Below are 43,156 nucleotides of genomic sequence, written 5' to 3'. Positions count from 1 at the left end.
TGAGCCGGCAATAACGAAAGAATAACTAATCTATGAGTGCTGGGTTGTTGGCGCTCTTTTTTGTTTATTCTACTGGCTCTGGGGTTCGCCGACAAAAATTGGTTAAATGCTCCCGACAAAATATGGTTGCGATCTCCCGGCGCCAACAGAGTTGTCCAGAGAAGAACAAGCGCAGGTACGGAGAATCCAGGTTGTGCTTCAAAATGTTCCGCAATGGAGTGATGAGGAAGCAGTTCAGGCGGAAATGGCCGAACAGGGCGGCCAGGTGCTGTTCTGCAAATTCTTCAAGGAGCACAGCTCGTTTGCCATGCTGACAAAGGACTGCAATGGACTATATTCCATTGCATTTGTATTGGATTGTGAAATCTCTCCCAAAGAGCGAAAAGCCGCTGCACAGGAAGTGCGGCGGCTTTTGGAAGAACGCAGCAAAAGCTGGGATATTGATTTGTATACGCGTCCTGTGCCGGAACGGATGAAGTACGCGTCACTTTCTTTGGCTGTGTCTGCTTTGATACAGGCTTTTAGTAATCCAGAAAAGATTAAAGGATAAAATCAGCGCCCGCCCGAAGCAAAAGTTCCCATATGAATATCCAGCACAGCTCTGGGCGGCTGAATCAAAGCGTCCTCATACTGGCACGTCCATTGCAGATTCCGGCTCATCCGTCCATCCTCGACGCCATCCACCGTTTCGCCGTCTTTAATGGGATTATCGTTGGCCAGGATGTAAGAGGCCAAGTTGTAAGCGTGATTGACCACCCAGTTGGGGTCCATATCGTGGAAGTGATATTGCAGGTCCGGCAGATATAGTGTGCTCATGCCCACCGTGTCGATCAGCATATCCTCGGTGCCCTGGATGTTAAAGAAACGCACATTCACCCCGAATCGTATGAACCGGTCCGGCCCTTCGATCTGGTGGGAGCGTACATCCTCTGCCAGAATTAGTTTGCCACAGTTCTGGAAATAGAACGCCTCACAGGTAGGGTACAGTTCCGCCAGAGCGTCCAAGAAGTCAGTGTCCAGGTTGGCCCGTTCCAAAGTCGGAAGGGCAGCCGCCAGCATATCGGTAGCGATCACCTGATATCGGCACTCCCGGAAGATCCGGTCCCGGTCCTCCTGGCAGTCCCACATCTGGCTCTTCAAAAAGGCATCGAAGCCTTTTCCCTTGAACTTATCGCATTTCATCACCATCAGCTGGACCGGGCATTTTCCGTCCTTGAATTCCGCGATATGATCCAGAGCGGCAAAGCCGGCCATCTTGCTGTCGTAACAGAAACACTCTGCCGCGCCGATGTGTTTCTCCATCGTGGAAGTCATTTTTTCTTTGTCCGGCATGGCCACTGGCTCTTTGAACAGCATTTGAATGAGGTAAGGTCCCCCGGGCTGGGGGCCTTTTTTGTCATCCAGGTTTTGCTGGAATACTTTATTGCTCATTTGCTTTCCTCCTTCTTCTCTGGGAACAGCTTCCACCGGAATTCCAGTTCTTTCTGGACAAACTCTTTCGGCAGGCCACGGGGATTGGCGATGAGATACCATACCCGAAAGGTGCGTTTCTTCGGATCTGTTTCCTGCTGGTAGAGCTGATAGCCCGCCTCATCCTCCTGCGTCCACTGTCCTGTCTGCCGCTTGGCCTGCACAAAAGGTTCCACCACCTGGTCCAGTTCCTCTTTGGTACGGCTTGAGGCCCAGGCGTGATCCACATCCTTGGCGTGGGAGAGATGGAACAACATCGAGCCCATCCCGTTCTTTGCCTTATGCTCCGGCGTTCCGCGCAATTCCACCTGACGGCGGTACACCGCCAGCTGTTCCGCTGTTCCGTACCGTTCCACCATCTGCTCGTCCACATGGATGCGCCAGCTGTAGTCCTCCGCCTCAGTGAAGGGGGCGCAGACCGGCTGTAATGCCTCCACGGGGTCTGCCTCAAAGCGGTCGATAAAATCGAGGTAGTGGGCTTTAATCAGAGGCAGGAAGGTGTCCAGCAGCTCAATGTCCAGCCGCAGGTCCTCTGTCAGCATCCGAAAGAATGAACCGCCTGTTGGAGATTCAATTCTGAAAGAGTAGAGGTAGTCATCTCCCTGCTTTATGATACAGCTGAAGCCCATCTCCACATTTCCATGGCCGATTTCGTAGTCTATGTAGTTGTAGCGGCTCCGGTCAAACCAGATCTGATAGGTCAGCCCGTTTTTCGTTTTCTTTTTGAAGTCGCCTTTTTTCAGACGCTTCCAGCCCTTTTCCTCCAGGCCCAGGCCGTTCCACAGGTAGTCCAGAAGCTCCTGAAATATATCTGCCGGGCGTTTTTGCTCCACGGTCTCCACCTCCTGGCAAAGCTTTTTCTGGAATTCAACTTCTGCCTTCACGGGTCGTCCTTGTTTTGCGCCATTGCTTGGGCGATCTGTTTCATAGCCATGTCGATATAGAGATACACCCCATCACGATCACAGTGGAACAGGTTGGAGTAGCATGTGCTTTCGTTCGGGTGAAGGGGATTCGGTTCCACTACTTCGGTGGCTTCCAGCAGACCAGTACCCAGTTCAGCCGCAGCAGTAAGAGCCTTTTTCAGAACAGCAAACTGCCCATCGCTCCAATGTTTCTCCAGATCTTCCAGTACCTTTGGTTCCTGCTCCAGATCCCGGAGAAGCTGCAAAACCTGATTTGGAGACAGGTACACGCCGGAGCAGTAGTTTTCAATGATTTGATTTTTTGCCGGATTAGGCAAGTCCGTTGGCACCACCTGCGCCCAGGGGGTGAAGTACCGGACATATTCCGGCTTCTCCTCCATCAGGAAGGAAAAGCTGCTCCCTCTGGTGTAATAGTAGTCCCGGAAAAAGCCCTGGACCACCGCAATATAAAAACCATGGCTTTTATCAAACAGCTCGTCCGGTTCTGTTTCTGCCCCAACCCGCAGGGTGTCCAGATACTTTTCTGCATAGAACTCCTCCATTCCATGCTGCGCTGCAAGGGCCAGAACCTTTTCTTCCTGTCCCTGCCGTATCCAGGTTAGGGGAGTAAAATACCATTCCTGTATTTCGTCTGGCGAGATCGGGTGAAAACTTACATCGTATCCCATAAAAGTCCTCCTTAGTAATCAAGCAGGATGGGCACCTGCTGTTCCTCGGCAAACCGCATGGCCCGCCAGAACATGGAGAAGGCGAACTTGGCCAGGGATTGAGTGTCATACTGAGTGTGTTCCGGGATGTCCGCCTTGCTGTACTGTCCGTCCGGGCCTACGGCCCCGTCTACTGGGTACCCTTCCGTATCCGCCCAACCAAGGATGGTATCCTCGTCGGCCTGCCATGCCAGCTGGTTCAGCTTCTCCAGCTCCTTCCGCAGTCCGCCCACCGTGGCGATCGCGGCGATGTTATCGGTGGGCAGAGGTGCCTGGAAGAAGAAGGCATCCGCCAGAGGCAGCCACCAGGTAACCCCGCGGAATAGGGACCATACCCGTTCTTCATCCGATCCAAGGCGAGCGATCAGGGGATGTTCCCCGAAGTTCCAGTCCTTTTCCACGGTAGGGGGAACCGGCTCATCGTATGTATGGCAGGAGGCCACCAGCAGCATAGCGCCGAAGGCATCCCAATCAGGCTTGTCGGTGTAATAGGGCTTCTCGTTATCCTCCGGCCAGGGAGTATAAGGAGGCTGGCCCGGCTGGGAAATGGCGCTCAAGATCTGATCCCGCCAGCTTTCCACCGCCGCCTGGACCTCAGCCGGGGACATTTCTTCCTCATTATCAGCAGCTTCTCCATCCGGCGTGATTTTTTGAAAGCCCCACCCGTTTTCCTCCGCCCACTGCTGAACAACAGTTTTCCAGTTGTGAGAATAGTACCGGGTCAATGTTCCGGCGTAGATATCAAGTCCCATAGTGACGCCTCCTTTTTTGCTTGATCAAAGCCGTTCCAGGGTACAGTCGTGCCCGGAATGGTCCGTATCCAAAATGATTTCCACAATGGTGTCCATAGTCTCTTTCCCGGGATTACGGACGCTTTTTTCATAGGCCAGCCACTGGATGTGGATGGGTTGTCCATACTCATGCCGCCCAAAACCGCCCCGGAGAATATCGTTGAAAGCGTTCAGGTTCCGACCGATCTTTCGGTCCAAACCAAAGGTCAACACCCGCTCCACTTCGTCATAAAACCCGGCCATGTTAGAAAAGCGGCGGCCGTCGATGGTAAACTCCTCTCTCATGTCCATATGAACGGCTCCTTTAAATGGTATTTCCCCATAATTTTCTTTTCCAGAGCTTCATAGGCATCCATATCCTCTGGCTGCGCCGGAATACCCTTTTCCCACCAGTAACCGTTCCCATAGTAGAAAGACATAGCCCAGTAATAAGGCAGGTCATGGCTGAATACCGCCACTGCCATGACATTGGACACTGACGCTGCCAGCGGTGAGCGTTCCACGATCTGGGAGGCTTCCTCATAGGAGATCCCCACCAGTTCCACCAGCAGGCGCTTCACCAATTCGCAGAAGCTGTACTGGTTGAATACGACCTGACCATCCTCATCTTTGAACACAAGTCCATCTCTCACCATGGCATTTCGCTCCGTTCCTTAACCTACAGCCTTGGCATGGGCATAGTCCCGTTAAGTCATTTCATACAACAGGGCTGTATTGCCCTGCACCAGTTCCAGATAGGAGCGCAGTGTTTCCAGCCCGCTTTGCACCGCCTCGGTGGGCAGATCCCAGTCCGGGGCGATCTCCGCGGCCAGCTCCGGGAGGTCCCGCTCCCGGAGAGCTGCCAGCACATTAGACGCCAGTTCTCCCTCCAGCAGAGCGCAGTCCAGGGTGTCCTCCGTCTGGGGAGCAGGAAAACGGACATCCAGACTGAGCTCGCTCTCACACCAGTCCCAGATGGCCATATAGACTGCGCCGGAGCAATCGCCGCCTGACAGTTCCTGCCGCTGGCCCTCTTTGAGAAGATAAAAGGATGCGATCTGTGACATGGTGATTCCTCCTGAATGTTATTCTTTTTCCATCAGCCCTTCTGCCTGCATCCGGATCACATAGAAAGCCCGCACCCAGTCCAGCTCCTGCTCCATGGATTCCTCCAAAGCCAGCAGGCGGCGCTTTCCTAGCCTGCGGTCCAGGAGGGCAAAAATGCGGACAAGAGGATTCTCGCTGACAAGGCTTTTCTCGATGCTCTGGTTGTCAAAGATACCAAACGCCTCATAGAACACCTTTTGGTCAAAGGCGCCCTGCTCCAGCGCAAAGGCATGAGCCTGGTTGATGGCCTCTTTTGCGGAGCCGCAATCTTTCAGCGTTGTGGACCGCAAATGATGAAATTTCGTCCACACATTCTCAAAATAGGTGTAGTAGTTGCTCTGCAGCACTTGCACGCCGTCCATGCGAATGGCTGCCCGGCCCTCATGGTCAGCACTTTTGCTATAACTGGTGGCAAAATACTGGATGTGGCCCCGAAGCGCCGGGCACAGGTAATCATTTTCCAGCTTGTTCCGGATTCCGCTCCAAGTTGGCATAGCGACCGCCTCCTTTCGGCTGTGGCTGCGGGTAAGGTAAACTTCCCAATTGATTAAAATTTAAAGATTACATACAATCCTCGATATATGATCGTTCTATAAATTCTTTTACTGCAAATAGATCTGTAAACTCCACATACCGGGGAAATCCGTCCGCATTATGTGCTGAGTAAGTCAAATGGAACATATAGTAGATGTCCCTTCCTATTCCGCTTCTGACAACATATAGCACATCATCATTGGAATCACACTTCGCAACCGCCCGGATTTTTTTGCCGGATAAGAAGTGGCCTTGTCCTATTTCTTTGTTTAGTTCAACGACAAATGCTCCGTCCGCCTGTGTGAGGGGAAGCAGATACCAGTTAAAATCCTTACCATATTTATCGTACAGATCACAGAACATTTCTTCTAATGTCATTGTTCATTTTTCCTTCATCCATTTACAGTTCAGCTCTCAACCGCCGCGCTGTTTTTATTGCTCATTGAGATACCTCGCCAACTTCTTCTCCAGCAGTTCTGTCATATCATTGCAGAGGCGCTTTACTTTGTCCTGCTCATGGGCATAGTACCAGATGGTTTCCTCTCCGGGGCGAAGCAGGAGCAGGTCGCCGTCTGCTTCTTTCCAGAACTCGCCCAGCACACAATACCGCTCTCCATGAATGGTCAGATCAAACATCCTGGAAAGGGAAAGGGTCACGCCTGTGGATACCTGGATGCCGGCGGTCAGCAGGAAGAGTGCCCGCACCTGGGACGGGAGCGTGAAGTCCAGTACGCTTTCTTGATTCCAAATCTGTTCCTCCGTGGCGGCGGGCTTGATCTCGTCAGAGGGGTCAAGCACCTTTGCCAGCGCCTTAGAGAACTTGGGGTAGCGGTCAAATAGCTCCGGGTTGTTGGCCTTGAATTCCTTTTGTTTTTCCCGCTGTACTTTTTTCTGCTCCTTGCAGAACGTGTCCAGCTCGGCCAGATACCGCTCCTGGTAGAGATTGCTGGCCTCAAATGCGATCCCGCCCTTTTCCAGAATGGCGATGGCTCCTTTTTGGCTGCCAAACACCGGGACCCACTGAAAGCCGTGTCGGCAGGGCTTCAGCTTCAGAAATTCACCACGACTGAGCAGGGTTTCCAGCTCCGACTCGTGCTCGTCCCACCAGCTCCGCCAGGTTTCGGGCGTTTCCCGCCCCTCGACCAAGTCCAGGAGTTTTGCAGTCAATGATTCTTTGTTCATAGGCATCCACGCTCTTTCCCAACCATCACTTCCACATTACTCGGTAGCACAAAGTTCATTCATTTTTGGAATCAGTAATTTCTCCATCCACTGACAAACAATCTCAAAGGTATTGTTGATTTTTTCTTCATTTCCTATATCAAGATATATTTCATTGTCTCTTAAACTGTAAAACAGTGGTTGCGTGTTGATGTCTGGTTTGGCATAACCATAAGGGTCGTATGGACGGGTGTTGATTATATAGCAAACCTCTATGCTTATGCTATCCTTTGTGTTCCCGCCAAATGAGGAAAATGCAATCAAATAGGTGAAATTTTTACTGTGCCTCGTAAGTGTTTTGTCGGATTTTTTATACTTGAAGCCTAAATGTCCGTACTTCCCTTGCAACTTGGTTCCAAGCATTTGCATTGCTTCGTTAAAGTCCATTGTGCCCCCTCCATTTTCACATCGTAAAAATAAATATAGTTCATTTCTCCGTTTCAGAGGGGGCAGGAATAGATGCTCATGGCCCCGTAATCGGTGTGTAGGACAAGCCCGCTTTGGGTAAAGGCGAAATTCGTTTGCCGCACCACGAAGGGATCGTCCATGGTGGCTAGCAGCTTGCCGGTGCCATAATCCCATAATTCAATGGGGGAGCTGCCACGCTCCTGCTGAACGGCCATCAGACTGCCATTTGTCCGTACCATGCAGGTGTCTGAAAAACTCAGCCCCTGCCGGACAGGGAAGGGGAATGGATTGTCCGTCTCCTCTCCGGTCTGGGTCAGATAGAACTTGCCGCCCACCGAGAAGCACTGGTCATCCGGTGAGAAAAAGGGATGCCAGCCCGCATTGGGAATCACTACTTTTTGGGCGGACTTCAAATCGACCAGCACATACTCACCCTCGGTGACGCGGTAGGCCGCTTTGCTCTGCCGGGGAGAGAGCATCCCGAAGCAGTAGTAGGCAAAATTTGGGTCTTTTGACTTCTTGCATTTTACCGTTTCCCGCCATATCTCCACGCTGCTGCCAAAATCAAAGACCACGATTTCCTGGCCCGTGTACCACAAGGCCAGATCGCCGCTGGCATCCAGCATGGTTTTCATGCTGTTTTTCTTGTTGGCAAAGGGCGTGATCGTATGAGTGAGGAGAGAAAGCTGCTCCAAAAGATAGCCGTTGTTCAGCAGCAAGGTATTATTGGGGCAGAGGACCTGCTCATAGGTCATCCGCTTGGCACCCAGAGAGACTGTTTTGAGGATTTCTCCATTGCCATCGAAGTGGTAGAGGATCTCGTCCTCAAAATCTCCGGCTATCCTCGTCAGAAAGAAGTCATCCCGTGTGAGGGCGGCAGCCAAGGGCATAAAGCCGTTGCTGTCCTTCCCGACAAAGCGGTGGCACCGCGCCTGCCCAACAACGGCGTCTGGATTCTGATAGATGAATCCTTTCCGCATCTGGCCCATCATGGCACTGGCCGCCTTGCTCTTGACCTGGAAGGCGGAATCGCACAGAATCTCCTTGACCTTCCCGCCGTTCAGGCAGGTTCGGATGGTTAGGCCGTCTATTTCAATCTGCCACTGCTTGTTTGTGGCGGGATTGAGGAAGGTTCTTTTCATTGGCGCAGGCACCTCCTCAATCAAAATCCATCCAGACCAGGTGTTTTCCGCAGTGGAGGCACTGGAACAGGTAGCACTGCAGGTGCCCGCCATTGACGGATTCCTGAATCATTTCCTTATGTTCGTCATCCCACATTGGATTGTCCAGCACATCCTCCAGTACACCCAACGCCCGCAGTTCTCTGGCACCCACACGGCCAAGATAGGCGCAATAGTCGCCGCAGTGGGCACGCCAGTATTCCTGTTGCCAGCCACAGTAGCCAGGAGTTCGGTGGATGAGTTCGTCCAACCGGGCCGAGTCCTCCACGCCATCGTCCACGGAGCAATCGTCCTGGAAGCTGCCGTCATATTTCCGGGCCGCCTCGCCGCTGGCGATACACTCCGGGCACAGACACTCAATATCCTCCACGGCGTAAAAGGGCCCTGAATAGAAAATGCAAGTCGTCTTGCCGCAGCAGTTGCAGGCAACACCATCCGCGGACTCCTCAAAAGCGCCGGTTTCCAGAGGGTTCGGGTGATACCGGAAGGTGGGCAGACCCAGCTTGGCCTGCCGCTCCTTCTCTTTCTGCTTTTCCTCCGGCGTTTTGGGATTGGGGAGGGCGTAGTGGTTGCCCCAGTTTTCTGCATATCCCTTCAAAGTGCCCAGCCTTTTAAGGATTTTTTGATCGGAACGATTTCCGATTTGGCAGAGTAGTTCATAGGCATCCTTCTTGAAGTCCAGCAGATCATACACATCCACCAGCACCTCCTCGGCCTGTTTGTCTTCCGACTGCTCCAGTTTCTCCTTGAAGGTATAGAGAGCACGGACACTGTCCGGGTCTCCCTTTGCTGCTCGAAACTGCTTTTGAAGGTCGATATATTGTTTTCGGTATTCGTTCATGGTTAAGTTCTCTCATCAATCCCACCAGAGATACCAGACAGTGGACTGCCGCAGCACATCAGCCAAAGCGCCCAGGGTGGCATCCTCCGGACCCTGGTCGATGACATCGGGGCAGAAGCCATACAGCTCCGCCGCTGTCTCCATGGCCTTCTCTTTGGGGACGGGGGCGGGGAGGGCAAACTCCAGCTCGTCATGGCTCATGGCCCCAGGCACCGCGCCGTACCGCTCGAACCAGTATTTGGCCGCAGCCATCAGCTGGGGCGTGTCGGGGCAGTCGTTCCAGTTACCGAAGGGCAGCCAGGCGAAGATCTCCCAGGGGTTCTTCACCGGGATTTTTGCCAGGATCAGGGGGTGGGTCATATCGGTATCAGAATCCCAGTAGCAGGAGAAACGGTTATTCTCATAGCCGCCCTCCATCTCGCCTAGGATATCTTCTTCCCAGTCCATGTCATCGTCTTCGGCTTCCTCACGGCGCTGGTCGATTTGTTCTTCCAGAACGGTTTTGCCGTCCAGGATGGGGGCGGCCAGCATCTTCTTCCGGTACTCCGTTATGGTCTTTAGATCAAATTCGTAAATGTCCGCATCATGTTCCGGGTCGGCATTCATTACCAGACACTCCAACAGCGTTTCGTCATCCGCCTTGATGAGCACCGGAACAAAGCCTTCTTTGATACTTTCCCGTTTGGCATAGCTGTATGCCGACATGATGGGATCATCGTCCTTCATGGAGGGGAAATAGGTACATTCACAGTCCAGATACTCCATCAACGCCTCAGCCAGTTCGGAGGGTTCCAGCGTGTCCTCGTCGAAGTCCTGTCCCTGCCAGTTGGTGAAGCGTTCCTCGATCACCTTTGCCATGGCCTGGTAGTAGTCCTCGTCAAAGGGGATGAACAGTGGGGCCTTAAACTGGAACTCATCGGAGTAATACTTTTCTGGGCCGAGATATTCCAAGGCATAGTTTTCAATGTCACGAGGGAAATTGGGACTGTCAGGTTCGCCATAGTAGTAAGAAGTAAATGCTCGCCCAATCTTATTGAACATCGGAACCATAATCTGCCCGTTCAGTTTGTCCCGAATAAACGCCCGCAGATCCACACTGGCAGGGTCGGCTTTGACCTGTTTGGCCACTTCGCCGTATTCGTTCAGAAAGTCCTTGCCCATCAGATCATGCTCTATGCACCAGCGCAGGTAAATGGCAAAGAGGTTATAAGCATTTATGGGGTCAATGGGCAGCCCCTTCTCCTCAATGCTCTCGATATGATAGGAGACATCGTCCATCTCACCGTCAAAATCATCATTGGAAAGAGTGCCCCGAGTGATGGCATCCTGGCGGTTGGGCTTCACCACAAAGCTGATGCCCTCCATCTTATCCAGCAGAGCATCCGCGTCGTGGGCCAGTTTGAAATCCATCTCATCCCGGTAGAGGGGGATTACCTGGTAAAAGTTGACCTCCTCGTCACTCGGCAGGATGCAGACCTCGCTGCCATCCTCGGTGCCCTGGGGACCGGTCAGAATGGCGGCGCAGAGCTTGGTGTTTTCTGCAAAGACCTCCTGCTGGTCCAGGGTGTGGCCAAAGCCCAGCCAGGTGTCGCTGGCAATAGGCAGACGGGCAAGGTCTTTCAGCAGGCGGATGGGCCAGTACCACCGCTCGTTTTTCATGTCCTCGTACTTCAGCTTCCAATCCTTGGGCAGCGCGATGGCCAGCTCCGCCCGCTCAAGCTTGTACTCTGCCAGCTCCTCCGGCACATTCATCCGATGGGCACCCATGCCCATGGTGACCAGGGTATAGTAGTCATGTTCCTCAGAGGGCGGCACCACGCAGATGTCCACATGGATGTCGGGGGAACTCAGTTCGTGAAACACGGTCTCGAAATTGCCGAAATACTGCTGGATGTGCCCCTCGATGACCTCCATTTCCTCCTCGGAGTAGACCTCGGGAGCGCCGGTTTCCTCATCCTGGGACGCGTCGCCGTCCGGTTCATCGGGCGTTACAGGGTCCGGGTCATCTTCTCCTTCATCTTCCGGGCTGCCCTCTGACGGTTCCCAGGAGATTTTCAGGGTCATCTGATCCTCGGGCAGAGAGACGCCCGGGCTGCGGGTGATGGTGTGCTTATCATCTGCGGAAAAGCCAATGGTTTCTCCATCCTGGAGCTCTACGTCGTTTTCCAGCACATAGGCAACAAGGCTGGCCAGGAAGTCCCGCAGTTGGTTGGGGTTGGCGTCGGTGCCTAGCACTTCCATCTCGTCCTTGCCGAACACATCCATGCCGTAAGTATAGCCGTTCATGCCGTTTTCGTTCCGGTACAGGCCGAACCAGACCCAGTTGAAGATGGGCAGCTCGTCATCCGTCATCATATCGGCAAAGCCCTCATAGAAACGGGGCTCAAACACCACGCCGCTGGTATAGACACCGGTGGCGTATTTCTGGCGGCAGCAGGCGGCCAGCATCTTGGTGAACAGTTTGCCCTTTTCCAGCAGGTCTTCCTCTTTGCCGAGAACCGCCACCATGATGTGGGCGCGGTGCTCCTTGGCGATCTTGACCGCATCCTCCCACATATAGTTGTTTTCTGCGTTGGCCTCGGCCTCCCCACCGGGGATAGGAGAGGTAGCCAGGCTGACGGCAGCCAGCATATCGCCCACCTCAAAGACCAGGGCGTCATCGTCTTTTTCCTCGCTGGCGTCGTATTCATCCACGGCGATATCCCACTTTTCCTTCATGTCCTGAATGAACTGAGCCTTGTCCCATTCTCCCTTGGACAGCAGCACAAAGCCGGTAAAGACACCTTTGTGGTCGCTCCCGTCCTCAGCCTCAGCCCGCATGGCGATTTCCTCCTGGCACTGCCGGATAACAGCCGGGGCGTCCTTGTCCTCGGGGTCCAGCTCGGCCCACCGCTGGGCGTAGGGGATGGCCTGTTCCTCCTGGTGATGGAGATATTGATATCCATAAGCCATCCGCATATTCCATTGGGCTTTGTCCTGGCCTTCCTCCCGAACCGATTCCAGCAGTTCAATGGCCCGGAGCAGGGCTTTTTCTGCCTTGCAGTAGGGCGGTTCCTCCTGATGGTCGCCCAAAACTGCGTAGTTTTCCAGCGCCCGGGCCATGGCATAGACGATACGGTAGTTCCGTAAGTCCTCCGGGATGGCGTTCAGTGCCTGAATGCAGCGGGTGTACTCGTCCTCGTCGTTCCACTGCTCCAGCTGCTGGAAGAATTCTTCCTCATTCTGTGGGGTGTAAGGAATGTAGTCCATGCCCGTCAGCGTCTCGTCCAGCTCGGGGATCTGATCCTCATCGTCCGGTCCCTCCTCGGGCGGCGTTTTCAGATTCACGGTGCCTGCCTCCCGGCGGAAGGTGTGGAAGCTGGCCCAGGGAACGTCGCTTTCTTCAAAGAACGCTTTGGCCATCTGGAGCGCCGTGTGAATGTCCCAGGCGATGAAGTCTACATAGCCGCAGAAAAGGCCGGTGGCTCCGCCGGTAAGGGTGAGCACCTCTGATCCATCCCCGGTGGTGAACACTTCTTCCAGTTTGTCCCGGAAGTCGAAGATCTTATCCGTTCCTTCCTCCTCCCGCAGGGTGTCCAGTGGATAGCAGAAGAAGCCTGCCGCCGCGCCGTCAGCATGGAGGTCATCCATAAAATCGTTGTCGGCATTCAGGTAGCCGTTGATGAGCGGCACACAGTTGGTGGAGCCGGCGATCACATCCAGTCGCCAGTCGGCGTCCGGGTCCTGGTTGGGCTTCATTTCATAGCCGAGGTAGCTCTTCAGATAGGTTTCCGGGTCAGTGGAAAGATTCGCTCCCTTTTCCTTCAGCTTGTCCGGCAGCTGGGACATGGGGATGGATGGCTCTGCCTTGGGCTTTTCAAGCACATCGAAGTCGTCAATGTACCACATGTGGGAAATCTCGCCCAACACCTGGTCGGTGAGGGTGGTGAGCATCCACCATACCCGGCCCTCCGCCTCCCGGAGCATGGGCAGCAGCTTTTCGCAGTAGGCGGAGAGGGAGAATCTGTTTTCGCCCTGCTCTTCCAGCCAGACCTGCACGTCCTCCCCGGAGATGTCCCAGCCATCGTCGGTGCGCAGACCGATGCTTCGGATGGGCTGACGACCCACCAGGATGTTCCAGTGCTCCAGCACCTCCTTGGGGGCATGCTTCTGGAAATAGATCAGCTCAAACAGCTTGACCTTGTCCCCCTCCGGAGTAAGGATCAGCTCGTACTTCTCGCCGCCCACGCCCATCTCGAAGGAGATTTCATCAAACGTCTGATTCAGAATCCCTTCCACCCGGTCCACCAGCTCCTGGCCCCGGGTGTGGTCCTTGTCCTCGTCCATCATCCGGCGCAGCTGGGCTTCCTGCCGGGCAAAGTCTTTCCATGCAGATTCTGTCCGCTCCCGGAAGCACTCCGAAAACTGCGGCAGGGAAATGCCCTTCTTGCACGAGTCGATCAGTTCCTCAATGTCCTGTCGGGTGTTGAGTTTGGGATCATCACCAGGATGCAGTTCCAGAGCTTTTTCAAAATACCGCAGAGCACGGCCCTCCTGGTCCAGGTAATACCAGGCATACCCCATTCGGAAGTTCCAGGAATAGGTTTCGCCCAGCTCTTCCTGGTGGGAATTCATCAGCTGGATGGCCTGCTTGAGCAGCTGCCGCCCTGCGGGCTGGCGGGGGACTGCCAGGTTGTTGTAGGCCCGGGCCAGCTCCATGTCGGTCTCCGGGGTACGCTCCGCTTCAGGCAGGGCGGTCAGGGCGTCAACGATCTTCTGGTGCTGGTCTTTCTCATGCCACTTCTGACACTGCTGCAAAATATCCATATCCGGGTCCTCCTCGTCCTGTTCTGGTTTCCAGTCTTCGATTGGCTGAAACGCACCATTCCCGTCCCGCTCAAAGGCGCAGGGGGCGGGGGTGTTCAGCAAGGGGATAATATCGGGGTCATCGTTGCAGATGGTGTTGAGGCCGTAAATACCGGCATTGTTGGGGTCATCCATGTAAGCGTCGCTCTCGTCACCGGCGGTGAAGCGCCAGCCGCTGTCCCAGTCGCCGTCCGGCTTCTCCCGGTAACAGTAGCCAACCTTGCAGCCCTCCACCGTGATGCGATTGGTGGCAATGCAGCCACTGGCTCCTGACCAGTCGGGGAGCAGATTCTTCATGTCCTCTGCCTTCACATGGTAGTCCCGGTTGCGGCCGGCGGCCTCGTACAGTTCCTTCCGCAGCGCCTCCACATCCCGCGCCATCTCCTGGATTTCCTCGCCGCTCATCATCTCACTGAGGTCATAGGCCAGAGGATTTTGAGCAAAATCCGCCAGGGCCTTGTTCATGGCGTTATGTTCCTCTGGCGTGGCGGTGATGCGGATGCAGCGGGCGGGGGTGTTGTACTCGTCCAGGTCCTGGAGGTTTACACTGCCGCTGACGCTGCACTCCAGCAGGATGGCAGCCAGATCGGTGACCACATCAATGGCGAAGTGAAAGTCCATCTCCACGCCGCCCGAGTGGGTGAACTCCAGATACTCCACAGTCTGGTGGAAGTCCCAGTTTTGCTTGTCCAGTCCGATTTTGGCAAAAATCTCGCTGAGGGGGATTTCCTCTTTGTTTTGATCTGCCAAAAAGGCCACAAGGTTCAGGCTGTCATCCGAGCCTCCGATAAAGTTGCCCCAGTATTTTTTGATATACACCCGTTGCACCTCCTTTTACTCCGGCCACTCATCTCCGTCACAACGGCTGATGAAGTCATAGTGCAGACTCTCAAAATAGTCGTTGGGATAGGATTCACCATCCTGATGAAGCTCCAGCCCGTCCAGATCCATCATCTTATTGATATAAGCAAGAGTCGTATGGATACCCGCGATATGCTCGTCCTGAAGCAGCCTGGCCAGTATGTCTTTTTGCTCCGGGGTCAGTGCGACGAGAAGATCATTCTTCGCCTTATTGTTCTCTGTCTTGGGAAAACCATCACCCTTGACCCACCGGGCAGTGATGCTGTCTTTCCGCTCCACAAGTCCGTCAATGAATGCTTTGTACAGTGCCAGCTCCTTGCTCATGCTGATCCTCCATCCCCAGGCATTTTACTTGCGGATTAGGCTCCCGTCATCTACGAAAGCGGCTTCCCGGATGCGCCGGAGAGATTCCGGCTCCAGCAAAAACTCCCGTAGGTTCGGGTCCTCAAAGAAGGACATAGGGCGTACCTGTGTTGGCCCGGCAACCGCCCACAGCCGTGATGTTGCCAACCGCTCCGCTGTCTGGAGCGCCTTCTCCCGCTCGCCCAGATAGAGATAGCGGGCGATGGCGTCCCGATAGGAAGAGTCCGCCAGGGGAATGCCCTGAATCTCCTCAAAGAGAGCTACGGCATCCCTGGCCGTTCCGAACATACAGCAGTGGTTGTACAGCTTCCGTTTGGTGTCTGGATCGTCCGGCGAGAGCTTTTTATTCTGCTCTGCCAGCTTTGCCCTGAGCTGCTCCTTTGTCTGCGGTTCCTCCGGTTCATGGTAGGGGTGGTTCTTGTCGTTGTCAGCAAAGGGCATAACGCCCCGCTTGAGGTAGTCCATCAGGATGTCACAGAAACGATCCCGCTGGGGGAGGCCATTCTCAGACCGGATACGTTCCTGTTCCTTTATCAACGCCTCAATCAGCTCCTGCTCCCGATGGAGCTGGATGGCGGCCACCGTCATGGCGATCATGTGTTCATCACTCACATTGCTGTAATACCACTCCTCCAGCCAGGGGAGAATAGTCAGATCCAAATCCAGTGCCTTTTCATAGTCCATGTTGAAGTAGGCGACCTCGGCCTTGACCGCTGCTACCTGATGGGGATATTTACTGGCAAAGCATTCCAGGGTGTCCAAGGCTTCTTCTTTGCCGTCCATAATCTCATAGCAGATCATACGGACTTTCTTGGGCAGTTTCACGACATCCATAGCACGACCTCCTTTTGTGATATTTTATCATATTCTGGATGTAAAATCATCATTTTTTGTTGTGTGTGCCCATGCGCTGAACATTGGCGAGTCGGATAAGAATGCTCACAGCCTAGAAGCAGGCTGTGATTCGGGGCTGGATTTTCTAAAACAATATAAAATTATTGTTTTTCAATAAAAAGATGTTGCAAATCAATGCGTCTCGTGGTATGATGAAGCCATAAACAGAAAACAGGAGGTTTTGGATATGAACTGGAGCAGCAAAAATAGCATCTGGCTATCCCGGCTGTGTGTGGTGTTGTTTGGGGCGGCAGCTTTGGCTATTTTGATCTCGGCCCCCTGGCTGGTAAAGGCATTTGTGGAGTTCAGCCGCGTCCCAATGGGTCATCAGGGCGAGCGCCTGCTGCTGGCCACGCTTTATACCGGCGGGGTGCCTGCCCTTTATATTCTCTGGAAACTATGGCGGCTGCTGGAAAACATCCAGGGCGGAAAAGTTTTTATCCCCCACAATGTACAGCTGCTGCGGCGGATCAGCTGGGGTTGTGCTGTGGGGGCGTTTATCTGTCTGATTAGTGGATTTTATTATCTTCCCTTTTTTGTTATTGCAGCCTGTGCGGCCTTTATGGCGCTGATCGTGCGGGTTGTGAAAAACGTCTTCCAGCAGGCGCTGCTGTTACAGGAAGATGCAGATTATACCATCTGAAAGGGGGAGAGGGAATGCCTATTGTTGTAAATTTGGATGTCATGATGGCGAAACGTAAAATTTCCGCCGGGGAGCTTGCCGCGCGGATTGGCATTACTCCTGCCAACCTTTCCATACTTAAAAACAATAAGGCCCGGGCGGTGCGTTTTTCTACGCTGGAAGCCCTTTGCCGGGAGCTACAGTGCCAGCCCGCCGATCTTTTGGAATATCTCCCCGATGAATGACCCTTCCCAGAACGGAAAAAGGAGGACCCTTTTATGGACGCCCGTAGGAATGATGCTGTTTGTTTTCAAGGGGCTTCAGAGGCAATTTTGTCCGCTGGCTCTGGCTGCAAAGCCCAGAATTACCCTGAAAAAGTGATGTTTTGTCCCGAACGAGGGGAGCGTGCTGCTGCCTTGCTTTGCCTTGGGATGGGGGTGCTCTATGCACGGTGGGTGCTGGAACCACCCGCAGTTCTCTGCCAGCAGGGCCAGTGGATTCTGGCGGCAGTGCTGGGTTGCTTCTTTGTGTGCGTGGAGGTTTCCGCCCGGCTCTGCCGCATTGCATGCCCGCGGGAAAGCTGGTTTTGGGCCGCCGTATTTCTGAGCCAATCCATTGGCTGCGGCCTGTTTGGGAACCGGGAACTGGAATTTTTCCCGTTTCTGCTCTCCCATTTGGCCGCTGCCCAGTGGGCGCTGGTGCGCTGCGGGGGAGCGGTGTCCCTGCCTGTGGGGGCGCTGCTGCCGCTAGATTTGCTGCGGGGCTGGTTTGGCATTCCTTTTTCCAATTTCCACCGACTGTTCCAGGCGCTTTTTTGGGGCGTGGGTAAAAACTTGCCTAAACCTAAAAGCAAGGAAATCTGGTGGGGGCTGCTGGGAGCCGTTTGCGCTTTGCCGCTGCTGGGGTGGGCATTTACCACACTGGTAGCCGCCGACGCCGCTTTTCAGCAGATGACGGGCAGCCTGGAAAGCTGGCTAGCGCAGTTCAGCCTTCCGGAAATTTTGACAGATTTTCTTTCGCCAGGCTGGCTTTTTCTCGAACTCTTTTTTGCCTGCTGGTTTTATGGCCTGTTTTACGGGGCCAAACACCTGAAGGAAAAGGAAACTCGGATCACAGAGCGCATGGTCTATGATTCGTTTGACAAGCTGCGGCTGATCCCCCGGCAGACGCCAACAGTGGCTCTGGCTCTACTCTGCGGGCTGTATTTGATCTTCTTCTTGTCGCAAATTAACTATCTTACAGCGGGGTTTGTGGGGGTTTTGCCCCAAGCATACACGGCGGCGGAGTATGCCCGCCGGGGCTTCTTTGAGATGCTGCAGATCGCTGTGGTCAACCTGTCGGTGCTGGCTGTTGCGGCCAAACTTTGCCGCACACCTCTGCGTCAAAGCCGGGGTCTGCGAGTCCTGGGCATCGCTCTGTGCACATCAAACCTTTTGTTTGCAGTCATTGCTTTTTCCAAACTATGGCTTTATATTTCCCGGTTTGGTCTTACCAGCCTGCGGGTGCTGGCCGGGTATGCTATAGCAGTGGTGGCGATTTGGTCGGCCTTATCCATCGCGAGTATGCTGCATCCTTTTCGTGCGGTGGTGTGGGGCATCCGTCTGGCGGCAGTGCTTTTCTGCTTGCTCTGCCTGTGTAACATCGATCATCTGGTTTCACTGACTCAACGGCAGGTGGAACGGGAGTATTCCGAATCGGGAATTACCGTGATTTATACCATCAGGGATGAAACAGAAGTGTGATGTGAACCAGCAGGAATAGAAAAACGCAGTATGCGCTCTTTTCCAAGGTAAAAGAATGAAGTGAATTCTATAATAGTTTTGACTATAGGTCGGTCACGGTATCGACTCAGAGAACTGCCTGGTTCATCAGGCAGTTCTTTTTATTCTCCAAAATGCTCCAGATATAACTCCCGCACAGAATAAGGGCCTACAAGGTTCGTTTCCTGCCGGCCATCCCAGGAATACACATGAATTTTGCCCTCGTCCCCAATGTACTGCTGCTCCTCAAAGGATGCAGGGAAGGGGAATCTTTCTACCATGCTCCAGTCGATCTTGGATTTCAGCCCATCAAACTCCTCGCGCTTGAGTCGTTTGAAGTTAAACACCAGTGCTGCCCCAATCCCATCGAACAGCAAGTCTGCGTATTCTCTGGGAGTGATGCTCTCGCTCACCTTGGCGGCATCAACATTCACATCCAGAACCTTGTTGCCGCAGTTTGTCCAGATTTTATCGGGGGAGAACCAGGTGACGCGTTCTTCAGCGTCTGCAAAGTCCTCACGGGGATACCATCCGTTTGCGCTATCCGGCTTGACGCCTTCCCGAAGCGGCCCGTTGTACGGGGAAAGCGGATAATATCGGTGCCGCACCGGATCATATCGGCCAAAGGCAATTTTCAGCAGATATCTATGCTTTTCGCTGCGCATGAGCTTATGGGGCTTCACGATATGTTCTTCGATCAAACCCCAAATGTACTCATCTACACGGACGGATACACGGGGACGGCTGAATAGTGTGATTTTGTTGGTATCTGTATCCACATTGAGCCAGACACGATTGATCTCAACCATTGTCATTCCTCGCTGTTCAAAAACGCTCCGCTATAAGATCGGCTTTCTCAGATAGTCTCAAACTCTGCTTTCTCCATCAAGCAGGCGTGGAATTCCTCGCCCCAGGCATGAGCGTTCAATTCCTCCACGGTGGGGATTGGCGTGATCTCGATGGTACCGTCGTAAAGGTTGGGGATGTTGCGGGTGTAGCCGTCGGCAAAGATATCAATGGAGCGATGGGCCAGCCGCTCCTTTTCGGTATCCACTTCATAGAGGATGACCGATGGGTCACCCGCTGGTGCACCCTCCCAAAAGAGCTTGATGTACTCGATCATTTCGATCCCCTCATCATATTATTTGAAATAGTAATACCAATTCCCGCCAAATTCCCGGTCACATTCCTCCTGTGAGGCAAAGGTGCAGTCCTTGATTCCCTCAATGGGGTAATGACGCTTTATCAGCTGCTCTCTGTGATAGGAATTGATCTGTTCTGTCAGGCCGCTCCGCCGTGCTGTCTCTAATTGCGAGTCTGTGGCAAAGATGTAGGACACAAAGTAGTTGTCCGGCTGGATGTAGTAGCCAAACTCAATGGCCTGCTGGATGTCATCGAAGTGGTGTTTCACATCCTCCATGCAGACTTCTATTACTTTTCGCCATGCAAACTCCTGCTCTTTATTTCTCATGTTCCACCTCACCTATACCCAGATAAGTTCCCATCGTTTTTTCATTGTCACAGGCCGCCCGGACCATTTTGGACAGTAGCATCAAATCGTCGATGTATTGGGAGTACACGCAGAACACATCTTCGTCGGAGTCGAAGTGAAACAGATCCTCACCGCTATTGTTTTCCTCGAACTCCCGGATCACGCCCCGGACAAGCCGCTCCCAGTCCTCGCTGCTTCCGGTTAATCCTAGCCGGCAGAATTCCTCCGTCCGGAATCCGTCGCTGATCTTTAGCAGAAGGGAGATTGCATAGGGGTGGTGAGGAATGAGAAAGAACGGCGCGATCTGCTCCGGCTTCACCCAGATTTTGAAGGGCGGGCGCGGATCGGGTATCCAGGGCAGAATCTCCCATTCATCATCCCGGCGATTTCCGTATTGGCAAAAGTCCTTCATGCAATCCCTCTCTTTCCGGCACATCAGGAGCTCAGTTGGCCTCCGTTTTCCGGGCGGAAGAGCCTGCGGCCCACCAGCAATTCCTCCAGCTTTTTGGCCAGCGCCTCCACAATGGCGTGGCAGGGGCGTTTGTAGCCTGGTATTTCCAGGCGTTGCAGCCCGGCACACTGGAGAATTTCGTATTGGTTCAACATGAACAGGGTCAGCTCCGAGATAAGCTGGTATCCCTCCATATTGTCCACGTCGGTATGGCCTTCCTTGGCGGTCATCAGACCGATGATTCCCACGGCCACCGTAAAGGCCCCGCAGCAGGACACTTCCGTCTGCATCCCGATACCCATTACCGAGAACATCTTGCGGGTTTCCTCAGATAAATGGAGGCCATAGTATTCGTTGCAGGCCCGGAACATAGCTTCGGCACAGGTCAAGTCGGTGTCGATGTGGTAAAAGTTGACTAGCTCGTAGAGTTTCATGTTTCCCATACACTGCTCCAATCGCAAAGCATTTCGTTTTCTGTCACCCGGCGCAGCTCGTCCCGTACTTCCATCAGCGCAAAGCCCAGCAGGTTTTGTCCCCGCCACTTCATCGGGTCCTGAACCTCGGGGGAGTTGGCCGGGAGGCGAATACCCCAGATGTTGTCATAGGGGCTGGCCTCCACCAGCACGCTGTCCCCGGTGGAAAGGAGAAACTCCCGCAGCTCCCGGTTCTGGCTGAATTTGTGCCAGTTGCCAAGCAGCACGATGGCGTATTTGAACTTGTCCCATACTTTCTGGTCAAAGCCCCGCACCTTGCGGCCCAGGGCCTTGATCTGCTTTGGGTCGCTGCATTTTAAAATCTGATCCCGAATTTCTTTGTCACCGAACAACTCGGCCTTGGCAGCCATCATATACTGCTCCATGCAGAGGTAGGAGTCAGCCGTCGTATAGAAGTCCTCCATCCACCACTGGCTAAGGCAGCTTTTTGTCAGCTGGCCGTCTTCAGAAGGCTGATGCCCCCAGAACAGGCACAGCTCTCGCGTTCTCCCATCGGCAAACTCCTGCTGAAGCCACTGGCGGGTGTACTTGGGCTGGCCCTCCGGCTGCCACGCATCCACCAAGAAGTCACCATGCTCCAGCACCTTGCCGCTGTCCTCGTCATCCCACCAGCCCCTCCAGGTCACCGGCTCGGGAAAGAGGGTGCGATATTCCGTCCGCTCCTCCGGGGAGAGGGTGTCCAGCCAATCGCCAAATCGGTATATGTAATCCTCCCCATAGCCCATGCGCCAGCCAATGGAGTATCGCTCGATCTCCCGGTGGGCCAGCCAAGGGGGAGGCATTATTTTCTTATCTTGTAGTGCCATAGGGTTTGTCCTTTCTTGTTTGATGCTGCCGCAGTTCTTCTTTCACATCCAGCGGAGCGCCGTCCAGGGATGTGATTTGTGCCAGCTCTGTTTCCGTCAGATTTTTCAGGAAAATGCAGTATTCGTCCGGGTGGCCTCCCACAAACTCCATCTTGGCCATCTCAGTTTGCTGTGGATCAGTGATCCACAGGCAAGGGTCTCCCGTTGCCCAAAATCGGGTCAACGTAAGGATTTGACCATTGTAGAGAACTTTCTGTTCCATACCTGTACCTCTTACCGCAATTGTCTCTTTTTCTGAGAACATTGTATCATTGTATCATTTTTAAAGTCCTATAAAGTTCCAGACAATGTGCATTTTAGTCTGGAATGGTGATTTCGCTGACCTGTGCCCCAAAGTCTTCCAAGAACAGTTGGACGTTTTCGGGGGAGTCAGGGGAGAAGCTATCAGAGAGAATCGGGACACCGGTGGCCAATACGGCACTGTCCTGTCCGACCACAAAGGAAACCATGACTGGGGTGGCATTTTCATAGGTGTATAGGTAGAGGGTGTTTTCAGTCAGGCCATCGCAGACGAAGGTGTCCGAAACGGTGCAGATGCTGGCAGCGGCCAAGGTTTCTGCACCGTCCATGGCATTGATCTGGTTGGCTGCGGCACTCTGGATGGCGGCATAGATGCGCTTCTGCAAAGATTCAGGAAAGCCGGTCAGATCGGCCTGGCCGGTAAGGCTGGTAACGGCCTGGTCGGAAAATTGGATTTCATAGACAGCTTTGGGCTGGGAGAAGTCCCCCTGGCCAGCGTTTGACAAAATTTCTCTCACAGCGGTATCGCCTGTAAAGAGGGAAACCCAGGCTTCGCTTTGGATTGCTTCGTTCATTTCAGATACCAGTGCAAGGCCCTGACTGTAAAGTTCCGAAGCAGGGGAGGATGTGGTTTTGCTGTTACAGGCCCCCAAAAAGAGGAGAGCCGATAGAGATATCGCTGGAACAAGAATTTTAAGGTGTTTCATATTTTGTACCTCTTGAGATCGTTAGAAACTTATAACGCGCTCGGCAAGTGAAACCGGAATGGTTTCAAGTCTTTGGTCTTCGTTGTTAGATCAGCAACACTTTTTTGCAGGTTTTGTACCTGTTCCAAATATTCCTTAGGCGCATCAATCTGCTTTAGGTAGCCTGTATAGCGGATGATCTGATCCAGTGCCCGTTTCCTGTATTTGGCGATTTCGCCTAAACCGGAATAATTGGGGCCTGCCACATAGCTTGGAACATCTATGGCCTGAATCATTTCTGGATCAGGTGAACCATGTTCTTCTTTCTCAGATTTGATGGCTGACAGCATATCTTCCACAGAAAAACGAATGCCGCGCTCACAGAGAAACCGTAATTCATCAAACAGGCGGCACTCTACAAAATGTTCAGCCAGAGGTTCAAAGATCACATCATCCTGATACCAGCCTCCGTGGGCGCAGGAAATCAGTTCCCGGTAACGCTTTTCTATGATCCACTGGTGCAGTATCTCTTTGCTGCCGAGCATCCATGCGTCCAGACGGGCCTTTGTTTCCTCGGGGCTATCGTAGGCTGTTCCATAGCAGGGCAGGCCATTGGCTTTTAGCCACTTGGTCACTGCCTTGCGGAATTTTGTGTAGCTCAATGTACTGCCCCCTTCATGTTATTTTATTTCTGCCCGCAGTGTTCTCTTCATGTCCGCCAAGTCTTTTTCCTCTAAACCGTATGCTTGCTCGATCAGATTCGCATATCGGTCTACATACTGCAAAAAATGCGCTTCACACTGTAAATCGTACAGCAGCAGGCAGCCGTTGTGGAACACAATGGGATCAGGCTCCGTCTTTTCCTCCTCAATTGCCGCCAAACGTAGAACCTCGTCAGCGATGACAAGCCGTTCCGACTGGCCCTTGAGTTTTGAAAGTGCCATTTGTGCATAAGCGGCAACTTCATCCTGTTCGTATAAGGCAGCCTCTGTCAGTTCTTTCTGGACAAGGAGAAGCACTTTTTTATCCCACATCTCAGTGCTTCGCAGGAGAGCCAGCACCAGCATCCTTCTATGAATGTCCCGGTTTTCCCAAGAATCAAGTTCCAGGAATAAATCCATTTGTTTCACTTGGTCTGATTTGCATGACCATTCAGACAACTTGGCCCGAAACACCTGATAGGCTGACATCATTTCAAGCCATGCTGGACTATGATCTTTGCTGAACTCTATCATACAGCTTGCTCTCCTCAAAAATCACGAAGCTCATCAAATTTATCAATCAGGGCGTCTTCCTGGAGCGTGTCGCCCGGCAGGGCATCCAGAATACCCCGCAGGGCCATGTAAATTTCATCCCGCTCCTCGGTTTCGATAAAGCCCATCTTGTTGAAGGTCTGAGTGTAGGCTGCCACCGCCTCCAGTGCCTGGGCCTGGGCGTCCTCGCCCGGTTCAGCGGCCAACTTCATCAGCTGGGAACGGGTCTTGCGGTATTGATTGGCTGCCTTTTTCGCAGCGGAGGCGGGGATATGCTCCGCACCGTCCCAGCCTCGGAAGGGATTGTCAAGGTTTTGCGCCAGCCACTCCGGTTTCCGGGCCTTAGTGATCCGCAGATCCATTCCCGGCTTGCTTTTCCAGAGCTGCTTTGTCGCTCTTGCCGCCGTCTCCGGCAGGCTGGTCATCCAGAACCATCGAAGCTCCGGCATCTGCTCCGGGGTGGGGATATCGTCCGCCCCGAAGCCGAACAGGTCAAAGGTGGAGAGATTCGTCAGTTCCCGGAACCCTTCCACGGCGGAGAAGTTTCCTAGGTTTCCCGGTGCGCCCCAGAGTCTCAGCTCCTTCAGGTGGGGATGGACAGCAACCAGCCCGGTCAGATCAAAGTCCTTCAGCTCGATGCCATGCAGCCCCCATAGGTTCGGCAGTTCCGTGTGCGGGCGGTATTCCTCGATAAATTGGAGGGTCAAATTGCCGCCATCTTCGGGGGCGTGGATGGTACAGGCGTCCGGCCCCTTGTTCTGGAACAGGAGCTGCTCTGTGTCCTCACCCAGCCACAGTTCCTCCAGCCCGGTCATGTCCAGCATCAGCTTTCGGATGCTGGTGCCCCGCAGATCCAGTGTCCTCTGACCGTGGTTTAGCAAAGTCACTTCATCAACAAAGGGGTTTCCCCGCAAAAACTCCAGCAGATCCGGGTGCCACCGCTCGCAGATGAGGGTGGAGAGGCAAGGCAGCGCCTTTAGTTCCAGCGCCGAATCGAATGGTGCGTACTGGTCCATCACCCGATGGCTGCTGACCTTCAGCGGGATGCCGCCGATCTCCGTTTGTTCGTCGCTCTCCATGGCCTCCTTAAAGGCCCGCCGCCGTTCCTCCGGAATGGCCTGCCACCGGATCTGGAGATACACATCATAGCCGTCACTCCAGCCTCCGTAGGAGCGGCAGGGCTGGTCGGTGAAGGGCGGCAGTGTGCCCACCAGCTTATACTGGGGCGGGACCTCCATCGGCACCCGCAGCAGGTGGAGGTCGCGGGACCAGTACATGAAGTCCTTGTAGAGCGGGCGGAGATGGGGCAGTTCGTCCGCGGTTAGAGGGGCGTCTCCCACCCAATCCAGAGAGAGGACCACCGCCCAAGATTCTTTGCTCACCGTGTCCGGCGGCGCAATATAGGCTACCTGGCAGGCGGTGTAGCGTTTCAGATATTGGTTGTAGACCGTATAGACCTCTCCGGCGCTGGCTTTCATGGCAGCACGCTCCTCTCATCCGTTCTTTTCCAGATAGAATCCCCGTCATGGCTTCCTTTTCATCTTCGGTAGGAATAGATTTCTCTAATAAGCAGAGCTTGTAATTTCAAAGCTAAAATTCATATCTGCATTCATTGTGGCTTCTTCGCTTGTGACTGGTTGTATCACAAATTCAAATGTAGGTTCATAGTCCCCATCCTGCAATGTTTCTCCACCTAAAATCTCGATATGATACCAGCCATTTGTGAGTTCAATCATTGGTTTCTTGTACACTCTATAATAAGAAATCAGATCGTTCACCTTTTCAGGCGTAAATTGTTCCAATATCGGCCATGTAAAAAGCATCAGCGTATTATGATCTACTTTGAGGGAATAACCACTTTTTCTAAGTTGCAATCGGTTTCCTTCTTTGCACAGCTCTGGTCTATCACCAGAGAGATTGAACAATATGGTATAGGGATAGTTTTCAATACCGGTCATTGGGATTACAATTCCTTCGGCAAACACCCTGTCGCCGCTTTCGTTTGTGGTAAACTCCATCGCTAAATCATCTGAAAGATGATTTGCCTGCTTCCAGTCCTCCAGCAACAAAATGTCACCAAGGAGAAAATAATTAACAAGATCATTTAATACTTCCGTAAACCTATAGATCATCCATTATACCTCCCTTACAATCCTGTCCGCTGCCAGCCATCCAGCCGCTCCTGCACCGCGTCGATCCTCCAGCCATCGCCCACACGCTTCATCAGGAAGCGGCGGTCAAAGCCGGTATTTTGCTCTTTGGTGTAGATGTAGAGCTTGTTCTTGGTGATCTGCTCCGCATCAAGGAATTCTTCCCCGTTGTAGGTGCCCTGGGCACTGTAGGAGAGGCCCAGAGGCCGGTAGCCCGGACGGGGCTTTTCGCTCACATACTTCTCCCAAATCGCCAGCAGGCGGGGCACCGCCTCGGCATCTTCAAACCCGGCCTGCTCCATGTACTGCTCCCATTCCGTCATTTCTATAAAGAAAGCGAACAGCACCCTGCGGCATTCCTCCGCTGCCTTCTCATCTAGCTGGACGGGCTTTTTGGCTTTCTCCCGCTGGAGCTGGGAGAAGTGTTCCATCTGCTCTTTGGTGAATTGCACATGGGCTACCGGTTCGATGTAGTTGTTGCTGGCGACGGCCAGCAGGCCCTCATAGGTAACGGCGGTATGGTCTATCTGGATGTGGGAGAGTTTGGGGATGGAGGCCGCCTGGAGCAGCCCGGCATCATCCAGCCTGGTGCGGTTGAGAGTGATAAGGTCCAGCTTGCAGCCTTGCAGGGCGGACAGACCGCTGCCGTGGATGGCGGCATTGCCGTCCAGCAGCAGATAGCGCAGCTTGGGCATGGCGGAAAAGACAGGGAAACAGCCGTCAGTGAGGGCGCCGTCCTCAACGCCGAAGTTGGTCATGTTTTTGTGTCCGGCAAAAGGGGAGAGCAGGTCATCCGTCACCGGATAGCCTTTCACATGGAAGCCCACCAGGGTGTAACCGGCCAGCCGCTCCATGATCTCTGCGGTCAGCTCCGGGACTTCAAACTGCTTTTCTCCGTCTAAGGTCAGGACACCACTTACCCAGTCTGCTGTCCGTGCCCGTTTTGGCCATTCCATGGTTTGCCTCCTTATGCCTGTTCTTTGTAGCTGGATTCAATGTCGATGAAATGCACATACACGGCGCAGACTTCGCCCTTTGCGTCATAGCCGAAGTAGACCGGATAGTAGCCGTCACCCCAGCCAGAGGCGAAGATGGGCAGATTGCAGTCGGTGTCCGGCACGGTCCAGTTGAGCCAGTCGCCATAGCTCGATTGATATTTGGGATGGGCTTTGGCGTTTTCTTCCAGAAGGTCGCAGAACAGGTCGTTATAAGGGTCGATATCCGGGTCTTCCTCCAGCCGCTTGGCCCAGTAGGTCTTGAAGGCTGCCTGGGTCTGGATGTCTGCCACACAGCCCATCCCGGCGTCTACGCCAAAGCCAAAATAATCGTCCTCGCCCAGTTCCTCATTGAGGTCCTCTTTGCCTGTCATGGCTAGCTCATAGCGGACAGGCTTTTCCCCACTGACCTCCACCTTGGCGCAGGCGTAGCGGTCGCCGTATTTTTTACTGGGCACCACACAGATCTTTACTGGATAAGTCCCGGCAGGGATTGTCTGGATGAAGGGCAGCGTGTCTTCCAGCTCCACCAGCGGGTCACAGGCGAAGATAGTTCCGGTAGGGAAGTGAACTGCGCCGATGTCCAGCACGTCCACTTCCATAGTTCCGATTGCTTTTTCAGTAAAATAGGCTTCTAGGTCCGTTTTGCAGGTCAGTTTGTCTTTGATGGTTTCATATCTGTTCATCCATTCGGCAGTCGGCATACTTGTTTCCTCCTGTTGATTCGGTTTGAGCATAGGTTAGCTCTCTACGATGCGAACCTGTTTTCCTCCAATTTCAATTTCCAGCTTTATGCCATAGTCCTCTGCCCATGCGGGGCACTTACTGAGCAGGGCCAGGACGCGCTCATCCGGTTCCCGACCAAGGGTCACCCGCAAAATCACGGACCAGTCCCCATATTCCCTTTGAAATTCCTCGCTCTGGGTGTGGTTCAGGTAGCCCTCCATCTTGTCGAGCAGGGCCTTCTGTGTTTCCGGGGAGCCGTCAATGAACCCGTTGCAGACGAGGACCATTAAAACTTCCTTTGTTTCGGGTTTTTCCGCCAGAATGTCGATCTTATCCAGGTCGCCAAACATATTTTCAATGGACATTGTTTTCACCAGTCCCTTTCCCGGATGGCTTCCTCCATATCAATGGGAATGCCAAACCACTTCAAAATGTAGTCTACTGTGACGCCGATGCAGTCCCGGGCCACCGTTTCAATCTCGCTGTCGTTCTCATAAAATTCGTCCTGGAGGTCATTGATCCCGCAGACCGCCTCGTCCAGCGTTTCCTGCACCACTTCGGTGTCGGTTTCGCCGCTCTCAAGCAGGTCGATGACCTTCTGGAGTTCGTCCTTTACCTTGTCCACCAGAAAGGTAGGATAGTAATCGTCCTGATACATCTCGTCCAGCAGTTTGTAATTGGGGTCAAATGCTTTCATAGGGATTGCTCCTTTCATTTTTCCTGTATTGCTTGCAGCCTTTCCCGCCACAGCGGTTCTTCAATCATCTCATCGTTTTGGTAAAAATGTTCCTTGTCACGGGCCAGATGATCGGCAAGCGGAGGTGCGTCCAGCGGGGTGCATACCGTAAAACTGTCCCGATCCGCCCCCTTGATCTCCCGGTTGAGGTAGTACACCCGCCTGGTATCGCGGGAATACCAGTGACTGAGCAATTCCCATGAGGGGAGATCTGCCTTGGGGAGCTGCTTACCGTAAGCATAGATCCGTTTCTCATCCCTGGCAAAATAGGTGTCGCCCAACGAGCGAAAAGAGGAAACTTCCGCGCCTTTGATGATCTTCACCTTGCCGTCTCCGTTGTGAAAGTAGACCTGCCGGCTGTCCTTTGCATATCCCCGGGGCGCACCCGAATCGTTCTGGCCATTGTCTAATACCTGGAAGGCTGCCAGCTCTACATCTGGGATTCTCCCGCTGGTGGTGTAGACGGCTGTTTTATCCATCGCGTAGGCATAGTTTAGTACCCGAAACGATGCCGGGTCTGCTCCACGCAGACGAATCCCGCCGAGAAAGCAGGCCGTAGAGGATTTGCCCCAGTAATGCCAGCAGCAGAAGTCTTTGGGTGAAACACCCTTCAACAAGCCGTTTTCATATAGGCCAGAGAAATAAACGGCTCCATCTTGAAGGAAAAACTCGTTGTCCACCGGCTCTATGTTTGTGATCGGCTGCAGCACTTCTTTGTGATGATCTGTTATGCTCAGCTCGATTTCATCGTCACTATAAACCAAATGGAGCCCATGAGGGGCCTTTCTATCGAAATGCAGTTCAATGTCATGATATTTGAGGATGAGAGGTTTCCCGTCGCTTCTCATGGTGGAAACAGCATCGGGCTTGCCGAAAATTTCTATCACCTCATCCTGTGACATTCCAAATTTCAGCGGTGAAATGTTCTGGGGATTCTGCAATATTTGATTGCGCCAAGCCGTAAAGTTCTGTTTCATGATTTTAATAGCACTGGAGGATCAGCCAGATCCGGTCAAAGCGGCGGACGGCCAGGTCCTCTTTGGTAATGTAGAAATAGATGTGCCCGCAGTCTCCGAACATCAGCTCAAAGTCGCCAAGCTCCACGATATCCAGCTGGAACAGCAACATCCAGCGGTCACGGGCCGTTTCTTCCGCCCGCTGACGGACCTCCTTGGGGATATTGAGCCAGCCGTTGCCCAGATAGTAGCCCTGAGTCACCAGGTCGCACTCGTCAAACATGCTGTTCTGGATCACATCGGGCCAGCCCAGCAGCTGGGAGCGATCATCCGGGTTCTCAGGGTCCTCGCCAGTCAGTTCATCCAAAGCATCGTTGAAAGCGTCGTCATCCTTTTCATCCGGGAACACCTCGCTGAAGTCCTGCCAGGAAGGATAGGAGGTCTTGGCATCCAGCTTGATCTTGACCATGGGAAACTTGAAATCCTCTCCCATCTCCGCAGGAAAGTTCGCAGCGGACAGAGCCGAAAGATCTTCAAACCAATAAACGCAGGCGCAGCCCTTGTCCTTAGGATCATAGCCCCAGCACTGGGTGTCCGTTTCATAGAAGAAGGAAAGCAGGCCGTGATCGGGCAGAAGATGCTCTTTGTCAAACTGGGCCAGTTCCGCACAGTTGAACTGAGCCAGGAAAGTGAGAGGACGATTCTTCACCACATGGTCATAGCTCTCGCCCTCATAGGTGGGCCAAACGAAGTCCGGCGGCACATCCGGCTTCCCGCCGAAGCGGGTAGCGCCCAGCTTGTATGTCTCTTTTCTGGCAATTTTCAGCTGAATGCTGTTTCTGCCCAACGACTCCAGTTTTTCTTTGATGCTCATGTCAGTTCCTCCTTGAAGAGTTCTTACAGCTTTCCGTCCAGTGCCTCCACGGTTTTCATGGCAGCGGAATCAAATTTGCATTGTCGCAGGTCCCGTTCGATCAGGGCAAACACATTTGGAAAGCACTCAATCTCATCCTGGTACTCATATTTCGCATACAGTTTCCCGTACTCGGAGATCCAAACCTCCGCCGGGTAGTAGTAGCCGATATGACCGATAGGCTGGCATTTTTCACCGGCAGCCTGTTCGATCTCTGCCAGTTCACAGCCGGACATATCCCGAAAATAGGCTTCTTCCAAATGGTTTTTGATCCCGTTGACCAGGTAAGGGAACAAAGCGAATTGGAAGTCAGCCGCCCAGCTCAGTTTTTTCTGCTCCAGGTACCACTCACAGCACAGGCCGAAATACTTGCGATAAAACCGCTGGGTAGTCTTCATCATCGGGACGCCATGATCGGCGTAATACTTCTCCGCAATGGAGATGTCCACTTTTCGCCCTTCCTGCCATCCGGCGTACTCCATCAGCTGCCTGACCTTGTTTTTGAGATTGCCGGAAATGGGGATGCGTTCTTTGATCATGGTGGTTACCTCCATTACCAGATTTCAGACATTTACAACTCTGCCACAAACTCATAGAAAACTGCAATGATGTTGTAAACATCATCGTATGTAAACAGCCGGTAGTGCCGATAGATGCCTTTGTCAAAGTCCTCCCGCACCGGCCAGAGACTTCAGCCAGGTGCTGTCCTCAATTAAATCGAAGGAACTGCCATCCAGATACTCCGTCCCAGCCATATTTTCATAGGTGTCCAATTCACAAGTAAAATAGGCCAGCACCTGCCGGAAGGTGAGTGTATAGGGAAACCAGTCTTTTTCGTCCCTGCGCTGGGAGATTAGATGGCCATTGATGTCCCCCGTAAAGGTCAGATTGTTCAGAGCATCCTGTTTCACCTGGTCCAGATAGATGCAGTCCCGTCCTTTCAAAACACCTAAGCAGGTATTAACAGCAGTCGCTTTTTCCATAGGCAATTCTCTCGCATCAGCTTTCATGGGTGATACAGAAAATCTCCTTGTTCAAGTCAAAGTAGATTACCATCAGCTCGTCGGTGATCTCCGGGTTGAAGGACAGATCTATAATGAAAACCTGTTGATCCATCTCGTCATCCACCAGACTGCCGAACCGTTTGAGCTTCAAAAAGTCCACCATCTCGGCAAAGGACAGCTTGGATGGGTCGGTTCCCGGAAAAAGTTCCGCCGCAATATCCGGGCCTACATCGTCCCGGTGGAACTCCATGAAAAATGTCACAACGCTATGGTAGCGGCTGTCCTCGTCCGCCAGCGCCGATTTGATGGCGGCTTTGGCCTTCTCCGCCAATTTCTCCGCCTCATCCAGCATTTCTCCCACCACATCCATGGCAGCAGGATCAGCAGTCAGTTCTTCATCTACATCGAAGAGAAAGGGCAGTCCCGATTCCTCGGGAAAGTTAAAGATTTCCTCACCGGGCGTATATGTAAAATCAATGCGTTTACAGTTCAGTTTCATAATGCTATCCTCCTTACCCCTCAATGTTGGCAGTTTTGAGGCCCTTTTTCAGGGAGCCGTAGACCGTCACCGCATGGTCGGTGAACATCTCGTCGCAGTCAAACCAGGCGGTGAAGCTGCCGCCGGAGGTGACGGACAGGCTCGTCAGGCTGATCCGCCGGACAAATTCCTCCTCGGTGATGGGGTCTGTTTCTGGGTCACGGGGATTTTCTTCATCTTGGGAGAGCCAGTTGTTGGCCAGTTCGGTCAGGTTCTTGGCTGCAAGCTCCCGCATGGCTTTGTCCCAGGTTTCACAGTCGGCCAGCAGCTTCTTGGCGGCACTGCGGGCGCGGGTCCAGGAAGGCTTGCTCTCAGAATTGACTTCCAGAGAAAGGCTCACATCCTTTCCGTACCACTGGATTTCGCCCTCAAAGGAACCGTAGTCCTTGTCCAGTGTCAGTTCTCCCAGCACCTGGTCCTGGATCACCACCGGCTTGTGGTATTCCTCCAGAACAGCCCCGAGTTCCGGGCAGTCCTCATGGGTCTTGACCTCCTGGGAGATACACCAGGGCCGCACCACCAGATCCTTTGCCCATTCTTCTTTCATCCGGCGAATCTTCAGGCGGCAGATCTGCTCTTTTTGAAAGCGGCCCCAGCCCTTTTCGCCATTGCGTTCCTCATCGGTGACCGGCCAATCCAGCTGCTCCTCTTTGGTGCTGACCTTGCCGGTGTCACAGAACATGATGCCCAGCGTCACAACGGTCATTTCCCAAAAGTTGCCTTTCCAGTTAAATCCGCCCCCAATGCAGCGATTGATCAGAGCGACCACTTCCTGCTCCTCGGGCTCGTACATCTCATAGAATTCTTCAAACATCTGTGCAGCCTCCTTTACAGCAGTTCCAGCACTGCGGCAGCAGGCTGGGCAAACTCTGCCGGGACTTGCTCCAATACATCCTGGTAGGCTTTCACCGCCTGCCAGGAGTAGTAATAGAAGCTATAGAACAGGTCATCCGGGAAGACCTCGTCCTCCTCGTAGCGCATCTCATCTTCTTCCTCGTCATATTCCTCCGACCACAGGTATTCTTCCTTCAGCAAATCGGAGAAGCAGGGGAGGGGAGAGGCGTGTTCCATCTCATCCCCATCGTGAAAGCACTGGAGGATGCAGGCAAAGAAGTCAAGCAGCTCCCCGGCCAGGAAATGGGCCGCAGGGTTCTGCCCACTGTCTGCGAGGGCCTTCTCCAGAATTCGGCACAGGAACACCATACCGAAAGGGGTAGCGTGCCACAGGGTACCCTGGTGCTCCATGTTGGTGGTGAGCTTGTAGAGGGACTCTTTGACGGATGCCAAATCACGCATCTGCTCCAGCACTGTCAGGTGTGCGGGAAAATTCGTCCCCCGGCCATAGGTGGTGGTGAGCCGGTGCCACGGGACATCCGTGACCTTGAGATGGGTGATGTAGGTTCTGTTTTCTTCTGTCATGTTGCCGCCCTCCTTTATTCTGCTGTCTGGCTGCGGTACTCCTTCTCCAGCGCGGTGTACCACCGATTCAGCATGGTTTCCAGGCTGGTTTTTCCTTTTCGATCAAAAAAGGCAAGGAACTTGTCCAGCAACTCAGGAAACAAATATTTACCGGTATTTGTCAAGTCCTGGTTGATATAGACCATCCGCAGGATACGGCCCTGCCGGTCCAGAGGGTTCTTTTTCAACAGTTCCTTTTCAAAGCAGAAGCGCAGGAAGACTACATTCTCATCGTAAAAGTCCTCCACCACAGCCGCGCCAATGCTGGTGTAGGTGATGTCGTACACCAAACGGCTCCAGTCAAATTTCTCAGCATAGAGCAGTTTTAGTGCCTTTGACCAGTGTTCCTCCGGGATCACCAGCATCCTGTGCTGGGCGGTGCTGGAGTAGCCACGGTAGACGGGGTCCGGCTGCCCCAGCAGTTCACTCACACTGTCGGCGTAGACGAAGCACAGTTCCTCATCGAACAGGCCGCCGATGAAGTTGCCATTGCAGTACAGCATATAATTCTTGGACTTGGCCGGAGAATAAGAGAGGCTATATTCCTGCGAATCCAGGCTTTTATGTACCTTGTTCAGAAAGTCTATTGATGTCATGGCTTTACTCCTCAAACTCGCCCTCAATCATCCCGTTCAGATACCGGCCGGGATCTGCGATGAAGTCATCCCATTTGGCCAGAGGGTGGAATTCCTCATGCTCGATGTCCAGATACCACAGCTTTTTGTCCCTGGGGCTCCACAGCAGCAGATAGTCGCTGTAGTTGTCCATCTGCACCATCAGGGAGAGCAGCTTCTTCCGTTTCCAAGTCATCTCCTGTACATCCATGAAGGAGTAGAGTTCCGCCCACTTCACCCATTCCTGATCCGGGAACTCCAGCCGCAGGGGGCCGGTCTTCAAGTATTCCACCAGCTTGGCAGGCAGCTTGTAGGGCATAAGCTGTCGGAGCTTCTCCTGCTCGTTGTGCCATTCCTCCGGTTCCAGGGCTTTCAGGTAGTCGGCCAGCTCCTGATTCTTGTTCTGCACCGCCACGGTGTAAGGCCGGTCGCCGTATTTGTCAGCAATAGTGATGTCGGCTCCTTGCTCAATGAGCCAGCGCACCATGGGGAGATTTTTGTGTCGGACAGCTTCGGTGACAGCGGTGGAGGCGTTTGGAAACACCATGTCCGGCTTGTGGTAATTGATGTCCGCACCTTTCTCCAGAAGCAGCCGGGCAAGTTTGATGTTGCCCTCGGACACAGCGGCCCGGAATGCCTCGCCGCCAAACTTCTCCACCGTGATCCCGGCTTGCTCCAGTACCTGGATATTCTCCGGGCGCTTGCCCCAGCGTACTTCTTGGAAGGCCCGCTCTTTCTGCTTCGAGCTGAGTTTTGCGGCCTGTCCAGCAAAGAGCGCCACCACCTCTGGCCCACAACAGCGGGCGGCGGTGAGCAGCAGGGGCTGTTCCTCTGCCAGACCGGGGTCAGCTCCATGCTCCAGCAGGAAGTGGATCATGGTCACATCATTCCGAAAAACCGCGATCTCCAATGGCATCAGCTTGATGTATTCGCTGAGCTGGATGGGAACATCTAAATCCAGACCGCCTTGGAGCAGCGCCTCCAGCTTGGGCGTGTCATGGTCACAGATGGCGGCAGCCGTTTCCGGGAGGGTCTCCCAGCGGCCAATATATGCAATTTGGTACATAAGGCACCTGCTTTCTCGACTTGTACTCATTCATCCCCGAACCGCTCAGCAGCGTCTTTGTAAACAGTGATGCTCTTAGCCACCTTCTTTTTCTGGCTACGGATGCGGAAATAGTCCCACAGAACGCGCTTCAGTTCCGGGTTCTCCACCTTGAGGGGCAGCAGGCTGATGAACATTTCGTCGTAGCTTCCATATAGCACACCGCCCCGGTTGTAGGTCTGCCATGTCACCGTAGGCTTGCGGCCCTCTGGGTCCTTGGCCAAATCAAAGAGCCACCGCTCATCCAGATCCACATAGCGTTCAATCATAAACCTTGTGTCATAGGTTCCATAGCTATAATCCCCCCAGAAAATCAGAGCGATCATTCCATCCGGGCCCAGGCGTTCATAGGTCCAGTCTTCCGGATAACAGCGGTAATGGAGCATTCCCAGCGCATGGAACAAATAGCCTTTTTGCGGCGTATCCAGAAGGGGCGAATAGGTCTCGTACACCTGCTCCTTGGGCTGGGTGATGATCGCCTTCATAAAGACCGGCATCAGCCAGCTGCCGCCGTAGCGTTCATTCAGCTCATCAGCCAATGCTTGCAGTCGCTCATCCGGGTTGCGGATCAGGGAGGCGGTCAGCACCACAGCGGGAATTTTCTCTTTTTCCTTGGGTGTGGCATCCCAAATGCGAAGCCCGTCCGTAATCCACCAGGAGGTACAATCATCATCAGAATAAACAGGCATGCGTTTCAGCTGGGCGATCCGCTGGGTGTTTTCTGCCAGGAAGCGGTAGACCTCCAGCATTTTAGGCGAGGCTTTCCCCAACATCAAATGGAAACAGAAGTTCAGTTGTTCTATATCCAGCGGCTTTGTGTCCCCCTCGTCCAGCAGCTGGGAGAGAGTCTTCAGAATAACTGGGGCAATCTGCTCCGATACACAGTCGGAACAGGCATCCGACATGATATTGCTGCCCATCCATTTGCCCTGGACCAGCTTGGCCCACAGTGGGGCAGCAGGGGCATACTCCAGCTGCGCCAAAGCCTTTTGAGCAGCCGTTTTGCACTTGCCCTTTTCTGTATTCACAAGCTGGAACAGCAGTTCGCCGTTTGCTTCATCCTTGCCCAGCTCCAAAATGGCCTGTTCTCGCTTTACGCCCTTGGGGGGCAGTTGTTCCAAAGTCATCATTCATTTTCTCCTATCCCACAATGGTGGTTTCCTTGACGGCCAGATTGTCGTAATTCATGGCGATCAGCTTCTCGGCGGCTTCTGGGGTACACATGAACCAGGTGCTCACGCCCCAGGCATCCATCCTTGTGACGGTGAAGAAGTCGGTTTCGGCGGGAGAGGGATTTCTGGCGTCAAGATAGCGGTCGGAATAGAGGTAGACCAGATCCACCTCCCGATCCGGCAGCCACTTGGCCCGGCGCGCACGCGGTTTACCATTTTTCAGAGTTTTTTCTCTGGGGTTCTCAAACCACGCCAGTTCCTTGAGCTTCAGACCGGTGAAGGTATCCATGAGCCGCTGGGCAATCTCCCGGTGGGTAAATACTCCGCAGTCCCAGGAGCCCATCAGCCATGTCTGTATAAAGTCGCCCACCTTGCTGCCAGGAGCAGGCGGCCCATAGACGCTCTCGTCCGCCCACATGACCTCCATCTTTTCACATTGATCTGGACGGGGACAAGACTGCTTGTTGCCATAGCGGTACATGATATTCACATAGCCGAAGTCCCTGCCGGTACGGTCATGACCGACGGCTTCTACTTTATAGGCAGTTATGGACATTGCAGTTCCACCTCCTGAGCCAGTACAAATCCGCACAGTCCAAGGGATGAGTCAATGACAAATACCCGGATGCGCTCCCGCTCCATGCGCCGCCGCAGCTCCTCGATGCCGCAGCAGGCAGGGAAACCATAAGGGATGGTTCTGCCCAGCAGGTCTTTGTACTGCTCCAAAAAGCCGTCCACGGTGATCTCATCCATGCCAAAGAGGATGTTGTCCTGAATCACATTCTCAAACCAGTGGGCCATCAGACCGGTAAAGTGAACGGATACCTTCTCTCCGGCCTCAGTCCGGGTATCCATGTGCAGGGTGTGGGCTTCAAAGTCAGCGCAGCAGCGCAGAACTTTGTTGTCGCGCAGGTTTTCAAAGGATTGAATCAGGGTACTCACAGGGATTCCTCCTCGTCCATGAGCTGCTCCTGAACCTCTTTGGGCAGGTCGTTCCATAAAATGTCGTATGTAAAATTCCGAATCTCCGGGTAACATTCCCGGGCGGTCTTTTCTGCCGTCTCCCGGTCCAGGTAGTGCATCTCCTGGTGAAAAAACCAGTTGAGCTTTTCCAACAGCCGATAGAGGCGGATCTGTTCTTCTTGGGTCATGGGATACAGCCTCCTAATGCGGCACCATGACAAGGCTCCAAATGCTGGTCACAATCAGCACGATTCCCAGCAGGAAGAAAATCACCCGGCGGGAGCCGCGGCCATAGCGGTGGGAATCCGGCTTGCCGGTAGGGTCGCAGAGCCAGTTCCAATTCAGAATCGAGCCAGCCACGGACACAACGCCCATGATCAAAGTCACCCACTCCCAGTGTGCCTGTAAAAAAGCTGTGATCTTTTCGCTGTTCATTGAGGTGTCCTCCTCTCTTTACCCCTGTATATCCGCATCAACAGCCCCTTTTTTCAGGGTGCCGTCCACTGTGATAACATGGCCCCAGAACAGATCGTCGTCCTCAAACCATGCAGTAAAGCGCCCGCCAGGCGAAACAGAAAAGTCTGTCAAAAAGATTCGCCGGGCAAATTCCTCCTCGGTGATGGGGTCTTTCTCCGGGTCCCGGTTGGTCTGGTCATTGTCCGCCAGCCACTCGTTGGCTCGCACCGTGAGTTTCTGGGCTGCCATGGCCCGCAGGGCCTTGTCCCAGGTCTCCTGATCGGCCAGCAGCTTCTTCATCACATTGACGGCGCGGGTCCAGGAGGTTTTCTTTTCCATATCTACGTCCAGCGAAATGCGGACTTCGCTTCCCATCCACTGGCAGGCCCCGTCGAACATACTCAGTTCACGGTCCAGAGTGAGGGTCCCCAGCACTTCATCTTTCAGAAGGATAGGTTTTGTGTACTCCGCCCAGATCGCTTCCAGAGCAGGGCAGGGGACGTTTTCCTCCAGCACGCCTGTGACATACCACTGGGGTTCGCTGAGAGCATCGCCTTTCCAGCCGCGGGCTTTGATCCGGTAGACCTGACCCTTGGCAAAACGATTGGTGTATGTGCCTGACTCCCGTTCCTGGTCAGTGAGGGGCCAGCTCAGGTAACAACGGTCGGAAACCACCTGCCCAGTCTGGGCATCCGCCATGGCCAGAGCATGGGTATGTGCCGTCCAAAAGGTATCCAGAAAAGTTTTGTCGGCGCTGGTGCCGCTTTGGATCAGCACCAGCTTTTCTTCATCTTCCGGGGCATACAGGGCAACAAAGTCCTTGGCCGTTCTCTTTTTCATGGACTTCTCCTTACGCAAATACTTGCCGGTATTTCTCTTTCAGGTCTTTCGGCGCAGACTTGATGACTTTGCTGCCGCCATTTTCGGAGGATGAACCCCAAATGGCCCAGAGCACATCACGCCATAGGTAGGCCAGCGTCCTTTTGTCACTGCGGGATTCGTCCGGCAGGTAATATTCCAGATGCCCTTTGATCTCCAGCAGAGCATCCAGGCTCTCCTCATTGGCGATCAGAGTGCGGAACTCCTTTACGGGCTTCAGATTCTGCATGGACTGGACACCGTGGACCAACACCGGCAGAGACTGGGCAGTAAACCCGTACTTCTCGAAAAAGGTGTGAATAAACTTTTCCTGCAAAGAGGAGTGCTCGGCATCACAGCGATCCAGGTAATCGCACACCAGCCGCCACCACTTCGGCCCCTCCAGCCCCAGGGCAAACACGGCAAAGGTGCCAGGCATGGCACAGGATTCATCTGAGAGGTTGTTGTACCACTCGTCCTCCCGCATGGCCAGCCCAGCATAATTCTCCATTCGGACATGAAGGCGGGGATACCGCACCGCACAGGCAAAGAGCTGATTGACGCCTTTCCTGGGCAGGCCGGGAATGGGCAGGTAGATCTTTTCGGGCCCCCTGAACTCGATGGAATAGCTGCGGGGGAACTCCGGCTGCTCCAAAATCTCAATCAGATAGGTGAGAGCTTCCTCACAAGCCCCCTCGCCGCAGTCCCTTGCGGTGATACGGATGGTGGCAAAGGCGTCATTGGCTGATGCGGTCAGGTGCTTGGTCTTTCTCTTTTGGATGGAGGGCGGCAGCTTGCCGCTGCCATGGATTTTCAGTTCCTTTACCATGGCGGGGCGGAGCTGGGAAACCAGCCCCAGGATATGTTCAGTGGTGAGAGATTCAAAGCTCTGCCCATACACCGTATGGCAGACGGCCACATAGCAGGCAAAGTGCAGCAAGCCGTCATCCACATCTTCCGGTGGCAGCTCTGGGCGAACCGTACAGGGCGGAAAGACGGAGAAACCATCGTCCCGCTCTCCCACGAGGAAGAACCGATCCTGCACCTGGCTTTCGATGTACTTCTCCTGCGTATAGCGGATCTCCTGCCAGCCTGCCAGCCGCCGCAGGGCATCGCAGAAGGTGACTGCTTTTTCGTAAGGAAAGCCCTTCAGCGGCAGTCTGGACAGATATCGTTCCAGCAGCTGATCGGGGAGAAACGGCGTTCCGTTGTGGTTCCGCACCACGGTGGGGAAGGCGGCGTGATTTTCTCGGGCAGTGCCGTTCAGGATATCCTGTATGCAGAGATCGGCCTCTGCCAGCACCTCCGGGGAGGTGTCCGGCTTGTGGATTAGGTAGTAGCGGTCATGTACGCCGTCACGCTTGGGCAAACTCATGGCGCGATCTCCTTTCAAGTCTGCTGATGCTGCATGGAGACGATCTGGCAGTCCGGGCAGAACTCCACATAGAGGGTTCCCTCTGCACAGTCAAACACCGTATCCCACTGGATCTGGGCCAGATACTTCATGGGCTTGCCGCACTGGGGACAAGTGGTATATTCTGCATCCTGAACCCAGTTGCCAAAGCCGCCGATGGTGTTTACATCCTCACGGGCGCATCCATAAAACAGGGGAACAGGAGATTTGCCCAGCACAAAGGGATTCTCGGTGAGGGCCTTGTACTCCTCGGGGCTAACATAGCAATCCATCTTTTCCTCTTCGTCAAAAAGTTCAGAAGGAAAGATCTCCACGCCGCCGTCCAAAGTGAAGCGATTGAAGGCTGGACCTTTCAAAAATCCCACACAGCTGGGGCAGCAGGTGGCGGTCAGGATGCCATTCAGCCCCAGGAACCGGAGCCGCTCGTCCCGACCATCCAGTACCAGCATATCCGCCATACGCCCGCCGCAGTGGGGGCAGGTGTCCTTTCGCGCCCGACCAATGCGGACGGGGGATGCTTCGCTGGAAGCTCCCTTGACCATGGGATAACAGGTGTCGAAGGTGAGCTGGGTACGGCGGCCCTCTTTATCAAAAGTCCAGCCGCCGATCTGGGCGTAGCTGGATGGGTCCACATAGAGGCCCTTTCGCCAGGGGCGAGGATTCCGCTCCAGCTCCAGCAGTGTCTCCATTGCTTTGTCATCTCCCTGCATAGCAAGGCAACACATCAGGTTGGAGGCCGCGCTGGAATATTCCGCGGACAACAGCGCATGGATCAGGCCATCCCGCACATCGGCGGGAGCGTGATAATAGATCTCACAGGGCCAGAACACCTCTGCGGCCAGAGCAGCCCGTTGAATCTCCGGGGTGATGGCGTCCTGGTAACTGAGGAGCTGCCAAAAGTCAGTGAGTTCCGGGTCCTCCATCTCTTTCAGCCGCTGGATGTTCTGAATTAGATTTTGCTGCTTTTCCGCGATCTGTTCCGGTGTCCAGGCGAGGGCCGCGTTTCGATCCTGTTCGCACCTGCATTTCCAGCACAATCCCTCATAGCCCAAAGGTGTCCCACAGCTGGGGCAGGTATATTTCAGACTCATCTTGATTGACTCCTTTCAGATAAAAGAAAAAGCCCTGCATTATCCTGTCACTTGGACAGGACAAAGCAAGGCGCGAAAAGGCTGCACAAATCCAGACCCTACCTGTAAAGCGGGCCTAGGTCTTTGGCAGACCAGCAAATTATAGGAAAAAGAAGGGGCAGCTCTGGGCTGCCGGAACAAAGATTCCATAAGAGAGCCTCATCGTTAGGTGAGTTGTCTTGATTTGAAGAAAAGCAAAGATGATTTTTATAATTATACCACAAATCCTTGGAAAATGGGAGAGCCAAGCAATAGGTCTGCAAATTTGCACGATTAAAATAATTTTAGAAAAAGCGATGGAAAAGAAAAGGGTGGCAAACATAATAGCGGCCCTTGTTTTGTGTATTGCCAAAAACAAAGAGTTGTTTGATGATGCTATATCAACAATATAACGGCAGCGTGGTATTATGATATCAAGATACAAACTGTAGTTTGAGAGGTGACTTGAATGGAAGGTTATGACCTGGGAGTTGGCCGCCCCCATACTGAGCGGGTATATGTAAAGGTAACAGCTGAGTTTGATTCTACCGGGTATATGCAGCCGGTGTCCATTACTTGGTCAGATGGCCGGACTTTCCCTATTGAAAAGGTGCAAGGCTTTCGTCCGGCAGGGATGACGAGGAACGATTTGGCAATGGATTATTTTACCGTTTTGATTCATGGTAACGAGAAGCTGCTTTTTTTGAACATATCGACCCTCGGTTCACTGGCCGTCTTGGTCGCTGGTTTGTAGAAAAGACTGTACCCGGTTGTTAATGGTGTGATATTTAGAGTTGAAAAAAGAAATTTTTTGACTCGACAGGCTTCGACAGAATAAACCTTGATTAAAAAATCACATTCCACTATAATGGGCCTTAATTTAACCTGCTATCAGCACTATCTACTGTAAACTCAAAATCAAATTCACAAAGAAAAGGGGGGCATTTTAATGGCTTCAGACCAGCGAATCAACCTGAGCGTGTCCAACTGTCCCAAGTGCGGAACCCGGCATATGTGTGGAAAAATTATAGTCATTGGCTATCATCAATGCCCCAAATGCAAACGTCATTGGGTAATTGAAATGGAACATAATAAAGTGATTGTGACCCGTGCATCCAAATTTTTTGAAGATTTGGCTGTGAACCTCGCATAAATAACATTGAATTAAAGAATTACATAACCCAACAAGTGAATATTGTATTGAGACATACTGTAGAGGTGTTGAACTGGGTTTAAGCCCTTAAGAACACAAGTCAGGAGTCAAAAGTTTGTTCGATAGGACTGAACCGGCTATAGGCCGGACGAGCCGGCAGACGGAAGCAATTCCCCAGAGGAATTGCGGCTGTCTGTCGGCCTTTTTTATTTTCTCCTATCTTACCAGATAGCACAGGGAGGTGCTTCCGTCTCGCCACACAGGAGTGACGTATGCGCCAGTGCTGGGAGACGTATATCGCCAAGTACCCCTGACCTTCGGATTTTGACCGTCAACACACGCTTCAAAATCTGGAGGATATCCTTATGCGCTTTGATCCTGTTGAATGTGGAAAGAGAATCAAATCCCTGCGTGAAGAAAAAGGACTTACTCAAATGGAGCTTGCTGAACAGCTCAATGTCGGCCTGAATCATGTGAAAGCACTAGAACGAGCTAGGAGAGTGTTCTCACTGGATCTGATGGTAGAGCTTTCTGTGATTTTTTCAGTGTCGTTAGATTACCTTGTTTTGGGAAAAGCGTCAAAGCTTGGTTATATACATTCTGAGCTTGATACAGTGATCGATACTTTGGTTCAAATGAAGAAAAACCTGTAACAGGGTTGTCTACGAGAGAGCCTTAGGCTCTCTACAAGAGAGTCCCGCAGCGGAAATTTCTAATGTATCATATAGTCACAGCAAGGGACTCCCCCCAAAGGGAGGACAAGCCCGAAGCTGGCGGACCTTGAAAATTGAATAAGCAGCCTCCTGGTACTTCCAGACAATGATACTTCCGTAACTCGCGGCCC

The 43,156-nt window shown here is 53.3% G+C and carries 56 protein-coding genes; 7 read left to right on the top strand and 49 right to left on the bottom strand.

The annotated features are described in order from the left end of the window. The first annotated feature begins 193 nt into the window (after positions 1–193). Positions 194–550 carry a hypothetical protein gene (locus tag JCM17207_RS09035; protein ID WP_238317344.1) on the top strand — a complete coding sequence of 119 codons (357 nt, stop codon included), beginning with the start codon at positions 194–196 and terminating at the stop codon, positions 548–550. A gap of 2 nt (positions 551–552) precedes the next feature. Here JCM17207_RS09035 and JCM17207_RS09030 read toward each other — a convergent pair whose 3' ends face one another. From JCM17207_RS09030 to JCM17207_RS08955, 16 genes are all read right to left on the bottom strand, one after another. Continuing rightward, positions 553–1,431 (bottom strand): DUF4261 domain-containing protein, encoded by an 879-nt coding sequence (locus JCM17207_RS09030; RefSeq protein ID WP_238317343.1) that lies wholly within the window; start codon positions 1,429–1,431, stop codon positions 553–555. Next, positions 1,428–2,312, bottom strand: a complete 885-nt coding sequence (locus tag JCM17207_RS09025) for a spondin (protein WP_444979640.1) — start codon at positions 2,310–2,312, stop codon at positions 1,428–1,430. Before JCM17207_RS09025 ends, JCM17207_RS09030 begins: the two co-directional genes overlap by 4 nt. A gap of 38 nt (positions 2,313–2,350) precedes the next feature. Continuing rightward, positions 2,351–3,064 (bottom strand): hypothetical protein, encoded by a 714-nt coding sequence (locus JCM17207_RS09020; RefSeq protein WP_238317341.1) that lies wholly within the window; start codon positions 3,062–3,064, stop codon positions 2,351–2,353. Positions 3,065–3,075: 11 nt separating this feature from the next. Then, positions 3,076–3,855 (bottom strand): hypothetical protein, encoded by a 780-nt coding sequence (locus JCM17207_RS09015; RefSeq protein ID WP_238317340.1) that lies wholly within the window; start codon positions 3,853–3,855, stop codon positions 3,076–3,078. 24 nt (positions 3,856–3,879) lie between these two features. Further along, positions 3,880–4,185: a barstar family protein gene (locus tag JCM17207_RS09010; protein ID WP_238317339.1), complete on the bottom strand. Its 306-nt coding sequence runs from the start codon at positions 4,183–4,185 to the stop codon at positions 3,880–3,882. Then, on the bottom strand, positions 4,176–4,529 hold the full coding sequence (locus tag JCM17207_RS09005; RefSeq protein WP_238317338.1) for a hypothetical protein: 354 nt from the start codon (positions 4,527–4,529) through the stop codon (positions 4,176–4,178). Before JCM17207_RS09005 ends, JCM17207_RS09010 begins: the two co-directional genes overlap by 10 nt. A gap of 51 nt (positions 4,530–4,580) precedes the next feature. Then, complete coding sequence (locus JCM17207_RS09000; protein WP_238317337.1) at positions 4,581–4,940, bottom strand: hypothetical protein; 360 nt, start codon at positions 4,938–4,940, stop codon at positions 4,581–4,583. 18 nt (positions 4,941–4,958) lie between these two features. After that, a complete protein-coding gene (locus tag JCM17207_RS08995) occupies positions 4,959–5,474 on the bottom strand; it encodes an SF0329 family protein (RefSeq protein ID WP_238317336.1) in 516 nt (171 codons plus the stop codon). A 67-nt stretch (positions 5,475–5,541) separates the two neighbouring features. Then, positions 5,542–5,892, bottom strand: coding sequence for a hypothetical protein (locus tag JCM17207_RS08990; protein ID WP_071432728.1), 351 nt, complete (start codon positions 5,890–5,892; stop codon positions 5,542–5,544). Positions 5,893–5,946: 54 nt separating this feature from the next. Next, positions 5,947–6,696: an SMI1/KNR4 family protein gene (locus JCM17207_RS08985; protein WP_238317335.1), complete on the bottom strand. Its 750-nt coding sequence runs from the start codon at positions 6,694–6,696 to the stop codon at positions 5,947–5,949. Between the two features lie 36 nt (positions 6,697–6,732). Beyond that, positions 6,733–7,122, bottom strand: coding sequence for a hypothetical protein (locus tag JCM17207_RS08980; protein WP_238317334.1), 390 nt, complete (start codon positions 7,120–7,122; stop codon positions 6,733–6,735). A 53-nt stretch (positions 7,123–7,175) separates the two neighbouring features. Next, complete coding sequence (locus tag JCM17207_RS08975) at positions 7,176–8,285, bottom strand: hypothetical protein (RefSeq protein ID WP_238317333.1); 1,110 nt, start codon at positions 8,283–8,285, stop codon at positions 7,176–7,178. 16 nt (positions 8,286–8,301) lie between these two features. After that, a complete protein-coding gene (locus JCM17207_RS08970) occupies positions 8,302–9,165 on the bottom strand; it encodes a CbrC family protein (RefSeq protein ID WP_238317332.1) in 864 nt (287 codons plus the stop codon). A gap of 15 nt (positions 9,166–9,180) precedes the next feature. Continuing rightward, a complete protein-coding gene (locus JCM17207_RS08965) occupies positions 9,181–14,829 on the bottom strand; it encodes an immunity protein Imm33 domain-containing protein (RefSeq protein ID WP_238317331.1) in 5,649 nt (1,882 codons plus the stop codon). 15 nt (positions 14,830–14,844) lie between these two features. Further along, positions 14,845–15,195 (bottom strand): DUF6547 family protein, encoded by a 351-nt coding sequence (locus JCM17207_RS08960; protein WP_238317330.1) that lies wholly within the window; start codon positions 15,193–15,195, stop codon positions 14,845–14,847. A 24-nt stretch (positions 15,196–15,219) separates the two neighbouring features. Continuing rightward, entirely contained in the window at positions 15,220–16,068 is an 849-nt protein-coding gene (locus JCM17207_RS08955) for a hypothetical protein (protein WP_238317329.1), read from the bottom strand. Between the two features lie 247 nt (positions 16,069–16,315). On the opposite strand from JCM17207_RS08955, the gene JCM17207_RS08950 reads away from it, so the two are divergent. From JCM17207_RS08950 to JCM17207_RS08940, 3 genes are read left to right on the top strand one after another with little or no spacing between them, the layout of a single operon-like run. Beyond that, positions 16,316–16,771 carry a DUF2975 domain-containing protein gene (locus JCM17207_RS08950; RefSeq protein WP_238317328.1) on the top strand — a complete coding sequence of 152 codons (456 nt, stop codon included), beginning with the start codon at positions 16,316–16,318 and terminating at the stop codon, positions 16,769–16,771. A gap of 14 nt (positions 16,772–16,785) precedes the next feature. Next, the gene (locus JCM17207_RS08945; RefSeq protein WP_087248145.1) at positions 16,786–16,995 is read left to right on the top strand and encodes a helix-turn-helix domain-containing protein; all 210 of its coding nucleotides are present in this window, start codon (positions 16,786–16,788) and stop codon (positions 16,993–16,995) included. A 33-nt stretch (positions 16,996–17,028) separates the two neighbouring features. Next, positions 17,029–18,492, top strand: coding sequence for a DUF4153 domain-containing protein (locus JCM17207_RS08940; protein ID WP_238317327.1), 1,464 nt, complete (start codon positions 17,029–17,031; stop codon positions 18,490–18,492). Positions 18,493–18,632: 140 nt separating this feature from the next. Here JCM17207_RS08940 and JCM17207_RS08935 read toward each other — a convergent pair whose 3' ends face one another. The 33 genes from JCM17207_RS08935 to JCM17207_RS08775 all read right to left on the bottom strand — a co-directional run bounded on the left by JCM17207_RS08935 (position 18,633) and on the right by JCM17207_RS08775 (position 41,141). Then, the gene (locus JCM17207_RS08935; protein WP_238317326.1) at positions 18,633–19,319 is read right to left on the bottom strand and encodes a hypothetical protein; all 687 of its coding nucleotides are present in this window, start codon (positions 19,317–19,319) and stop codon (positions 18,633–18,635) included. Positions 19,320–19,366: 47 nt separating this feature from the next. Beyond that, positions 19,367–19,633, bottom strand: a complete 267-nt coding sequence (locus JCM17207_RS08930) for a DUF6881 domain-containing protein (RefSeq protein ID WP_238317325.1) — start codon at positions 19,631–19,633, stop codon at positions 19,367–19,369. Positions 19,634–19,651: 18 nt separating this feature from the next. After that, complete coding sequence (locus tag JCM17207_RS08925; protein ID WP_238317324.1) at positions 19,652–19,981, bottom strand: hypothetical protein; 330 nt, start codon at positions 19,979–19,981, stop codon at positions 19,652–19,654. After that, positions 19,971–20,414: an Imm51 family immunity protein gene (locus JCM17207_RS08920; protein ID WP_238317323.1), complete on the bottom strand. Its 444-nt coding sequence runs from the start codon at positions 20,412–20,414 to the stop codon at positions 19,971–19,973. Before JCM17207_RS08920 ends, JCM17207_RS08925 begins: the two co-directional genes overlap by 11 nt. Positions 20,415–20,437: 23 nt before the next feature. Further along, a complete protein-coding gene (locus JCM17207_RS08915) occupies positions 20,438–20,896 on the bottom strand; it encodes a C-GCAxxG-C-C family protein (RefSeq protein ID WP_238317322.1) in 459 nt (152 codons plus the stop codon). Beyond that, positions 20,884–21,753 (bottom strand): riboflavin biosynthesis intermediates N-glycosidase, encoded by an 870-nt coding sequence (ybiA, locus tag JCM17207_RS08910; RefSeq protein ID WP_238317321.1) that lies wholly within the window; start codon positions 21,751–21,753, stop codon positions 20,884–20,886. Before ybiA ends, JCM17207_RS08915 begins: the two co-directional genes overlap by 13 nt. After that, positions 21,737–22,015: a hypothetical protein gene (locus tag JCM17207_RS08905; RefSeq protein WP_238317320.1), complete on the bottom strand. Its 279-nt coding sequence runs from the start codon at positions 22,013–22,015 to the stop codon at positions 21,737–21,739. The genes ybiA and JCM17207_RS08905 overlap by 17 nt, the downstream gene beginning before the upstream one ends. A 94-nt stretch (positions 22,016–22,109) precedes the next feature. Next, positions 22,110–22,760 (bottom strand): hypothetical protein, encoded by a 651-nt coding sequence (locus JCM17207_RS08900; protein WP_238317319.1) that lies wholly within the window; start codon positions 22,758–22,760, stop codon positions 22,110–22,112. Positions 22,761–22,789: 29 nt separating this feature from the next. After that, positions 22,790–23,401 (bottom strand): hypothetical protein, encoded by a 612-nt coding sequence (locus tag JCM17207_RS08895; protein ID WP_238317318.1) that lies wholly within the window; start codon positions 23,399–23,401, stop codon positions 22,790–22,792. An 18-nt stretch (positions 23,402–23,419) separates the two neighbouring features. Then, positions 23,420–23,974 carry a hypothetical protein gene (locus JCM17207_RS08890; RefSeq protein WP_238317317.1) on the bottom strand — a complete coding sequence of 185 codons (555 nt, stop codon included), beginning with the start codon at positions 23,972–23,974 and terminating at the stop codon, positions 23,420–23,422. 14 nt (positions 23,975–23,988) lie between these two features. Then, a complete protein-coding gene (locus JCM17207_RS08885; protein ID WP_238317316.1) occupies positions 23,989–25,470 on the bottom strand; it encodes a hypothetical protein in 1,482 nt (493 codons plus the stop codon). An 84-nt stretch (positions 25,471–25,554) separates the two neighbouring features. Beyond that, positions 25,555–26,124, bottom strand: a complete 570-nt coding sequence (locus JCM17207_RS08880; protein WP_238317315.1) for a hypothetical protein — start codon at positions 26,122–26,124, stop codon at positions 25,555–25,557. 14 nt (positions 26,125–26,138) lie between these two features. After that, the gene (locus tag JCM17207_RS08875; protein WP_238317314.1) at positions 26,139–27,098 is read right to left on the bottom strand and encodes an NTF2 fold immunity protein; all 960 of its coding nucleotides are present in this window, start codon (positions 27,096–27,098) and stop codon (positions 26,139–26,141) included. An 11-nt stretch (positions 27,099–27,109) separates the two neighbouring features. Then, complete coding sequence (locus JCM17207_RS08870; RefSeq protein ID WP_444979639.1) at positions 27,110–27,841, bottom strand: DUF4241 domain-containing protein; 732 nt, start codon at positions 27,839–27,841, stop codon at positions 27,110–27,112. 36 nt (positions 27,842–27,877) lie between these two features. Then, positions 27,878–28,228, bottom strand: coding sequence for a DUF6572 domain-containing protein (locus JCM17207_RS08865; RefSeq protein ID WP_238317312.1), 351 nt, complete (start codon positions 28,226–28,228; stop codon positions 27,878–27,880). A gap of 5 nt (positions 28,229–28,233) precedes the next feature. Continuing rightward, on the bottom strand, positions 28,234–28,560 hold the full coding sequence (locus JCM17207_RS08860) for a DUF5713 family protein (RefSeq protein ID WP_238317311.1): 327 nt from the start codon (positions 28,558–28,560) through the stop codon (positions 28,234–28,236). A 14-nt stretch (positions 28,561–28,574) separates the two neighbouring features. Beyond that, positions 28,575–29,576 carry a DKNYY domain-containing protein gene (locus JCM17207_RS08855; protein ID WP_238317310.1) on the bottom strand — a complete coding sequence of 334 codons (1,002 nt, stop codon included), beginning with the start codon at positions 29,574–29,576 and terminating at the stop codon, positions 28,575–28,577. Between the two features lie 4 nt (positions 29,577–29,580). Next, positions 29,581–30,429 carry a YwqG family protein gene (locus JCM17207_RS08850; protein WP_238317309.1) on the bottom strand — a complete coding sequence of 283 codons (849 nt, stop codon included), beginning with the start codon at positions 30,427–30,429 and terminating at the stop codon, positions 29,581–29,583. Positions 30,430–30,452: 23 nt separating this feature from the next. After that, positions 30,453–31,007 (bottom strand): SUKH-3 domain-containing protein, encoded by a 555-nt coding sequence (locus JCM17207_RS08845; RefSeq protein WP_238317308.1) that lies wholly within the window; start codon positions 31,005–31,007, stop codon positions 30,453–30,455. A gap of 123 nt (positions 31,008–31,130) precedes the next feature. After that, positions 31,131–31,451: a hypothetical protein gene (locus JCM17207_RS08840; protein ID WP_238317307.1), complete on the bottom strand. Its 321-nt coding sequence runs from the start codon at positions 31,449–31,451 to the stop codon at positions 31,131–31,133. A 16-nt stretch (positions 31,452–31,467) separates the two neighbouring features. Further along, positions 31,468–31,971, bottom strand: a complete 504-nt coding sequence (locus JCM17207_RS08835; RefSeq protein ID WP_238317306.1) for a DUF2004 domain-containing protein — start codon at positions 31,969–31,971, stop codon at positions 31,468–31,470. Between the two features lie 13 nt (positions 31,972–31,984). Continuing rightward, complete coding sequence (locus JCM17207_RS08830) at positions 31,985–32,824, bottom strand: DUF2262 domain-containing protein (RefSeq protein ID WP_238317305.1); 840 nt, start codon at positions 32,822–32,824, stop codon at positions 31,985–31,987. A gap of 14 nt (positions 32,825–32,838) precedes the next feature. Beyond that, a complete protein-coding gene (locus JCM17207_RS08825; RefSeq protein WP_238317304.1) occupies positions 32,839–33,429 on the bottom strand; it encodes a hypothetical protein in 591 nt (196 codons plus the stop codon). Between the two features lie 14 nt (positions 33,430–33,443). After that, entirely contained in the window at positions 33,444–34,064 is a 621-nt protein-coding gene (locus JCM17207_RS08820) for a hypothetical protein (protein ID WP_238317303.1), read from the bottom strand. 4 nt (positions 34,065–34,068) lie between these two features. Further along, positions 34,069–35,148 (bottom strand): ankyrin repeat domain-containing protein, encoded by a 1,080-nt coding sequence (locus JCM17207_RS08815; protein WP_238317302.1) that lies wholly within the window; start codon positions 35,146–35,148, stop codon positions 34,069–34,071. Positions 35,149–35,174: 26 nt separating this feature from the next. Further along, the gene (locus JCM17207_RS08810) at positions 35,175–36,317 is read right to left on the bottom strand and encodes a hypothetical protein (protein ID WP_238317301.1); all 1,143 of its coding nucleotides are present in this window, start codon (positions 36,315–36,317) and stop codon (positions 35,175–35,177) included. Positions 36,318–36,327: 10 nt separating this feature from the next. Next, complete coding sequence (locus tag JCM17207_RS08805) at positions 36,328–36,915, bottom strand: hypothetical protein (protein ID WP_238317300.1); 588 nt, start codon at positions 36,913–36,915, stop codon at positions 36,328–36,330. Further along, the gene (locus JCM17207_RS08800) at positions 36,906–37,301 is read right to left on the bottom strand and encodes a hypothetical protein (protein WP_238317299.1); all 396 of its coding nucleotides are present in this window, start codon (positions 37,299–37,301) and stop codon (positions 36,906–36,908) included. The genes JCM17207_RS08805 and JCM17207_RS08800 overlap by 10 nt, the downstream gene beginning before the upstream one ends. Next, positions 37,298–37,510, bottom strand: a complete 213-nt coding sequence (locus JCM17207_RS08795; protein WP_238317298.1) for a hypothetical protein — start codon at positions 37,508–37,510, stop codon at positions 37,298–37,300. Before JCM17207_RS08795 ends, JCM17207_RS08800 begins: the two co-directional genes overlap by 4 nt. A 13-nt stretch (positions 37,511–37,523) precedes the next feature. Continuing rightward, entirely contained in the window at positions 37,524–37,757 is a 234-nt protein-coding gene (locus JCM17207_RS08790; protein ID WP_238317297.1) for an Imm17 family immunity protein, read from the bottom strand. 18 nt (positions 37,758–37,775) lie between these two features. Next, positions 37,776–38,618 carry a DUF2262 domain-containing protein gene (locus JCM17207_RS08785; protein ID WP_238317296.1) on the bottom strand — a complete coding sequence of 281 codons (843 nt, stop codon included), beginning with the start codon at positions 38,616–38,618 and terminating at the stop codon, positions 37,776–37,778. Between the two features lie 10 nt (positions 38,619–38,628). Further along, positions 38,629–40,011: a DUF6138 family protein gene (locus JCM17207_RS08780; RefSeq protein WP_238317295.1), complete on the bottom strand. Its 1,383-nt coding sequence runs from the start codon at positions 40,009–40,011 to the stop codon at positions 38,629–38,631. Positions 40,012–40,025: 14 nt separating this feature from the next. Continuing rightward, positions 40,026–41,141, bottom strand: a complete 1,116-nt coding sequence (locus JCM17207_RS08775; protein WP_238317294.1) for a hypothetical protein — start codon at positions 41,139–41,141, stop codon at positions 40,026–40,028. A gap of 239 nt (positions 41,142–41,380) precedes the next feature. On the opposite strand from JCM17207_RS08775, the gene JCM17207_RS08770 reads away from it, so the two are divergent. From JCM17207_RS08770 to JCM17207_RS08760, 3 genes are all read left to right on the top strand, one after another. After that, positions 41,381–41,572: a hypothetical protein gene (locus JCM17207_RS08770; RefSeq protein ID WP_238317293.1), complete on the top strand. Its 192-nt coding sequence runs from the start codon at positions 41,381–41,383 to the stop codon at positions 41,570–41,572. 56 nt (positions 41,573–41,628) lie between these two features. Beyond that, the gene (locus JCM17207_RS08765; RefSeq protein ID WP_238317292.1) at positions 41,629–41,913 is read left to right on the top strand and encodes a hypothetical protein; all 285 of its coding nucleotides are present in this window, start codon (positions 41,629–41,631) and stop codon (positions 41,911–41,913) included. A 764-nt stretch (positions 41,914–42,677) separates the two neighbouring features. Beyond that, on the top strand, positions 42,678–42,965 hold the full coding sequence (locus JCM17207_RS08760; protein WP_238317291.1) for a helix-turn-helix domain-containing protein: 288 nt from the start codon (positions 42,678–42,680) through the stop codon (positions 42,963–42,965). Positions 42,966–43,156 lie beyond the last annotated feature (191 nt).

It is taken from the genome of Faecalibacterium gallinarum (assembly GCF_022180365.1).
GTDB classification, from domain to species: domain Bacteria; phylum Bacillota; class Clostridia; order Oscillospirales; family Ruminococcaceae; genus Faecalibacterium; species Faecalibacterium gallinarum.
Note: the sequence above shows the minus strand (reverse complement) of the source record. Positions and strands in the feature narration are given on the sequence as shown.

Excerpts from the sequence above, each read along its gene's own strand:
- JCM17207_RS09030 (WP_238317343.1), bottom strand. The coding sequence starts at position 1,431 with ATGAGCAATAAAGTATTCCAGCAAAACCTGGATGACAAAAAAGGCCCC.
- JCM17207_RS09020 (WP_238317341.1), bottom strand. The coding sequence starts at position 3,064 with ATGGGATACGATGTAAGTTTTCACCCGATCTCGCCAGACGAAATACAG.
- JCM17207_RS09015 (WP_238317340.1), bottom strand. The coding sequence starts at position 3,855 with ATGGGACTTGATATCTACGCCGGAACATTGACCCGGTACTATTCTCAC.
- JCM17207_RS09010 (WP_238317339.1), bottom strand. The coding sequence starts at position 4,185 with ATGGACATGAGAGAGGAGTTTACCATCGACGGCCGCCGCTTTTCTAAC.
- JCM17207_RS09005 (WP_238317338.1), bottom strand. The coding sequence starts at position 4,529 with ATGGTGAGAGATGGACTTGTGTTCAAAGATGAGGATGGTCAGGTCGTA.
- JCM17207_RS09000 (WP_238317337.1), bottom strand. The coding sequence starts at position 4,940 with ATGTCACAGATCGCATCCTTTTATCTTCTCAAAGAGGGCCAGCGGCAG.
- JCM17207_RS08995 (WP_238317336.1), bottom strand. The coding sequence starts at position 5,474 with ATGCCAACTTGGAGCGGAATCCGGAACAAGCTGGAAAATGATTACCTG.
- JCM17207_RS08990 (WP_071432728.1), bottom strand. The coding sequence starts at position 5,892 with ATGACATTAGAAGAAATGTTCTGTGATCTGTACGATAAATATGGTAAG.
- JCM17207_RS08985 (WP_238317335.1), bottom strand. The coding sequence starts at position 6,696 with ATGAACAAAGAATCATTGACTGCAAAACTCCTGGACTTGGTCGAGGGG.
- JCM17207_RS08980 (WP_238317334.1), bottom strand. The coding sequence starts at position 7,122 with ATGGACTTTAACGAAGCAATGCAAATGCTTGGAACCAAGTTGCAAGGG.
- JCM17207_RS08975 (WP_238317333.1), bottom strand. The coding sequence starts at position 8,285 with ATGAAAAGAACCTTCCTCAATCCCGCCACAAACAAGCAGTGGCAGATT.
- JCM17207_RS08970 (WP_238317332.1), bottom strand. The coding sequence starts at position 9,165 with ATGAACGAATACCGAAAACAATATATCGACCTTCAAAAGCAGTTTCGA.
- JCM17207_RS08960 (WP_238317330.1), bottom strand. The coding sequence starts at position 15,195 with ATGAGCAAGGAGCTGGCACTGTACAAAGCATTCATTGACGGACTTGTG.
- JCM17207_RS08955 (WP_238317329.1), bottom strand. The coding sequence starts at position 16,068 with ATGGATGTCGTGAAACTGCCCAAGAAAGTCCGTATGATCTGCTATGAG.
- JCM17207_RS08950 (WP_238317328.1), top strand. The coding sequence starts at position 16,316 with ATGAACTGGAGCAGCAAAAATAGCATCTGGCTATCCCGGCTGTGTGTG.
- JCM17207_RS08945 (WP_087248145.1), top strand. The coding sequence starts at position 16,786 with ATGCCTATTGTTGTAAATTTGGATGTCATGATGGCGAAACGTAAAATT.
- JCM17207_RS08940 (WP_238317327.1), top strand. The coding sequence starts at position 17,029 with ATGGACGCCCGTAGGAATGATGCTGTTTGTTTTCAAGGGGCTTCAGAG.
- JCM17207_RS08935 (WP_238317326.1), bottom strand. The coding sequence starts at position 19,319 with ATGGTTGAGATCAATCGTGTCTGGCTCAATGTGGATACAGATACCAAC.
- JCM17207_RS08930 (WP_238317325.1), bottom strand. The coding sequence starts at position 19,633 with ATGATCGAGTACATCAAGCTCTTTTGGGAGGGTGCACCAGCGGGTGAC.
- JCM17207_RS08925 (WP_238317324.1), bottom strand. The coding sequence starts at position 19,981 with ATGAGAAATAAAGAGCAGGAGTTTGCATGGCGAAAAGTAATAGAAGTC.
- JCM17207_RS08920 (WP_238317323.1), bottom strand. The coding sequence starts at position 20,414 with ATGAAGGACTTTTGCCAATACGGAAATCGCCGGGATGATGAATGGGAG.
- JCM17207_RS08915 (WP_238317322.1), bottom strand. The coding sequence starts at position 20,896 with ATGGGAAACATGAAACTCTACGAGCTAGTCAACTTTTACCACATCGAC.
- ybiA (WP_238317321.1), bottom strand. The coding sequence starts at position 21,753 with ATGGCACTACAAGATAAGAAAATAATGCCTCCCCCTTGGCTGGCCCAC.
- JCM17207_RS08905 (WP_238317320.1), bottom strand. The coding sequence starts at position 22,015 with ATGGAACAGAAAGTTCTCTACAATGGTCAAATCCTTACGTTGACCCGA.
- JCM17207_RS08900 (WP_238317319.1), bottom strand. The coding sequence starts at position 22,760 with ATGAAACACCTTAAAATTCTTGTTCCAGCGATATCTCTATCGGCTCTC.
- JCM17207_RS08890 (WP_238317317.1), bottom strand. The coding sequence starts at position 23,974 with ATGATAGAGTTCAGCAAAGATCATAGTCCAGCATGGCTTGAAATGATG.
- JCM17207_RS08885 (WP_238317316.1), bottom strand. The coding sequence starts at position 25,470 with ATGAAAGCCAGCGCCGGAGAGGTCTATACGGTCTACAACCAATATCTG.
- JCM17207_RS08880 (WP_238317315.1), bottom strand. The coding sequence starts at position 26,124 with ATGATCTATAGGTTTACGGAAGTATTAAATGATCTTGTTAATTATTTT.
- JCM17207_RS08875 (WP_238317314.1), bottom strand. The coding sequence starts at position 27,098 with ATGGAATGGCCAAAACGGGCACGGACAGCAGACTGGGTAAGTGGTGTC.
- JCM17207_RS08870 (WP_444979639.1), bottom strand. The coding sequence starts at position 27,841 with ATGCCGACTGCCGAATGGATGAACAGATATGAAACCATCAAAGACAAA.
- JCM17207_RS08865 (WP_238317312.1), bottom strand. The coding sequence starts at position 28,228 with ATGTCCATTGAAAATATGTTTGGCGACCTGGATAAGATCGACATTCTG.
- JCM17207_RS08860 (WP_238317311.1), bottom strand. The coding sequence starts at position 28,560 with ATGAAAGCATTTGACCCCAATTACAAACTGCTGGACGAGATGTATCAG.
- JCM17207_RS08855 (WP_238317310.1), bottom strand. The coding sequence starts at position 29,576 with ATGAAACAGAACTTTACGGCTTGGCGCAATCAAATATTGCAGAATCCC.
- JCM17207_RS08850 (WP_238317309.1), bottom strand. The coding sequence starts at position 30,429 with ATGAGCATCAAAGAAAAACTGGAGTCGTTGGGCAGAAACAGCATTCAG.
- JCM17207_RS08845 (WP_238317308.1), bottom strand. The coding sequence starts at position 31,007 with ATGATCAAAGAACGCATCCCCATTTCCGGCAATCTCAAAAACAAGGTC.
- JCM17207_RS08840 (WP_238317307.1), bottom strand. The coding sequence starts at position 31,451 with ATGGAAAAAGCGACTGCTGTTAATACCTGCTTAGGTGTTTTGAAAGGA.
- JCM17207_RS08835 (WP_238317306.1), bottom strand. The coding sequence starts at position 31,971 with ATGAAACTGAACTGTAAACGCATTGATTTTACATATACGCCCGGTGAG.
- JCM17207_RS08830 (WP_238317305.1), bottom strand. The coding sequence starts at position 32,824 with ATGTTTGAAGAATTCTATGAGATGTACGAGCCCGAGGAGCAGGAAGTG.
- JCM17207_RS08825 (WP_238317304.1), bottom strand. The coding sequence starts at position 33,429 with ATGACAGAAGAAAACAGAACCTACATCACCCATCTCAAGGTCACGGAT.
- JCM17207_RS08820 (WP_238317303.1), bottom strand. The coding sequence starts at position 34,064 with ATGACATCAATAGACTTTCTGAACAAGGTACATAAAAGCCTGGATTCG.
- JCM17207_RS08815 (WP_238317302.1), bottom strand. The coding sequence starts at position 35,148 with ATGTACCAAATTGCATATATTGGCCGCTGGGAGACCCTCCCGGAAACG.
- JCM17207_RS08810 (WP_238317301.1), bottom strand. The coding sequence starts at position 36,317 with ATGATGACTTTGGAACAACTGCCCCCCAAGGGCGTAAAGCGAGAACAG.
- JCM17207_RS08805 (WP_238317300.1), bottom strand. The coding sequence starts at position 36,915 with ATGTCCATAACTGCCTATAAAGTAGAAGCCGTCGGTCATGACCGTACC.
- JCM17207_RS08795 (WP_238317298.1), bottom strand. The coding sequence starts at position 37,510 with ATGACCCAAGAAGAACAGATCCGCCTCTATCGGCTGTTGGAAAAGCTC.
- JCM17207_RS08790 (WP_238317297.1), bottom strand. The coding sequence starts at position 37,757 with ATGAACAGCGAAAAGATCACAGCTTTTTTACAGGCACACTGGGAGTGG.
- JCM17207_RS08785 (WP_238317296.1), bottom strand. The coding sequence starts at position 38,618 with ATGAAAAAGAGAACGGCCAAGGACTTTGTTGCCCTGTATGCCCCGGAA.
- JCM17207_RS08780 (WP_238317295.1), bottom strand. The coding sequence starts at position 40,011 with ATGAGTTTGCCCAAGCGTGACGGCGTACATGACCGCTACTACCTAATC.
- JCM17207_RS08775 (WP_238317294.1), bottom strand. The coding sequence starts at position 41,141 with ATGAGTCTGAAATATACCTGCCCCAGCTGTGGGACACCTTTGGGCTAT.
- JCM17207_RS08770 (WP_238317293.1), top strand. The coding sequence starts at position 41,381 with ATGATTTTTATAATTATACCACAAATCCTTGGAAAATGGGAGAGCCAA.
- JCM17207_RS08765 (WP_238317292.1), top strand. The coding sequence starts at position 41,629 with ATGGAAGGTTATGACCTGGGAGTTGGCCGCCCCCATACTGAGCGGGTA.
- JCM17207_RS08760 (WP_238317291.1), top strand. The coding sequence starts at position 42,678 with ATGCGCTTTGATCCTGTTGAATGTGGAAAGAGAATCAAATCCCTGCGT.